This window comes from Modicisalibacter muralis (assembly GCF_900102945.1).
GTDB lineage: Bacteria > Pseudomonadota > Gammaproteobacteria > Pseudomonadales > Halomonadaceae > Modicisalibacter > Modicisalibacter muralis.
The window spans coordinates 748181-804592 of the sequence record NZ_FNGI01000001.1 but is presented as its reverse complement, the minus strand read 5'-3'; the positions used below and the strand labels follow the sequence as shown (position 1 = coordinate 804592).

Annotated in this window: 55 protein-coding genes and 1 tRNA gene (2 of these 56 only partly in view); 41 read left to right on the top strand and 15 right to left on the bottom strand. The window is 60.1% G+C overall.

Annotated elements, in window-relative coordinates:
• A protein-coding gene (gene sohB, locus BLR92_RS03800) for a protease SohB (protein ID WP_089725614.1) crosses the window boundary here: on the top strand, positions 1-626 show its 3' portion. 421 nt of this gene lie to the left of the window's left edge; the window shows 626 of its 1047 coding nt (coding positions 422-1047); its start codon lies beyond the left edge, outside the window; its stop codon occupies positions 624-626.
• A gap of 8 nt (positions 627-634) precedes the next feature.
• Here the strand turns inward: sohB and BLR92_RS03795 are convergent, their stop codons facing one another.
• Entirely contained in the window at positions 635-952 is a 318-nt protein-coding gene (locus BLR92_RS03795) for an ArsR/SmtB family transcription factor (protein WP_089725612.1), read from the bottom strand.
• A gap of 483 nt (positions 953-1435) precedes the next feature.
• Here BLR92_RS03795 and BLR92_RS03790 point away from each other — a divergent pair, with 483 nt between their 5' ends.
• From BLR92_RS03790 to BLR92_RS03780, 3 genes are all read left to right on the top strand, one after another.
• Complete coding sequence (locus tag BLR92_RS03790; RefSeq protein ID WP_089725610.1) at positions 1436-3346, top strand: propionyl-CoA synthetase; 1911 nt, start codon at positions 1436-1438, stop codon at positions 3344-3346.
• A gap of 167 nt (positions 3347-3513) precedes the next feature.
• On the top strand, positions 3514-4179 hold the full coding sequence (locus tag BLR92_RS03785; protein WP_089725608.1) for a 7-cyano-7-deazaguanine/7-aminomethyl-7-deazaguanine transporter: 666 nt from the start codon (positions 3514-3516) through the stop codon (positions 4177-4179).
• Between the two features lie 43 nt (positions 4180-4222).
• On the top strand, positions 4223-5011 hold the full coding sequence (locus BLR92_RS03780; RefSeq protein ID WP_089725606.1) for an alpha/beta fold hydrolase: 789 nt from the start codon (positions 4223-4225) through the stop codon (positions 5009-5011).
• A gap of 4 nt (positions 5012-5015) precedes the next feature.
• On the opposite strand, the gene BLR92_RS03775 is transcribed toward BLR92_RS03780, so the two are convergent.
• The gene (locus BLR92_RS03775; protein WP_089725604.1) at positions 5016-6146 is read right to left on the bottom strand and encodes an ABC transporter substrate-binding protein; all 1131 of its coding nucleotides are present in this window, start codon (positions 6144-6146) and stop codon (positions 5016-5018) included.
• Between the two features lie 209 nt (positions 6147-6355).
• On the opposite strand from BLR92_RS03775, the gene BLR92_RS03770 reads away from it, so the two are divergent.
• Positions 6356-8065, top strand: a complete 1710-nt coding sequence (locus BLR92_RS03770) for a potassium/proton antiporter (RefSeq protein WP_089725603.1) — start codon at positions 6356-6358, stop codon at positions 8063-8065.
• Positions 8066-8117: 52 nt separating this feature from the next.
• On the opposite strand, the gene BLR92_RS03765 is transcribed toward BLR92_RS03770, so the two are convergent.
• Complete coding sequence (locus tag BLR92_RS03765) at positions 8118-8708, bottom strand: hypothetical protein (RefSeq protein ID WP_139171564.1); 591 nt, start codon at positions 8706-8708, stop codon at positions 8118-8120.
• A 571-nt stretch (positions 8709-9279) separates the two neighbouring features.
• Positions 9280-9369: transfer RNA gene (locus tag BLR92_RS03760), tRNA-Ser, on the bottom strand.
• A 129-nt stretch (positions 9370-9498) separates the two neighbouring features.
• Between BLR92_RS03760 and BLR92_RS03755 the strand changes: the two genes are divergently transcribed.
• The 7 genes from BLR92_RS03755 (at position 9499) to BLR92_RS03725 (ending at position 12706) form a co-directional block, all read left to right on the top strand.
• Complete coding sequence (locus BLR92_RS03755; protein ID WP_089725599.1) at positions 9499-9789, top strand: hypothetical protein; 291 nt, start codon at positions 9499-9501, stop codon at positions 9787-9789.
• A gap of 159 nt (positions 9790-9948) precedes the next feature.
• Positions 9949-10620 (top strand): Bax inhibitor-1/YccA family protein, encoded by a 672-nt coding sequence (locus BLR92_RS03750; RefSeq protein ID WP_089725597.1) that lies wholly within the window; start codon positions 9949-9951, stop codon positions 10618-10620.
• Positions 10621-10712: 92 nt separating this feature from the next.
• Positions 10713-11105: a sulfurtransferase complex subunit TusD gene (gene tusD / locus BLR92_RS03745; protein ID WP_089725595.1), complete on the top strand. Its 393-nt coding sequence runs from the start codon at positions 10713-10715 to the stop codon at positions 11103-11105.
• 27 nt (positions 11106-11132) lie between these two features.
• Complete coding sequence (tusC, locus tag BLR92_RS03740; RefSeq protein ID WP_370659217.1) at positions 11133-11480, top strand: sulfurtransferase complex subunit TusC; 348 nt, start codon at positions 11133-11135, stop codon at positions 11478-11480.
• A gap of 31 nt (positions 11481-11511) precedes the next feature.
• Positions 11512-11802: a sulfurtransferase complex subunit TusB gene (gene tusB, locus BLR92_RS03735; protein WP_089725591.1), complete on the top strand. Its 291-nt coding sequence runs from the start codon at positions 11512-11514 to the stop codon at positions 11800-11802.
• A complete protein-coding gene (locus tag BLR92_RS03730; protein ID WP_089725589.1) occupies positions 11802-12155 on the top strand; it encodes a TusE/DsrC/DsvC family sulfur relay protein in 354 nt (117 codons plus the stop codon). The genes tusB and BLR92_RS03730 overlap by 1 nt, the downstream gene beginning before the upstream one ends.
• Before the next feature lie 2 nt (positions 12156-12157).
• On the top strand, positions 12158-12706 hold the full coding sequence (locus BLR92_RS03725) for an acyl carrier protein phosphodiesterase (RefSeq protein ID WP_089725999.1): 549 nt from the start codon (positions 12158-12160) through the stop codon (positions 12704-12706).
• 8 nt (positions 12707-12714) lie between these two features.
• On the opposite strand, the gene BLR92_RS03720 is transcribed toward BLR92_RS03725, so the two are convergent.
• From BLR92_RS03720 to BLR92_RS03710, 3 genes are read right to left on the bottom strand one after another with little or no spacing between them, the layout of a single operon-like run.
• The gene (locus tag BLR92_RS03720) at positions 12715-13923 is read right to left on the bottom strand and encodes a molybdopterin molybdotransferase MoeA (protein WP_089725587.1); all 1209 of its coding nucleotides are present in this window, start codon (positions 13921-13923) and stop codon (positions 12715-12717) included.
• The gene (gene moaB / locus BLR92_RS03715) at positions 13916-14446 is read right to left on the bottom strand and encodes a molybdenum cofactor biosynthesis protein B (RefSeq protein WP_089725585.1); all 531 of its coding nucleotides are present in this window, start codon (positions 14444-14446) and stop codon (positions 13916-13918) included. The genes BLR92_RS03720 and moaB overlap by 8 nt, the downstream gene beginning before the upstream one ends.
• Positions 14443-14757, bottom strand: coding sequence for a DUF1244 domain-containing protein (locus tag BLR92_RS03710; RefSeq protein WP_089725583.1), 315 nt, complete (start codon positions 14755-14757; stop codon positions 14443-14445). Before BLR92_RS03710 ends, moaB begins: the two co-directional genes overlap by 4 nt.
• 148 nt (positions 14758-14905) lie before the next feature.
• Between BLR92_RS03710 and BLR92_RS03705 the strand changes: the two genes are divergently transcribed.
• The 3 genes from BLR92_RS03705 (at position 14906) to BLR92_RS03695 (ending at position 17913) form a co-directional block, all read left to right on the top strand.
• Positions 14906-15787, top strand: coding sequence for a formate dehydrogenase accessory sulfurtransferase FdhD (locus tag BLR92_RS03705; RefSeq protein ID WP_089725581.1), 882 nt, complete (start codon positions 14906-14908; stop codon positions 15785-15787).
• Positions 15784-16227 (top strand): helix-turn-helix domain-containing protein, encoded by a 444-nt coding sequence (locus BLR92_RS03700; protein WP_245703977.1) that lies wholly within the window; start codon positions 15784-15786, stop codon positions 16225-16227. The genes BLR92_RS03705 and BLR92_RS03700 overlap by 4 nt, the downstream gene beginning before the upstream one ends.
• A 249-nt stretch (positions 16228-16476) precedes the next feature.
• A complete protein-coding gene (locus BLR92_RS03695; protein ID WP_089725579.1) occupies positions 16477-17913 on the top strand; it encodes an APC family permease in 1437 nt (478 codons plus the stop codon).
• 80 nt (positions 17914-17993) lie between these two features.
• Here the strand turns inward: BLR92_RS03695 and BLR92_RS03690 are convergent, their stop codons facing one another.
• Together BLR92_RS03690 and BLR92_RS03685 are read right to left on the bottom strand one after the other, a co-directional pair.
• Complete coding sequence (locus BLR92_RS03690) at positions 17994-18626, bottom strand: helix-turn-helix domain-containing protein (RefSeq protein ID WP_089725577.1); 633 nt, start codon at positions 18624-18626, stop codon at positions 17994-17996.
• A gap of 143 nt (positions 18627-18769) precedes the next feature.
• On the bottom strand, positions 18770-19711 hold the full coding sequence (locus tag BLR92_RS03685; RefSeq protein WP_089725575.1) for a histone deacetylase family protein: 942 nt from the start codon (positions 19709-19711) through the stop codon (positions 18770-18772).
• A gap of 109 nt (positions 19712-19820) precedes the next feature.
• On the opposite strand from BLR92_RS03685, the gene BLR92_RS03680 reads away from it, so the two are divergent.
• The 16 genes from BLR92_RS03680 to yidD all read left to right on the top strand — a co-directional run bounded on the left by BLR92_RS03680 (position 19821) and on the right by yidD (position 38374).
• Positions 19821-22580 carry a bifunctional acetate--CoA ligase family protein/GNAT family N-acetyltransferase gene (locus tag BLR92_RS03680; protein ID WP_089725573.1) on the top strand — a complete coding sequence of 920 codons (2760 nt, stop codon included), beginning with the start codon at positions 19821-19823 and terminating at the stop codon, positions 22578-22580.
• A gap of 222 nt (positions 22581-22802) precedes the next feature.
• On the top strand, positions 22803-24005 hold the full coding sequence (locus tag BLR92_RS03675) for a quaternary amine ABC transporter ATP-binding protein (protein ID WP_089725571.1): 1203 nt from the start codon (positions 22803-22805) through the stop codon (positions 24003-24005).
• Between the two features lies 1 nt (position 24006).
• Entirely contained in the window at positions 24007-24849 is an 843-nt protein-coding gene (locus BLR92_RS03670; protein ID WP_089725569.1) for an ABC transporter permease, read from the top strand.
• 109 nt (positions 24850-24958) lie between these two features.
• Complete coding sequence (locus BLR92_RS03665) at positions 24959-25843, top strand: glycine betaine ABC transporter substrate-binding protein (protein WP_089725567.1); 885 nt, start codon at positions 24959-24961, stop codon at positions 25841-25843.
• Between the two features lie 312 nt (positions 25844-26155).
• Positions 26156-26734, top strand: a complete 579-nt coding sequence (gene ectA / locus BLR92_RS03660; RefSeq protein WP_089725565.1) for a diaminobutyrate acetyltransferase — start codon at positions 26156-26158, stop codon at positions 26732-26734.
• Positions 26735-26809: 75 nt separating this feature from the next.
• A complete protein-coding gene (ectB, locus tag BLR92_RS03655; RefSeq protein ID WP_089725563.1) occupies positions 26810-28075 on the top strand; it encodes a diaminobutyrate--2-oxoglutarate transaminase in 1266 nt (421 codons plus the stop codon).
• Between the two features lie 41 nt (positions 28076-28116).
• A complete protein-coding gene (locus BLR92_RS03650) occupies positions 28117-28512 on the top strand; it encodes an ectoine synthase (protein WP_089725561.1) in 396 nt (131 codons plus the stop codon).
• Between the two features lie 235 nt (positions 28513-28747).
• Complete coding sequence (gene pdhA / locus BLR92_RS19805; protein ID WP_217636518.1) at positions 28748-29836, top strand: pyruvate dehydrogenase (acetyl-transferring) E1 component subunit alpha; 1089 nt, start codon at positions 28748-28750, stop codon at positions 29834-29836.
• A gap of 3 nt (positions 29837-29839) precedes the next feature.
• Complete coding sequence (locus BLR92_RS19800; protein WP_217636517.1) at positions 29840-30820, top strand: alpha-ketoacid dehydrogenase subunit beta; 981 nt, start codon at positions 29840-29842, stop codon at positions 30818-30820.
• A gap of 14 nt (positions 30821-30834) precedes the next feature.
• Positions 30835-32289: a dihydrolipoamide acetyltransferase family protein gene (locus BLR92_RS03640; RefSeq protein WP_089725559.1), complete on the top strand. Its 1455-nt coding sequence runs from the start codon at positions 30835-30837 to the stop codon at positions 32287-32289.
• A 36-nt stretch (positions 32290-32325) separates the two neighbouring features.
• Positions 32326-33753 carry a dihydrolipoyl dehydrogenase gene (lpdA, locus tag BLR92_RS03635; RefSeq protein ID WP_089725556.1) on the top strand — a complete coding sequence of 476 codons (1428 nt, stop codon included), beginning with the start codon at positions 32326-32328 and terminating at the stop codon, positions 33751-33753.
• A gap of 275 nt (positions 33754-34028) precedes the next feature.
• Positions 34029-35633, top strand: a complete 1605-nt coding sequence (locus tag BLR92_RS03630) for a glucan biosynthesis protein G (protein WP_245703974.1) — start codon at positions 34029-34031, stop codon at positions 35631-35633.
• A gap of 118 nt (positions 35634-35751) precedes the next feature.
• Positions 35752-37029 (top strand): acyltransferase family protein, encoded by a 1278-nt coding sequence (locus BLR92_RS03625; RefSeq protein ID WP_089725554.1) that lies wholly within the window; start codon positions 35752-35754, stop codon positions 37027-37029.
• A gap of 92 nt (positions 37030-37121) precedes the next feature.
• On the top strand, positions 37122-37610 hold the full coding sequence (locus BLR92_RS03620; protein WP_089725552.1) for a transcriptional repressor: 489 nt from the start codon (positions 37122-37124) through the stop codon (positions 37608-37610).
• Between the two features lie 7 nt (positions 37611-37617).
• Positions 37618-38061: a phosphoribosyl-AMP cyclohydrolase gene (gene hisI / locus BLR92_RS03615; RefSeq protein ID WP_089725550.1), complete on the top strand. Its 444-nt coding sequence runs from the start codon at positions 37618-37620 to the stop codon at positions 38059-38061.
• A gap of 4 nt (positions 38062-38065) precedes the next feature.
• On the top strand, positions 38066-38374 hold the full coding sequence (yidD, locus tag BLR92_RS03610; protein WP_089725548.1) for a membrane protein insertion efficiency factor YidD: 309 nt from the start codon (positions 38066-38068) through the stop codon (positions 38372-38374).
• A gap of 10 nt (positions 38375-38384) precedes the next feature.
• On the opposite strand, the gene BLR92_RS03605 is transcribed toward yidD, so the two are convergent.
• Positions 38385-38804 carry a SufE family protein gene (locus BLR92_RS03605; protein ID WP_089725546.1) on the bottom strand — a complete coding sequence of 140 codons (420 nt, stop codon included), beginning with the start codon at positions 38802-38804 and terminating at the stop codon, positions 38385-38387.
• Positions 38805-39000: 196 nt separating this feature from the next.
• Between BLR92_RS03605 and BLR92_RS03600 the strand changes: the two genes are divergently transcribed.
• Positions 39001-39966: a DNA-binding protein gene (locus tag BLR92_RS03600; protein WP_089725544.1), complete on the top strand. Its 966-nt coding sequence runs from the start codon at positions 39001-39003 to the stop codon at positions 39964-39966.
• A 76-nt stretch (positions 39967-40042) separates the two neighbouring features.
• Here the strand turns inward: BLR92_RS03600 and nfuA are convergent, their stop codons facing one another.
• The gene (nfuA, locus tag BLR92_RS03595; protein ID WP_089725542.1) at positions 40043-40630 is read right to left on the bottom strand and encodes a Fe-S biogenesis protein NfuA; all 588 of its coding nucleotides are present in this window, start codon (positions 40628-40630) and stop codon (positions 40043-40045) included.
• Between the two features lie 229 nt (positions 40631-40859).
• Between nfuA and metH the strand changes: the two genes are divergently transcribed.
• The 4 genes from metH to BLR92_RS03575 all read left to right on the top strand — a co-directional run bounded on the left by metH (position 40860) and on the right by BLR92_RS03575 (position 49283).
• The gene (gene metH / locus BLR92_RS03590; RefSeq protein ID WP_089725539.1) at positions 40860-44591 is read left to right on the top strand and encodes a methionine synthase; all 3732 of its coding nucleotides are present in this window, start codon (positions 40860-40862) and stop codon (positions 44589-44591) included.
• A gap of 385 nt (positions 44592-44976) precedes the next feature.
• A complete protein-coding gene (locus BLR92_RS03585) occupies positions 44977-46965 on the top strand; it encodes a putative bifunctional diguanylate cyclase/phosphodiesterase (protein ID WP_089725536.1) in 1989 nt (662 codons plus the stop codon).
• 112 nt (positions 46966-47077) lie between these two features.
• On the top strand, positions 47078-48730 hold the full coding sequence (locus BLR92_RS03580; protein ID WP_089725534.1) for a nitrite/sulfite reductase: 1653 nt from the start codon (positions 47078-47080) through the stop codon (positions 48728-48730).
• Complete coding sequence (locus tag BLR92_RS03575) at positions 48723-49283, top strand: DUF934 domain-containing protein (RefSeq protein WP_089725532.1); 561 nt, start codon at positions 48723-48725, stop codon at positions 49281-49283. Before BLR92_RS03580 ends, BLR92_RS03575 begins: the two co-directional genes overlap by 8 nt.
• Before the next feature lie 71 nt (positions 49284-49354).
• Here BLR92_RS03575 and smrA read toward each other — a convergent pair whose 3' ends face one another.
• From smrA to ada, 4 genes are all read right to left on the bottom strand, one after another.
• Positions 49355-49951 (bottom strand): DNA endonuclease SmrA, encoded by a 597-nt coding sequence (gene smrA / locus BLR92_RS03570; RefSeq protein WP_089725530.1) that lies wholly within the window; start codon positions 49949-49951, stop codon positions 49355-49357.
• 63 nt (positions 49952-50014) lie between these two features.
• Complete coding sequence (gene alkB, locus BLR92_RS03565; RefSeq protein WP_089725528.1) at positions 50015-50668, bottom strand: DNA oxidative demethylase AlkB; 654 nt, start codon at positions 50666-50668, stop codon at positions 50015-50017.
• A gap of 9 nt (positions 50669-50677) precedes the next feature.
• Positions 50678-51427, bottom strand: a complete 750-nt coding sequence (locus tag BLR92_RS03560) for a 2OG-Fe(II) oxygenase (RefSeq protein ID WP_175488705.1) — start codon at positions 51425-51427, stop codon at positions 50678-50680.
• A complete protein-coding gene (gene ada / locus BLR92_RS03555; RefSeq protein ID WP_089725526.1) occupies positions 51424-52503 on the bottom strand; it encodes a bifunctional DNA-binding transcriptional regulator/O6-methylguanine-DNA methyltransferase Ada in 1080 nt (359 codons plus the stop codon). Before ada ends, BLR92_RS03560 begins: the two co-directional genes overlap by 4 nt.
• Before the next feature lie 242 nt (positions 52504-52745).
• On the opposite strand from ada, the gene BLR92_RS03550 reads away from it, so the two are divergent.
• From BLR92_RS03550 to pdxH, 5 genes are all read left to right on the top strand, one after another.
• Positions 52746-53099: an arsenate reductase family protein gene (locus BLR92_RS03550; RefSeq protein ID WP_089725524.1), complete on the top strand. Its 354-nt coding sequence runs from the start codon at positions 52746-52748 to the stop codon at positions 53097-53099.
• A 35-nt stretch (positions 53100-53134) separates the two neighbouring features.
• Positions 53135-53755: an NAD(P)H:quinone oxidoreductase gene (wrbA, locus tag BLR92_RS03545; protein WP_089725522.1), complete on the top strand. Its 621-nt coding sequence runs from the start codon at positions 53135-53137 to the stop codon at positions 53753-53755.
• Positions 53755-54147, top strand: coding sequence for a DUF2069 domain-containing protein (locus BLR92_RS03540; protein WP_089725520.1), 393 nt, complete (start codon positions 53755-53757; stop codon positions 54145-54147). The genes wrbA and BLR92_RS03540 overlap by 1 nt, the downstream gene beginning before the upstream one ends.
• Positions 54144-55397 carry a hypothetical protein gene (locus BLR92_RS03535; RefSeq protein WP_245703971.1) on the top strand — a complete coding sequence of 418 codons (1254 nt, stop codon included), beginning with the start codon at positions 54144-54146 and terminating at the stop codon, positions 55395-55397. The genes BLR92_RS03540 and BLR92_RS03535 overlap by 4 nt, the downstream gene beginning before the upstream one ends.
• Positions 55398-55886: 489 nt before the next feature.
• A protein-coding gene (gene pdxH / locus BLR92_RS03525; RefSeq protein ID WP_089725517.1) for a pyridoxamine 5'-phosphate oxidase crosses the window boundary here: on the top strand, positions 55887-56412 show its 5' portion. 116 nt of this gene lie beyond the right edge of the window; only the first 526 of its 642 coding nucleotides appear in the window; the start codon lies at positions 55887-55889; its stop codon lies beyond the right edge, outside the window.

The window sequence follows — 56412 nt, the reverse complement described above, 5'->3', positions numbered from 1 at the left end:
GCGGCTTGGTCCACGCCTACGGGCTGGCCGCGGCGCAACTCGATAGGCTGCGTCAGGCGGGGGTCCCGACCACGGTATGCGTCGACAAGGTCGCTGCCAGCGGCGGCTACCTGATGGCTTGTTGTGCCGATCGTTTACGTGTCGCGCCATTCGCGGTGATCGGTTCGATCGGGGTGGTCGCGCAACTGCCCAATATCCACCGCCTGCTCAAGAGGCACGACATCGATGTCGAGCTGCTGACGGCCGGGCGCTACAAGCGCACGCTGACGGTGCTCGGCGAGAATACCGAGGAGGGGCGCGAGAAATTCGCCGAGGATCTGGAAAATGTCCATGACCTGTTCAAGCGCTACGTCGCCGAGCGCCGCCCGGCATTGGATATCGAAGCGGTGTCCACTGGTGAGATATGGTACGGCAGTGAGGCGCTGGGCAAGGGGCTGGCCGATGCCGTGGGTACCAGCGAGGCTTATCTGCTGGATCGCATGAAGGAGGCACGAGTGGTCTCCCTGGCATTGGAAAAGCGCCGTGGACTGACCGAGCGCCTGGGTTTGGCGGTCTCGGCGGGCGTGGAAAGGGGAGTGCAGCGTCTCTATGAAACACTGGAAGCTAGCGGTTGGCAGCGTCGCTGACTGGTCTTTCAGCCGGCGTAGAGTTTGGCCAGGGTATCGACCACGGTGCGTGCCTCGTCACCTTGAAGCGAATAGTAGATAGTCTGCGATGAGCGTCGCGTGGCAACCAGCCCCTCGCGGCGCAGTATCGCCAGATGCTGGGAAAGCGCCGATTGACTGAGCGCGAGCTTGGCATTGAGTTCGGAGACCGATAGTTCGCCCTCGTCGAGCAGACACAGAATACGCAGACGATTCTCGTTGGCCATGGCTTTGAGTAGATTGGTCGCGTTGGCGATGACGTTATCGTCCTTGTCGAGTCGTTGTGCGGCGGTTTGACGAGTGCTCATGGTGCATCTCCTACCGGTGATGGCTCCACGCAGCAGTGGCGGCGTGCAGGCCGCTGCGAGCGGTGTTTGCAATGGCCGTACCAAACGACGGTCGGCCGTTCATTCGCGTCAGGGCTGTTTATTCGGTTCAAGACTGTCCTTTTGGTTCAATTTCGGCCGGCCCAGGCTTGTCGCTAAGGTGTCTATTCAAGGACCTCCTTTCTGATTTAGCGAATCTTCAAGAACTTCGCCAACCTTGTCCAAGCAGCCATTTAACGCTAAATAATCGAAGCAGATACCCTAGGATTAGTGGTTATCAGCGTTATTGTCGACAATTTTCTATGACTAATTGCCGATTAAACGATTAAGGCTACAACTTTTGGCGCTATTTAGCCGATGGTATGAAGGCAATACCGTCATGTTGCTCTAAAGTGTTGTCAACAATCATCTCGACTGTTCCGCCTACGCGGTTCGTTAAAAACCATAATCATAAGTAGGTTTTTCATGCGCACGTACCAGACTGAATACCAGCGTTCGGTTGCCCAACCTGACGTTTTCTGGGCAGAACAAGCCTCACGTATCCCCTGGTTCACGCCGCCTCGAGTCGTGCTGAATCATGACGACCAAGGCCATGCACGCTGGTACGGCGATGGCGAGCTCAACACCTGCTACGTGGCGCTGGATCACCATGTCGAGACGGGGCGCGGCGACCAGCCGGCGATTTTCTGGGATTCACCGGTCACCGATGCCAGGCGCACACTGAGCTATCGTGAGTTGCGCGATCAGGTGGCGGTCTTCGCCGGCGCGCTGGCAGGGCTCGGCGTGGAAAAGGGCGACCGGGTGGTGATCTATATGCCAATGGTGCCCGAGGCGTTGATCGCCATGTATGCCTGCGCGCGCCTGGGCGCGGTCCATTCGGTGGTGTTCGGTGGCTTCGCCGCCCGCGAACTGGCCGTGCGCATCGACGATGCCGAGCCCAAGGTCATCGTTGCCGCTTCCTGTGGCGTCGAGGTCGACAAGGTATTGCCCTACAAGCCGATCATCGATCAGGCACTCGAACTGAGCGCGCACCAGCCGTCGGCTTGCGTGATTCTGCAGCGCGAACAGCTGCGCGCCGAGATGGGCGTGATCGATCATGACTGGCAGGCGCTGATTGAAAGCGCCGCGCCGGTCGATTGCGTGTCGGTCAAGGGCACCGATCCGCTGTACATCCTCTACACCTCCGGCACGACCGGCAAACCCAAGGGCGTGATGCGCGATCATGGCGGCCATGCCGTGGCGTTGCATTATTCCATGGAACATATCTACGGCATGGCACCGGGCGAGGTATTCTTCTCGGCTTCCGATATCGGCTGGGTCGTGGGTCACTCCTACATCGTTTATGCGCCGCTGATACGTGGCTGCACGACTGTGGTCTATGAAGGAAAGCCGGTGCGCACGCCGGACGCCAGTGCCTTCTGGCGCGTGATCGAGGAGTACCAGGTACGGGCGTTCTTCACCGCGCCGACGGCCTTTCGCGCGATCAAGAAGGAGGACCCCGATGGCCAGGGGCTGCAGAAACACGACATTAGCTGCCTGAGAACGCTCTTCCTGGCCGGCGAGCGCCTCGACCCGCCGACCTTTCATTGGCTGGACGACCTGCTCGATGTACCGGTGATCGACCATTGGTGGCAGACCGAAACCGGCTGGCCGATTGCCGCCAATCTTCAGGGGCTCGACCCACAGCCGGTCAAACCCGGCTCGGCGACCTTTCCGGTGCCGGGCTTCGATGTCCAGGTACTCGATACCCAAGGCGAGCCTGCCACGCCCGACGAGCAGGGCAGCGTGGTCATCCGCCAGCCGATGCCGCCGGGTTGCCTGACCGGGATATGGCGAGACCCCCAACGCTTTCATAGCGCCTACATGGCCGCCTACCCGGGTTACTATCTGACCGGCGACGGGGGGTATTTCGATGCCGATGGTTATTTGTTCATCATGGGCCGCACCGATGACGTGATCAACGTGGCCGGCCATCGGCTGTCCACCGGCGAGATGGAAGAAGTCGTCGGTTCGCACGCGGCGGTCGCCGAGTGCGCGGTGGTGGGCATTCAGAACTCGCTCAAGGGCCAGGTTCCCGTTGGATTGGTGATTCCCAAGGACGGTTTCGATGGCGATACGGATGCGCTCGAGCGTGAGCTGATTGCGCTGGTGCGCGAGAAAATCGGCGCCATCGCCAGTCTCAAGCAGGTGCTGGTGGTGTCGCGGCTGCCCAAGACGCGCTCAGGCAAGATTCTGCGCAAGCTGCTGCGAAGCATCGCCGATGGCGAGGAGTTCGGCATCCCGTCGACCATCGACGATCCGAGCAGCCTGCAAGACGTCCAGGAGGCAATGGTCGAGCATCAGGTAGGCGCTGCCGATCGGGCGCGCCAGGTTTAACTCAAATGGCATGATATGCCTGATTGAAAGAATGGCCACCAGCCGACAATCGGGGACGGTTTCTGTATACTATCGCCCGATTCGCACTGCCCTGCTCTTCGCGCATGGCTCATATCCCTGGTGGACGAGGGTTCCCTCACCCCTCGGCTGTACAAAAAGGATGCCCGATGCTCGCACTCACCGATAGCCAATACCGCCGCTGCCTTATCGCGCTGGTTGCCTTCCATATTCTTATTATCGCCGCCAGTAATTATCTGGTGCAGTTGCCTTTCACGGTCTTCGGTTTACATACCACCTGGGGCGCGTTCAGTTTCCCGTTCATCTTCCTCGCCACCGATCTCACCGTGCGGTTATTCGGCAAGGGGCCAGCGCGTAGGATCATCGCCCGGGTCATGCTACCGGCGCTGGTCATTTCCTACGTGCTATCGGTGCTGTTCGAGAAGGGCGATTTCAGGAGCTTCGAGGCGCTGGGTAGCTTCAACCTGTTCGTCGCGCGTATCGCCCTGGCCAGTTTCATGGCTTACGTGATTGGCCAACTGCTGGACATCCAGGTTTTCGACCGGCTGCGACGCAGCGCGCGCTGGTGGGTGGCACCGGCGGTATCGACGGTGTTCGGCAATCTGGCCGATACGTTCGCGTTCTTTGCCATCGCCTTTCACCAGGGACCGGATGCCTTCATGGCCAGCCATTGGGTCGAGATCGCCTGGGTCGACTACGCCGTCAAGCTGACGATTTCCCTGCTACTCTTTTTGCCGTTGTACGGCATCCTGCTGGGCTGGCTATCGCGCCGGTTGTTGATCTGGGGCGCCAGGCCGAGTGAAGAACGCATCTAGATGATCACCTATTGGAAGACGCCACACGAGCAAAGGACGTTGCATGAGCCAAACTGTCGAGTTGCATTTTCAGGATAATGGCCCAGCGGATGGGCATCCGCTGGTGGTACTGCATGGGCTGTTCGGCAGTGCCGACAACTGGCGATCGCATGTCAGGAAATGGCAGGGCCAACACCGGGTGATCACGGTGGATCTGCGCAATCATGGCGAGTCGCCCCACGCACCGAGCATGAATTACGCGGATCTGGCCAACGATGTGGTGACGCTGCTTGACCGGCTGGGTATCGAACGCTGCGATCTATTGGGCCATTCGATGGGTGGCAAGGTCGCTATCAGCCTGGCACGATGTTTTCCCGAGCGACTGACATCGCTGATCGTCGCCGATATTGCCCCGGTGGCCTACGCGCACGACCACGACACGATCATTGCTGCCATGCGCCGCGTCGAGGAAGGCCAACCGACTTCCCGCAAGGCGGCGGATGCGCTGTTGGCAGAGCGGATCGAGACGTTGGCCGTACGGCAATTTCTGGCGACCAACCTGGTGCGTAGCGACACCGATAAGGTGTTGCACTGGCGAGTAGGGCTCGACGAGATCGAGACGGACTATGCGGCGATTGCCGCCGAGCCAGCCGGGGATAGCGCTTATCAGGGGCCGACGCTGGTGCTGCGCGGTGGGCAATCCGATTACGTGTCCGATGCCGTGCTGCCCCGACTCCGCGAGGTGCTACCCAAGGCCGAGATCGTTACTCTGGATGCCGGTCACTGGCTACACGCCGAAGCCCCGGAAGCTTTCCGGCAAGCCGTCAACGAATTTCTCGACCGGCGCTCCTAGATGACTAGGGGGAAGAACCCAACTCGACCGCGAGCCGCTTGACTGGCGTGAGTGCCTCGATCAGGCCGCGCTTTTGCAGATAGGCTTCGAAACGCACGTAGCGCTGTTCTTGCAATACGCCGGGACGCAGCGCGAGGTAGCGCAGCGTTTCCGGCCATGCCCGGGCGTTGATCTCGGTATCCAGTGCCGGCCTGGCGCGGCGCACCAGTTCCCAGGCCTGCTCGGGATGGTTGATCAGCCAGACGGTGGCACTTTGCAGGGCATCGAGAAAATTCGCGATGTCCCGGTGGTGTTGCTTGAGGACATCGCGGTTGGCGATCAGAATCATTTCATCGTAAAGCGGTACGCCATGCTCCTCGACGGCAAATTCAATCGCCGTCACCCCCTCCTGGGCCATCTGGCGTCGTTCCATATGACGCTGCGCGCCAATCACCGCATCGACTTCATTCTGAATCAATGAGCGTGCAAGCGCGAAGTCGACTCGCTTGAGCTTCATGTCTTTCGGCGACACGGACTGGCTGGCCAACATGCCATCGAGCAGCAGCCGAGCCTGGTCTTCGAGAGCGTAGCCGATCGTCTTGCCCTTGAGCTCGGATAATGAACCGATGCCGCTGTCTTCGCGTACCAGCAGGGCATTGAGTGGCAGCGGGACCAGCGTGCCGACACGAATCAACGGCAAGCCCTGTTCGACCAGCAAGTGCAACCGGGGCTGTGACGTTATCGCCAGTTCGGTGCGCCGTGCGGCGACCAGCTTGGGTGGAACGCTGGGGTCGGCTGGCATGGTCAGGGTGACTTCGAGCCCCTCGCGGTCGAACAGCCCACGTTCCTGAGCGACGATCAGCGGCGCATGGTAAAGGTTGAGATACCAGTCGAGCATCACGTTCAGGCGATGCTCGGGCGGCGGAGTGATCGGCTCGGCTTCTCGCACGATGGTCCGGGGTGGGGGAGAGATGATTGGGCCAGCCTTGCCTTTGCCTACGCGATTGAGCGGCCGTTCGCCATTCACGGCGGCTCTGGCTGCGCTGACTGCGGCCTCGCTGACCGTCGGCGTGGTGTCCTGGCCCTGGACCGGCCCACTGATAGCCAGCACCAGCATCAGCGCCATCACCAGAATGTTGCGCGGCAGTATGATCATGGAGTCCTCTTCGGCGGCGAAGGGCCGGTGCTACCAGGGTTGCGGTCGCACAGTCTATCCTCGGCGATGACGTCGTGACCAGCCTGGAAAATCAACGACACGGGCCCGCTACCAACCCGCTCGAAGCGCTTCGCCATGCGGTTATCGCCCATCGCGGCGGTTAGGATGGCATGGCATAATTGGCGCGTCGTTTCTCGAAAGGCCCCGCCATGGATAGCATCAACACCCTGTTTATTTTCAGCGGCTCGCTGATCGCCCTGAGCATTCTCGCCAGCCGCTTGTCATCGCTGTTCGGGCTGCCGCTGCTGGTGATTTTCCTTGGGCTGGGAATGCTCGCTGGCGAAGACGGGTTGCTTGGCATCGAGTTCGACGACTACTCGTTGGCTTTCATTATCGGCCACCTGGCCCTGGCGATGATATTGCTCGACGGTGGCCTGCGAACACGCCTCAAGACCTTTCGCGTGGGTTTCAAGCCGGCCTTGTCGCTGGCCACGCTGGGTGTGTTTGTCACCAGCGGGGTGGTCGGCGTCTTCGCCATGTGGGTTTTCGATCTTAACCTGATCCAGGGATTGCTGGTCGGCGCCATCGTCGGCTCCACCGACGCGGCAGCGGTGTTCTCGATGCTCAGCGGGAGCGGGGTCAACATCAACGAACGCGTCAGCGCCACGCTGGAGATCGAATCGGGCACCAACGACCCGATGGCGATCTTCCTGACCATTACCCTGATAGAAGTGCTAACGGGCGATATTGGTGGGCCACTGGATACGCTGCTGATGTTCATCAAGCAGTTTGGCCTGGGACTGCTGATAGGCCTGGGTTTTGGCTGGCTGAGCGCACGATTGTTGCGCGCGATGGACCTGGCGCCAGGATTGTATTCGCTACTGGCGTTGGCGTTGGGCTTTTGTATTTTCGGCTTGACCAGCGCCTTGGGTGGCAGTGGTTTCCTGGCCATTTATCTGGCGGGGCTGATGATCGGCAATCGGCCGGGACGCCATCTTCAGTTCATTCTACCGGTCCACGATGGACTGGCATGGCTGAGCCAGATCGGCTTGTTCCTGGTGTTGGGCATGCTCGTCTCGCCCAGCGAAATGCTCGAGTACGCCTTGCCCGGCGCGCTGGTGGCGTTGGTACTGATCTTCGTTGCGAGGCCGCTGGCGGTGGTATTGGCGATCAAGCCCTTCTTCAGCTTTCGTTGGCGCGAGATCACCTTCATTTCCTGGGTGGGGTTGCGTGGCGCGGTCCCCATCGTGCTGGCGATCTTTCCGGTGATTGGCGGTGTCGAGAACTCCGCACTGTATTTCAACGTGGCCTTTTTCGTGGTTCTGCTGTCGTTACTGGTGCAGGGGGCTTCGCTGGCTCCGGTGTCCCGCTGGACGCGGGTTGAAGTCCCTATCGGCGTCACGCCGAATCACCGTGGCGTGCTGGGTATCCTGCCTGAAAACGACTATGAAGTATTCGTCTACAAGGTCGAGAACGAAGCCTTGGAAGACGTGCCTATCCGCCTGCTACGCTTCCCCTCCGGGGCATTGATCTCGGCGCTGTTTCGCCAACACGCGATGTTGCATCCCAAGGGCAGCACGCAGTTGCGGCTCGGCGACGAGTTGTGTGTGATCGGCCGCACCGACGACTTACCAGCGCTCAATCGGTTATTCAATGGCAACGCCCGTCTCAAGCGTGAGCGCGCGTTCTTCGGTACGTTCACGCTCGATGGCGATGCGCTGATGAGCGAAGTCGCCAGCGCCTATGGCCTTACGCTCAGCCCCGGCGAACAGGATATGTCGCTGGGTGAGTTCGTATCGCTGCGTGTCGGTGGGCATCCGGTCGTGGGCGACGATGTCGGCTGGCACGGCATTCATTGGGTGGTCAGTGCAATGGATGCCAACCGAGTGACCAAAGTGGGCTTACGGCTCTATCAATAGTCGGTGATTGATACACGCGGCATGGCTATAAGCGTTGCTGTAGGCGGAGTTCTCAAGTTCGGTGCAGTTGTTCGAACTCGGCCTTGAGATCCCGGTCATGCACCACGATCTCCGAGGTCTTGATGGTGCCTCTGGCATCTTTCCACTGCACGGTATTGTTCCCTTCTACGAGTGCGGCATTGGCTTCGGCGGCCGTCGAAACGGGAACGTCGTTGATATGGTAGATAGCGGCTTTCTCGGTAAGCGTGCCCAGGAGTGGGCTGCCACTCGACATGCGCAGTACTTTCAGCGCCTTGCTGTCATCTGCGAATTCGTCACTGGCAAGTTGATGGCGGGAGGCGTCCGGGTAGGGGCCTTGATCGATTTGCATATCTCCTTGGCGATAGAAATCAATCGTGTTCTTCAAGTCATCGTTGAGTATCGAGCAAAACACGGCAAGCAGCAAAAGAACCAGTGTTAAGCCAATCAGACCGAAAATCACCGGATAATCGTAGCTAGTACGGACAATAGAGGCATTATCGGTAACAATTAATTCTTTAATAATGCCGCAACGTATAATCAAGTACGTCGAGCATATTGCCGAACCAGTGGCCAAGGCCCAGGCCACCCATATCCCGACATCCCATTTATTAGGATTTGCCATTATTTTTTCTCTGCGTTCTGAACGTGGTCATTATAGATAGCTTACGCGAAGCAATTCCAGACCTCGTTAGGTAGTTGTTTCAACCCAAGCGAGCTTGCTAATTAAAGTATGTGGTCATTTCCACTGGGTTTTCCTCACTCAAGTGCGACGATCGTGAAGATATCTGTTTTTGAGCGACAAAAGGTGAAGATTGGTATCTTAATGTTATTATTTAATGCAAAAAATACTTCACTGAATGCTAATTAAACTTTTGTTACTTGCGTTTTATAGGATAGCTCGCAAAACCTTCAGCCTAAGTAAGGATGAATGGCGGATGTATGTCCGCCATTCCGTGAATTGGAACATTCGGGGATATTGGCTCGGCAGGTTTCTTTTGCCGGTGTAGCGGGTCACGTCGCGTCAGGGTGGCTGTCTAACTGATGTGGCGGCGCTTGTCGCCTATCTTGGCTCGAAGGATCCACGACCTTGCACTAGCCTTGACTTGCAGGTGGAGGCCAGCGACAGCATGTGAAACCAGGCTAGAAAAGGAAATTCGATGCGGGGCGATGCTTGCGAGGGGAATCGTAGCAAGTGGCGGAGGGACAGGGATTCGAACCCTGGAAGGGCGTTAACCCTTGCCGGTTTTCAAGACCGGTGCATTCAACCGCTCTGCCATCCCTCCGGCTCACGGCGTAGCATACTACCAACTTTTGCCGGATCGTCAAGACCCTTGGCAATCAGCGAGTTAAAGAGCCGTGTACCAATGATTTCAGGGCTGTACCAGTAGCGTATTTTCCATGAGGATCAGCGAATGTCAGAGAATATGACGCGTGTACCGATAGAGCAGGCGGCTAGTGTACAGCTCGCCAACGTGCACATTATCGGCGCGGTCGGCCGGGGAGACGACTCCCACCGCTATGTCGAGTTGATGAGCGACCTTCAACATATCCCCATGGGAAGCTCCGAGGAGGGCGGCGTCGCCAATATCCTATTGGTCGAGGTGGACGACCCCAACGACTCACAATGCCTGCGCGATGCGGTCGAAACTCTCGCCCAGCATGAGCATTTCGAGCAGCGACGCCACTGTTTCAAGCAGTATTGACCCGCCATTGCGCTAGCATGACCCGTGATCGGGCGTGTAATGGTGCCCGTCACGGCAAAAATTTCCGGATCCACTAAAGGATGTTGCTTGCGCGGGGAACGCCAACCCTGCATCCTTGGTCTATTATCGAGATAAATAACTCACAGGGAGCCTCGGTTCATGGCCTATCAATCCTCGCACGTAACCGATCGCCAGCAGACGCAGGTGGTTAGCGCCAATAAGGTGCTACGCAATACCTACATGCTGTTGGCAATGACATTACTGTTCTCGGCAGTGACTGCCGGGGCGGCAATGGCTATGGGCGTCCAGCAGTTGAACATCTTCGTGTTCTTCATCGGCGCCTACGGTCTGATGTTCCTGGTGCACAAGACCGCCAACTCCGCCATGGGCTTGCTGGCGACCTTCGCCTTCACCGGCTTCATGGGCTTCACGCTGGGGCCGATACTCAGCCTCTATCTGACCGTACCTAATGGTGCGCAACTGGTCATGACCGCGCTGGCCATGACCGGGGCGACATTCGTCGGCCTGTCGGCCGTGGCGCTGGTCACCAAGAAGGATTTCAGCTTCCTCGGCAACTTCCTGATCGCCGGTGCCATTGTATTGATCCTGGCGATGGTCGTGGCATTGATCTTCGATATCGCCGCGCTGGCACTGGCGGTATCCGCTGGCTTCGTGCTGTTCTCCTCGGCGGTGATCCTCTATCAGACCAGCGAGATCGTGCACCGGGCAGGAGAGACCAATTACATCCTGGCGGCCATCACGCTCTACGTTTCGATCTATAACCTGTTCGTCAGCCTGCTGATGCTGCTGGGTGTCATGAGCGACGACTGATTCGTCGAATTGATACTGCTATCCGGCCCCGCCTGCCAAGGTGGGGCCGGCTTGTTTTTCGATACCGGATTATCAAAGGGTGAAGTCGTATCATGCGCTATGCACTGCTCGTCCAGGGCGCGCCCTACAGCCACCAAGCCGCGCATTCGGCACTACGCTTCGCCGATGCACTGATTGCCCGCGGGCATCGGTTGGAGACGGTGTTCTTCTACCATGACGGCGTCTACAATGCCTCGCGACTGGCGTCGCCGCCCCAGGACGAACCGCACCTGGTCGATGCCTGGCGGCGCCTGAACGAGCAGCAGGGCACTGCGCTACTGGTGTGTGTCGCGGCTGCACTACGGCGTGGTTTGCTCGATGAGCGCGAAGCCAAGCGCCATGGCAAGCAGGGCTACAGTCTGGAAGCACCTTTCGAGTTGACCGGTGTCGGCCAGTTGGTCGATGCGGGAATCACCCACGATCGTCTGATTACGTTTTCTCCCTAGTCCATGAGCGAAGATAGAGAAGCACCGATGCTAGTCGTGTTGCGCCACGCCCCGCATGGTAGTAGTTGGCTGCGCGAAGGCCTGGATGTCGCGCTGGTCGGCGCGGCCTTCGGCCAGGCGGTGACGCTGTTGTTCCTCGGCGATGGCGTTGAGGCACTGGTGCGCAATCAACAAGCCGGCGCGCTGGGCCAGAAGGGCACGCACCCAACGCTGGACATGCTGGCCATGTACGATATCGAAAAATTGCTTGTGGATAGCGAGTCGCTGGCCGAGCGTGGGCTCACGCTGGAAGACCTGCAACTACCGGTGGCCCCGATAGCCGCCCAGGCACTGCCAGCCTTATTCGCCGAGCACGCCGCGGTATTCAATTTCTGATTCAAGCGCCGCGCAAGGGGGGATATCGCGCATGCTGTTGCACCTGCTCAACCGATCGCCGGCATCCAGTCTCGTCCATCGGGATACGTTACGGGCAATGGGCGAAGAGGATCGACTGCTGCTGATCGAGGATGGCGTATACGGTGCGCTGATGCCGCTGGCGGATCGGTTCGAGGCAATTCACGGGCGTCTCTTTGCGCTGCGCGAGGATCTGGCCTCGCGCGGGCTGGATGGGCGCTGCGATGCGCGTGTGACGGTAGTCGATATGGAGGGCTTCGTGACACTGACCGAAGAGTCCGAGCGCACGGTGAGCTGGTTCTGATGGCGACGACGAGCATTGCCCGCCAAGTGCGGGTTGGCGAGCGCGATATCGCCCTCGATCCCGAGGGATATCTGGTGATTCTCGCTGACTGGACGCCGGCCGTGGCGAAAACACTGGCCGAGGAGGAAGGGCGCGTACTGACCGACGAGCATTGGGAAGTCATCGAGGTGCTGCGCGATTTCTACGCGCGTTACGAGATGGCGCCGGCCATGCGACCCCTGGTAAAGGCGGTGGGTCAGGCGCTCGGCGCCGACAAGGGCAAGTCGCTGCATTTAATGAAACTGTTTCCTGAAAGTCCGGCCAAGGTTGCAGCACGTCTGGCCGGGTTGCCAAAACCCACCAACTGTCTTTGATCGTGAATTTTCTCGCTCATGCCTGGCTGGCGCGCGGCGGCAACGATGCCTTTCTCTACGGCAATCTGATCGCCGATGGCGTGAAAGGACCACACTTGAGCGATTGGCCCGCCGACGTAGCGCGGGGCATTCGCCATCACCGCCTCGTCGATGCAACGATCGACAGCCACCCCGTGCTATTGGCGGCGCGCGCCCGGGCACCGCGCGAAGGCCGGCGTTATGCTGGCATCGCCCTCGATATACTCTGGGATCATTTCATTGCACGGCAGCATGCCGATACGGCCCTGGTACGGCGTTGTTACCGGGTGCTTGAAGCGCAACCGGCACCGCAACGCCTGGTGAGCATGATACCGGCGCTCATCGACGAGGATTGGCTGACGGGTTATGCCGATTTCGGCTTTACCTGCCAAGCAGTGGCGGGCGTGGGTCAGCGGCTTTCCGGCCCCAATCGCCTGGCCGCGCTGGTGCCCTGGCTGGAGGACGATTACGCTGCATTGGAGCGCGATTTTCATCGACTATGGCCCGACCTCTTGGATCAGCTAGGCGTTTAAACGCCCCATTAGCCTTCTACCAACCACAGGCAATCGAGCCAATCGCCTTCGGCGATCTCGCTGTTCTCCGCAATTACCGCCAAGGCGTCGGCATCGACGCATGACGACAGCACCGCCGAGTTCTGATCGTTGAAAGCCTGGGCGACAACACCTTGCGCAGTGAACTCCAGCTTGACCCGCATATAGTGGCGCCGTGCCTGGGTGCGCGTGGCGAAGGCGGCGCGCGCGCTCAGGCGGGGCAGTTCGGCGAGAGCAGGGCAGCCGAGCAGCGCGCCCATCAGTGGGCGCAGGTAGACCCAGGCGCCGACGAAACCCGACACCGGATTGCCAGGCAGGCCGACGAAGCGAGCCTCGCTGCGATCGCAGCGGGCAATGCGCCCCAGCGCCAACGGCTTGCCGGGACGCATCGCCAGGCGCCATAAATCCAGATGGCCAAGCCGTTCCAGCGCGCGCTTGACGTGATCTTCTTCGCCGACGCTGACACCACCGGTGGTGACGACGACATCGGCCTGTTCGGCGATTTGGCGCAGTGTCTGGCAGGTAACATCGAAATCGTCGGGAACCGTCGCGACCATGAAGACATCCGCGCCGAAGCGCTCCAGCAATCGCCTGAGCATTGGCCGGTTGGAGTTGTAGATCTGTCCGGGCGCAAGCGGTTGACCGGGATCGACGATCTCGTCGCCGGTCGAGAGTAGAGCGACGCGTGGGCGGCGGCGCACCATGACCTCGGTAATGCCCTGGCCGGCCAGGTGGCCGAGTGCCGCGGCTTCCAGGCGAACACCGGGGCCCAGTAACACACTGCCAGCACGCACGTCGCGACCGCGCCGACGAATGTTGTCGCCGAGCGGCACGTTGGTCGGGAACACGACGCCTTCATCGCGAACTTCGACGTTCTCCTGCATCACCACGCAATCGGCACCCGGCGGAATTTCGCCGCCGGTGAAGATGCGCGTGCAACTTCCCGGTTCCAGCGGCTGTGGTGGGCTGCCGGCAGCAATACGCTGAGACACGGGCAATGCCCGGCCGGCATCCGCCACGCGTAATGCGTAGCCATCCATCGCGCTGTTATCGGCAGGCGGTACATCGAGTTGCGCCACCACGGCCTCGGCGAGTACGCGACCGGCGGCCTGCGCGGTGCCGACCATTTCGGCATCGAGTGGGCTTACGCCATCGAGCAGGGCGTCGAGCGCCGCCTCAACACTCTGCAAGTCAGCCATGGGTACCTCGCTCGGGAATCACCAGGTTGGCGTAATTGCAGGGCTTGTGACGGCTATCGAGCTGTTCCTGGAGTATTCCATCCCAGGCAGTGCGGCAAGCGCCGGTGGAGCCGGGCAGACAAAACACCACCGTGGCGTTGGCCAGCCCGCCAAGGCAACGACTCTGAATGGTCGAGCTGCCGATTTCCTGCCAGGAAAGGTGCCGGAACAATTCGCCGAAGCCCTCGATGACCTTGTCGAGCAGCACGCCGACCGCCTCCGGCGTGGAGTCTCGCCCGGTGAAACCGGTGCCGCCGGTGGTCAGCACGACCTGAACCCGCGAATCGGCGATCCACTCAGCGACCACCGCGCGAATGCGGTAGACGTCATCGGCGACGATACGCTTCTCGACCAGCCGATGACCCGCCGCGGCGAGGCGTTCGGCCAGCGCCTGGCCCGAACGGTCAGTCTCTTCGGTACGAGTGTCGGAAACCGTGAGTACGGCGATGTTCAGCGCCACGAAGGCGTCACGGTCGTCGCTCATGCGCGTTCCTTGCTCTTGTTGCGTGCTTCGAGTGCAGCCAGTTGCTCCGGCGTGGCCGGGGTCTGGTACTTGTCCTTCCATTCGCCGTAGGGCATGCCGTAGACATACTCGCGCGCGGCGTCGTAGTCGAGTTCGGCGCCGCGTTCGTCGGCGGCGGCGACCAGCCACTTGGAGAGGCAGTTACGGCAGAAGTCGGCGAGAATCATCAAATCGATGTTCTGCACATCCTTGTTGGCGTCGAGATGCTCGAGCAGGCGCCGAAAGGCGGCGGCCTCGAGCTCGGTACGGGTCGTATCGTCAAGGTGTTGCATGGTTTCATGCTCCAGATGGTCATTGCACAATGCTTTTCAGCATAACAAAGACACCGCCGGTGAGCGGTATTGAAAGTGATGATATACGCCCTCGGTTGTCCGTGAAATTCCTTGTTATGCTGCAAGAACCGACAAAGAGAGGGTCAGCATGAGCCAAATTGCCCTGAGCCGAGCGCGACTGCCTACCACGCTGGAAATATCGGTGACCGATGAATTCGGCGAACCGCACCGGCAGGCCATTGCCGCCGAACGCGCATTGACGCTGTATCTCAATCGCCGCGAGATCGTGACCTTGATGACCCTGGGTGCCGAGCCCGAGGCTCTGGTGGTCGGTTATCTGCGCAACCAGGGATTGCTCGAGTGCGTCGAGGACGTCGAAGCGGTGCAGGTCGATTGGGAGGTGGAAGCCGCGGCGGTGGTGACTCGCCATCTACCCGAGGATCTCGAGGCGCGGCTCTCGCAACGCACCGTGACCACTGGCTGCGGACAGGGCACGGTGTTCGGGCGACTGCTGGACGCCACGGCACTGACGCCGCTACCACCGACGCGCCTGGCGCAATCGGTGCTGTACCGTCTGCTCGATAACCTGGGCGCCTACAACGAGACCTATCGCAGCGCCGGTGCCGTGCATGGTTGCGCGCTGTGCCAGCAGGACCGGGTACTCGATTTCGTCGAGGACGTCGGTCGGCACAATGCCGTGGATACCCTGGCCGGACGGCAGTGGCTGGAGGCGACGGGCAGCGAAGGAGAGGCCGATATCTTCTATACCACCGGACGCCTGACCTCCGAGATGGTGCTCAAGGTCGCGCAGATGGGCATCGGCGTGCTGGTGTCGCGTTCCGGGGTGACGCAAAAGGGCGTCGAACTGGCCGAGCGCTTCGGGGTGCTGCTGATCGCTCGCGCCAAGGGGCGCCATTTCCAGGCTATCCATGCCGACCAACGCTTGATACTGGATGCGCCACCGCCCAAACGCCCCGGTGATCGTGATGCGGCGCGGGCGCGCAGGAAGACCTCGGGGGCGCGCGGGTGAACGAGACCGACAATCCTTTCCTCAACGTGCATCAAGTTGCCGAACTGTTGCATCTCAACGAGAAGAAGATCTATCAACTGGCCAGCGAAGGGGCATTGCCGGCGACCAAGATCACCGGCAAATGGCTGTTTCCGCGCGGGCTGGTCGAGCAGTGGATACTCGAATCCTGCCATCACGGCGTGCTGGCCGACCGACTGATGATCACCGGTAGCGACGATCCGTTGCCCTCGGCCTTGATCATGCGCCTCGATCAGCTCAATTGCCGGGCGGTGGCCTATAGTGAACGTGAGGTGGCATCGCTGGTCGCCAGGCATGAGGTGAATATCGGCCCGGGCACGCTATCGGCGGCCAACGAGTTTGGACTGGGGTTCATTCCGATCAGCGAAGAAGCGTTCGATCTGGTGACGCCACGCAATGTCTATTTTCGCTCGCTACTATAACAATTGTTTGATTTTGTGAACAGCGCCATCGGACTGGAGCTTGCCCAGTCGCTGGGCGGTTACTCACTGGAGGAAAGTGGGAAACTGCTTTGGCGTGGGGATGTTGCGCAGTATGACTAAGTAAGGTTGGCAGCGCCGGAACGGAAGAATGCTTGCACCCCAGCGAATTTGTCAATTATATTGGCCGCTGATGCCAAAAATCATCCAGTTTCGACGAATAACAATCACAGCTCGGAGGAACGGAATTTCATGACCCACTCAACGAAGGACGGCAAGTTATCGCGCGTTCTGGCGCGCAAGGATGTGCTGGCATTGGCCTTCGGGGCGATGATCGGCTGGGGCTGGATCGTAATGACCGGGAGTTGGATTCAGTCCGCCGGCAGCCTCGGGGCGATCACCGCCTTCCTGGTTGGCGGCGTCGCCATCGTGCTGGTGGGGCTGACCTACGCCGAGCTGGCCTCGGCCATGCCGCAGGTGGGTGGTGAGCATGTCTACAGCTATCGGGCGCTGGGTCATTTTGCCTCGTTCATTTGTACCTGGACCATCGTGCTGGGCTACGTCAGCGTGGTGGCGTTCGAGGCGGTGGCGCTGCCTACGGTGTTCGATCAGCTGTTTCCCGGTTATTCGGTCGGTTATTTATGGACCATTGCCGGTTGGGAGGTCGAGGCAACCTGGGTCGCCGTCGGACTGATCGGCTCGCTGGTGATGATGTGGATCAACTACATCGGCATTCGTACCGCGGCATTGGTGCAAAAACTGGTGACCCTGCTGATCATGGTGGTTGGCGTCATGTTCATCACCGGTGCGCTATTCACCGGGGAGGCTGCCACCATGCAGCCGTTGTTCAGCGTCGAGAACGGCGTTATCGGCGGGATCATGACGGTGCTGATCATGGTGCCGTTCATGTTCGTCGGTTTCGACGTGATTCCCCAGGCCGCCGAGGAGATCGACCTGCCGTTTCGCGAAATCGGCCGGGTACTGATGATTTCGGTGATCCTCGCGGTGTTCTGGTATGCGCTGATCATTCTCGGTACATCGCTGATGCTCGCACCCAATCAACTGGCCGGCAGCTCATTGGCGGTTCCCGATGCCATGCAGGCGGTATTCGCCGCGCCCTGGGCGGGCAAGTTGATGGTGCTGGCGGGTGTTGCCGGGATCATCACCAGCTGGAACGCCTTCTATATTGGTGGCTCGCGGGCGATTTACGCGCTGGCGCAGGCGGGCATGCTGCCGGCGTTTCTCGGCAAGTTGCACCCGCGTCACAAGACGCCGGTCAATGCGATCATCCTGATCGGCGTGGCCTCCAGCGCGGCGCCATTCTTCGGCCGCCCGGCACTGGTCTGGCTGGTCAATGCCGGCGGCCTGGGCATTGTCATCGCCTATCTGTTCGTGGCCTTGTCGTTTCTGGTGCTGCGCCACCGTGAACCGCAGATGGAGCGTCCGTTCAGGGTGGGCCAAGGAAAACTGGTCGGCGGGCTCGCCGTGGCGACGTCGGCGGCATTGGTTCTGTTGTACCTGCCGGGCAGCCCATCGGCCCTGGCACCGGGCGAGTGGGCGATCTTCGGTGGCTGGATGGCATTGGGCCTGGCGATGTATTTCTGGTCGCGCAATCGCTACGGTGCCGACTATGCCGAAAAGGCCATGCAGCGTGAACTGGAGGGCGACGCTCCGCTTCGGGAGCATTGATCCATTCGACAGCAGAAGGCGTCCGGCGCGATTATTTGTCAGGAGGCGCCGGGCGCCTTTATTCATCAGGTTCGCCTAGGCTAGCCAACTTCGGCGCGCGTACACACCGACAGCACGATGGCATCTTGCTCGCTGACCGATACCAGCGCATGGCCCATGTCGCTGTCGAAGTAGATGCTGTCGCCGTGCTCGAGAAGTAGCGGCTCGTAGAATTCGGTATAGAGCTGGATCGACCCTTCGAGCACGATCAGAAACTCCTCGCCATCATGGCGTACCCACTCGCTGAACTCATCGAAACTGCGTGCCCGCACGATGGTCTTGAATGGAATCATGCGCTTTTGCGCCAACTGACAAGACAGCAATTCGTGTTCGTAGGTCGGCGTTGGATGCAGTTGCCCATCACCGACCCGGGTCAGGTCGCGACGCCCCAGCGTGCGTGATTGCTGCTTGGGTGGGCTGAGCAGTTGTGGCAGGTCGATATCCAGCCCGTTGATCAGTTTTTGTACAGCGGTGAAGGTCGGCGAGATCAGGTCGTTCTCGATCTTGGACAGGGTCGAGCGCGCAAGCCCGGTGCGCTGACTGACATCTTCCAGTGTCCACTGGTTGGCCAGGCGAATCTCCTTGAGCCGGTCGCCCAGGCGCAGCGGCTCGACGAACGGTTTGCGACCCGAGGCGATGCGCAGCGCGGCATCCTGGTCGGTGGTGGCAGACATGGCGGTTCACGATCGGAAATTTATTTCCTCGATACTAACACAACCACCTGGCATAAAGAGGCCGAACGCGCGCTTCAACTAGCTGCGCGCGACAGGAATTGGGCCTTGGCATGAGGAGAATGTGTTTCCTGATACCGGGAAACCTATGCATGACGGTCGTAGGGTAGACCCAGCAGCGCCTTGACGTGCGCCTCGGCGCTACGCCCAAGGGCATTCAGGTCGTAGCCGCCTTCAAGGGCCGAGACCAGGCGATGCCCGGCATAGGTGCGGGCGATATCCATGGCCAACTCGGTGATCCAATGGAAATCCTCGTACTCCAGGCGGATATCGGCCAGGGGATCATCGCGATGGGCATCGAAACCCGCCGAAACCAGCACCAACTCCGGCCGATGGGCCTGTAACGCAGGCAGCCAGTCGTGTTCGACGGCACGCCGAAAGACGCGGCTATCGCTACCTGGGTCGAGCGGCGTGGCAATCACGTTCGGGTAATCGGGATTCAAATAGCGCCAGGGGTAGAAAGGGTACTGAAAGCTGGTGCAGATCAGCACGCCGGGGTCGTCGCGAAAGATATCGATGGTGCCGTTGCACTGATGCACGTCGAAATCGAGTATCGCGATGCGTTCCACGCCGTACTGGGCACGCGCATGGGCGGCACCGACGGCGATATTGTTATAAAAACAGAAACCCATGGCCTCGCTGGCCTCGGCGTGATGCCCGGGTGGACGCATTGCACAGAAGACATTGTCGGCCTGCTGACGAAAGACCTGATCGACACCGCGCACCACGGCGCCAGCCGCCAGGCGCGCAGCGATCAGGCTATCGGGATTCATCAGCGTGTCGGCATCCAGCGTGACGATACCCTGCTCGGGCACGCATTTTTCCAACGCCCTGACATGACGCAGCGGGTGCACGCGCGCGAGTTGCTCGTCGCTGGCCGGCTTGGCATCCGACTGCATGGTCTGTTGCAGCACGCCACTGAGCGCCAGCCGGGCGGTTATCGCTTCCAGTCGCTTGGGGCTTTCCGGATGCCCCGGCCCCATGTGATGGCGATCACAATGCGGGTGGCTGATGAACGACGTGATCATGATGACTCTCCCGGAGCTTGGGAATTGAGACTAATCGCCGGCAATGCTTGCATGACAGTGTCAATAAGTCGTACACAGGGAAATCATCGCGCCGAGGAGACAACCAGCCGTGGGCACGCGCTTTCTGCGTCATTTCTTCGAACCGACCACGCTTGCCGTCATCGGCGCGTCGGAGAAGCCCCATTCGATGGGTGGGCTGGTGATACGCAACTTGCAGGAGGGCGGTTTTCCCGGCGATATCTGGGCGGTCAACCCCAAGGGCTACGCTAGCGTTTTCGAGCAGCGCTGCGTCAAGTCCGTCGCGGAGCTGCCGGGCGTGCCCGACCTGGCGGTGGTCTGCACGCCGGTGGCGACGGCACCGAAGCTGATCGAACAGCTTGGGCGCTTTGGCGTCAAGGCGGTCATGGTGCTGTCGGGCGGCGCCTATCTCGATGATCGTAGCGCCGACGGTGGCTCGATTCGCGAGCGCATGCTCAAGGCGGCGCGACGCTCCGGCATTCGCGTGCTGGGTCCCGAGTGCCTGGGCTTGGTCGTGCCGGGGCGACGCCTCAATGCGACCTACGCTAGTCAACCGGTCAAGCCGGGCAGGGTGGCCTACCTGGGCCAGTCGGGCATGCTCGGCAACGCCATGATCGACTGGGCCGCGGGGCGGGGCATCGGCTTTTCCCACCTGGTAACGTTGGGCGATAGCGTCGACGTGATGCTTCCCGACCTGATCGATTACATCAATCAGTATTCGCCCAGCCAGGCGATTCTGTTGCATCTCGAACGCATCCACGACTCCCAGCATTTCATGACCGCGCTACGCGATGCATCGCGCAATCGCCTGGTGCTGGCGATCAAGAGCGGGCGCACGGCGCAATCCGATCTTTCCAATGTGTCAGCGACCCCGGGCATCGCCAATCGTGACGATATCGTCGACGCGGCGCTGGCGCGGGCCGGGGTGGTGCGTGTCGACAACTCGGATGAGCTGTTCGACGCGCTGGAGACGCTATCGCGCATGAAACCGCTGCGGGGCGATCGGTTGGCGATTGTCGCCAATGGTTTGGGACCGGCCTTGCTGGCCATCGACAAGTTGATCAGCGCGGGTGGCAAACTGGCGCAATTCAGCGATGAGACCCAACAGGCCCTACTTGCCGGCGATTTCGACGTTAGCCTGCCGGGGCGTAACCCGGTGGACCTGGGCGGCAACGCCACGCCGGAGCGATTCGTCGAGGCGCTGGAGGTCGTTGCCGCCGATCCCAATGTCGATGCCGTGCTGGTGGTGCATGCGCCGACCCGGCTGGCGCCATCGAAGCTCACCGCACAGGCGATAGTGGCCAATCGCAAATGTTTCAAACGCAATCTGCTGACCAGTTGGATGGGGCTGGAAGAGGCGCTATTCGCGCGCCATGAATGCAACCTGGCGGGTATCCCCACCTATATATCTCCGGAAAAAGCGGTCAAGGCCTTCATGCACATGGTCGATTACCAGCGTGTGCAGGCATTGCTGCAACAAACGCCGCCGAGCCTTCCTTTCACCACCACGCAAGACATTCGCGCGCGTTGTCACAGTCTGATCGAGCAGGCCAAGACGCGCGGGCGAGATCTCCTGACTCACGAAGAAACCGCCCAGGTGCTGGCGGCTTACGGCATTGCCTCGGCCCCCAGCCGCTATGTGCTCACCCCGGAGCAGGGCGCCGCGGCCGTCGGCGATTTCCAGGAGCACATGGCACTCAAGGTGATTCACGAGCACAACTGCGTGCCGTATCGCTACCGCCAGCATCCCCACAAGCTGTCGGCGGGATTGCTGCAGGACCTGGCAACGCCCGAGCAGGTCGCCGATGGCGTTCGTCGCCTGGGCGACAAGGTGCGCGAGAAGTTTCCCGACAGCCACATTTATAGCTATTGCCTGCAGCCGATGCAGCGCGGCAAGCATTCGCTGCAGTTGTGCGCGGGCATTACCCGCGACCCCATCTTCGGGCCGGTGATCGTATTCGGTATCGGTGGTTATAAAGTCAACGTCATGGCCGACCGGCACGTGGCCTTGCCACCGTTGAACATGACCCTGGCCGCCGACCTGATTTCACGCACGCATGCCGCCAAGCTGGTCGGCGAGCACTCCCGCGATCCCGAGCGCGATATCGACCGGCTGTGCCAACTGTTGGTCAAGCTATCCCAGATGGCCTCGGATCTTCCGGAACTGCGTGGCCTGGAAATCAATCCATTGCTGCTCAACCGTGACGACATGGTGGCGGTGGATTTCGCCATGGATCTCGGCGAGCCGGCTCGCCACGCGATCATGCCGTACCCGGAAGAGCTGCGAGAGTGGGTGACGCTGGAGAACGGCATGCATGCTGAAATTCGACCGATTCGCGGCGAAGATGCGCCGCTGATTAGCGGATTTCACTCGCAACTTTCTGAAGAGAGCATCCGTTTCCGTTATTTCCACCACAAGGCCGATTTGACCAAGCGCGATCTATCGACACTGGCACAGATCAACTACGATCGTCAGATGGCGTTCATCGCCGAGCATCGCGTCGCGGATGGCGCTGTGGATGCCGCTAAAGAGATGCTAGGTGTCGTTCGGGTGTGGAATGATCCTGACAATATCCGTACCGAATTCTCGATCATCATTCGCGACGATATGCATGGGCAGGGGATCGGCAGCCTGCTGATGAACAAGATGATTCGCTACTGCAAGGGGGTGGGCACGCTGGAAATGGTCGGCAAGATCATGGTCGACAATCACCCGATGCGGGCGCTGATGAAGAACCTGGGCTTCACCAGTCGTTACAACATGGAAGAACAGGTAATAGACGCCACGTTGCGCCTCAACGAACCCACCAGCGAGTGGCAACGCCACCGCTTGGAAAACCCCGGTGATTGACCGCCGGACATGCTACGAAAGCGCACCGTTACTAGGCTGGAGGTTATTGAACCGTTGATCAATCATAAGTTGTTCTGATTTGAACACCTATTGATAAAATTGTATGATGCAAAACAACTATAAGCATTCGTTATCATACGTACGCGGGACATCGCGATGGGTTATTTCATCGCTGGCTCCGTGGCGTGTTGACGAAAAAGTCGACGCAAAACAGGCAAGCCTATGAGCGAAACGCAACAGACCAAGATCCAGGTGCGCGGCCTGAGTAAAGTCTTCGGCAACCAACCGAAGAAGGGGCTGGAACTCCGCGACCAGGGCCTGACACGCTCGCAAATTCATGAGAAAACCGGTCAGACCCTAGGCCTATCGAACATCACTTTCGATGTCATGGAAGGCGAACTGCTGGTCATCATGGGACTTTCAGGGTCCGGCAAATCGACCTTGATTCGCTGTCTCAACCGCCTTATCGAACCTACCGAAGGCGACATCGTCATCGACGGTGAAAACATCCCCAAGCTCAGTGATAAAGAATTGCTGGAGTGCCGCCGCCGGCACTTCTCGATGGTCTTTCAACATTTCGCCTTGTTTCCGCATCGCAGCGTACAGCTCAATGCGGAATACGGCCTCGAGATTCGCGGTGTCGACAAGGCGGAGCGCGCCCAGAAGGCTCGTGAGGCCCTCAAGCAGGTGGGCCTGGACGGCTGGGAGGATTCACTGCCCAGTCAGTTGTCCGGCGGCATGCAGCAGCGCGTCGGCCTGGCTCGCGCACTGGCCAACGACTCGACGGTACTGCTGATGGACGAAGCGTTTTCGGCGCTCGATCCACTGATCCGCAAGGACATGCAGCAGGAACTTCTCGAGCTCCAGAGCCGCATGAAGAAGACCACCATCTTCATCACCCACGACCTCGATGAAGCGATCAATATCGCCGACCGTATCATTCTCCTGAAGGATGGCGAGATCGTGCAGAGCGGTACTCCCGAAGAGATTCTCACCCACCCGGCCGACGACTACGTGGCGCGCTTCGTCGAAAGCGTCGACATGTCGCGAATTCTTTCGGCACGACATGCCATGCGCCCGGTGCGTGCCACCGCGCGTGACGACGACGGCCCACGCACGGTATTGCACAAGCTCAGCGAGAACGGCCTGGATTCGATCTACGTCACCGACCGCGAGCGTAGACTGCTAGGGCTGATCGAGGTCGATGCCGCCGATCAGGCTGCCCGCGATGGCAAGCAAAACCTCGACGGCCTGATCCATAACGACTTCCCCAGGGTTGGCCCCGACGAGCCATTACACAATCTGTTTGCCATGTTCTGCGACAAGAGTTATCCGATCGCCGTGGTGGACGACGACCAGCGCCTGCTGGGCGTAGTGGTCAAGGGCGCCGTGTTGGCGGAACTGGCTGAAGCAGGAGCACACTGACATGGCAATCGATATTCCCCGAATTCCGCTCGGTGACTGGATCGAAGGCGGACTGGATTTCCTGACCTCGAATTACTCCATCGTCACGCGTGGCATCTCGGAAGTGACCCAGGCCTGGATCAACGTTCTCAACGACGCCCTGATGTGGCTGCCGGAATGGGGGCTGATGGCGATCATCGCGCTACTGTGTTGGCGCGTCGGCGGCATTCGCCTGGGTATCGGCGCCGTAGTGGGTCTGGCATTGATCTGGAACCTGGGGCTGTGGATACCGATGATCGAGACGCTGACACTGGTGGTGATCGCCACCCTGGTCGCGATAGTGATCGCCTTGCCGGTCGGCATCGCCGCTGCGTTATCCGACAAGCTGTACGGGCTGATCATGCCGGTGCTGGATTTCATGCAAACGATGCCGGCCTTCGTCTATCTGATTCCCGCGATCCCGTTCTTCGGCATCGGCGCGGTATCGGCGATCTTTGCCACGGTGATCTTCTCGATGCCACCGGCGATTCGCTTCACCACGCTGGGCATTCGTCAGGTTCCCAAGGATCTGATCGAGGCCGCCGATGCCTTCGGCTCCACGCGCAGCCAGAAACTCTTCAAGGTGCAGTTGCCACTGTCGCTGCCGACCGTCATGGCCGGCATCAACCAGACCATCATGCTCGCGCTGTCGATGGTGGTCATCGCCGCGATGATCGGCGCCGACGGCCTGGGTAGCGAAGTCTGGAAGGCGATTCAACGGCTGCGCCCCGGCGAAGGTTTCGAAGCCGGTATCGCCGTGGTTATCCTTGCCATGCTGCTCGATCGCTTGACGCAATCGTTTCGCAGGACCAAGAAAGCGCAATAAGACGCTCGCAAGTCCGGCTCGACCCTATCTGGTAGGGCCGGTAGGCGGCATGTCGCGAGAGCGATGAGACATGCCGTCAGTATCACACCACCACAAGAAGGGGAAAGTGATGAAAACGTTCAATGCAATGTCCCGCGCGGTACGCTACGGCTCGCTGATGATGGTCGCCGGCATGGGACTTTCCGGTGTCGCCCAGGCGCAGGAAGACAGCAAGGGAACCGTAACTCTGGCCTATGTCGAATGGGCTTCCGAGGTCGCCTCCACCAACGTGGTGCGTGCGGTACTCGAAGACATGGGTTACGAGGTCGACATGGCCTCGCTATCCGCCGCCGCAATGTGGCAGTCGGTCGCCTCTGGCGATACCGACGGCATGGTCGCCGCCTGGCTGCCGACCACCCACGCCAACTATCTCGAGCGGACCCAGGATCAACTGGTCGACCTGGGGCCGAACCTGGTGGGCACCAAACTGGGCCTGGTCGTGCCGGCTTATACCGAACTCAGCTCGATCGAGCAGCTCGACGACAAGGCCGAGATGATCGATGGCGAGATCATCGGTATCGATCCCGGTGCCGGCCTGATGGGGCTGACTGAGGAAGTGCTCACCGAGTATGAGCTCGAAGACTCGATAGATCTGAAAAGCAGCAGCGGGGCAACCATGACTGCCGCGCTTGAAACGGCGATCGAGAACGAGCAGGACATCGTCGTGACCGGCTGGACACCGCACTGGATGTTCGCACGTTGGGACCTCAAATATCTCGACGATCCCAAGAAGGTCTACGGCGGCGCCGAGGAAATCCATACCGTCGTGCGCGAGGGCCTTGAGGAAGACATGCCGGAAGTCTACGCAGTGCTGGATAACTTCGAGTGGACCCCCGAGCAGATGGGCGAGGTCATGCTGATGAACCAGGAAGAGGGCTCCGACCCTTACGCCAACGCCCAGCAGTGGGTCGAAGAGAACCAGGACGTGGTTGCCGAATGGACCGGCGAATCCTGATTCGACTCGATACACTGCAATCGTAAGACGCGAATCGCCCGGCCTGGACCGGGCGATTTCGTTAGTTGATGACCACCTTCGGGTGGTCTTTTTGTGTCTTGGCCTTACACAATTCGTGCAGGCAATGCCGAAGCTTGGTCTAGACTGACGGTATCGGGCAATCCCCGAACCCCGGAGGTCGCGGTAGCGATCCCTTCGCCGCCATTCATAACCAGTCTTTATGGAGATAACCATCAAGCATAACTGTGCTTTTGATTTATCGCTAAGTGCCTGTTAAAGTTGGACACAAATTCGCAATGGCGAACGGAAAACATGAATGTATCCACTCAAGCCTTTACGACATCGGCCGACCTGGCCAAGCCCAGCGTGGCCGATGCGGTCGTGGGTCACGCCCATACTCCCCTGTTCATTCGCAAGCCCACCACAGACGACGGCTGGGGAATTTACGAACTGGTGAAATCCTGCCCACCTCTCGATGTCAATTCCGCTTACGCGTACTTGCTGCTGGCAACGCAGTTTCGCGATAGCTGCGCGGTAGCCACCAACGAGGAAGGCGAAATCGTCGGCTTCGTCTCCGGCTACCCGAAACGCAACGCACCCGACACGTACTTTCTATGGCAGGTCGCGGTGGGCGAAAAGGCCCGCGGGACCGGCCTGGCAAGACGTCTCGTCGAGGCGGTGATGAGTCGCCCCGAGATGGCCCACATGCGTCATCTGGAAACGACCATCACGCCGGACAACGAAGCGTCGTGGGGGCTGTTCAAGCGTCTCTCCGATCGCTGGCAGGCGCCACTCAACAGTCGCGAGTATTTTTCCACCGACCAGTTGGGCGGCGAGCACGATCCGGAAAACCTGGTGCGTATCGGTCCCTTCGATCCCGAGCGTATCTAGCAAGATTCGCTCAATTTCCTGAACAAGTCCCTCGCAAATTCTCACGTCACTCGTTTTCGACCAGGAGGTCGTTACATGCAGACCCAGATTCTCGAACGCATGGAATCGGAAGTTCGCAGCTATTCACGCTCTTTCCCCGTCGTTTTCACCGAAGCCAAGGGCGCCCGCCTGCACAGTGAAGACGGCAAGCAGTACATCGACTTTCTCGCCGGCGCCGGCACCCTGAATTACGGGCACAATCACCCCAAGATCAAGCAGGCACTGGTCGATTACATCGCCTCGGACGGCATCGTGCATGGCCTGGATATGTGGACCCAGGCCAAGCGCGACTATCTGGAAGCGCTTGAAGAAGTGATTCTCAAGCCACGTGGCCTGGACTACAAGATTTACCTGCCGGGCCCGACCGGCACCAATGCCATCGAGGCCGCCACGCGCCTGGCACGCATTGCCACTGGCCGACGCACCGTGGTTTCGTTCACCAACGGCTTCCACGGCGTGACCATGGGCTCGCTGGCCTTCACCGGCAACAGCAAGTTCCGCGAGGCAACCGGTGGCATCACCCCGCAAGGCGGCTTCTTCATGCCTTTCGACGGCTATTTGGGCGAGGGTGTCGATACGCTCGATTACTTCGAGAAGCTGCTTGGCGACAAGTCCGGCGGGCTCGATTTCCCGGCCGCCGTCCTTCTCGAGACGGTGCAGGGCGAAGGCGGTATCAACCCGGCCGGCATCGAATGGCTCAAGCGCCTGGAAACGATTTGCCGCCGTCATGAAATTCTGCTGATCATCGATGACATTCAAGCCGGCTGCGGCCGCACCGGAAAGTTCTTCAGCTTCGAGCACGCCGGCATCACGCCAGACATGGTCACCAATTCGAAATCGCTGTCCGGTTACGGCCTGCCGTTCTCGCACGTACTGATGCGTCCGGAACTCGACAAGTGGAAGCCCGGCCAATACAACGGTACCTTTCGCGGCTTCAACCTGGCCTTCGCCACGGCCGCCGCGGCGCTGCGCGAGTTCTGGAGCGACGACACCTTCGAGCGCGACGTTCAGCGCAAGGGGCGCGTGGTCGAAGAGGGCTTCCAGAAAATCGCGAGTTGGCTGACCGAGATGGGCTATCCGGCCAGCGAGCGAGGGCGCGGCCTGATGCGTGGCCTGGATGTCGGCACCGGCGAAATTGCCGACAAAATCACCGAACAGGCGTTCAAGAATGGCTTGATCATCGAAACCTGCGGCCACGATGGTCAGGTCATCAAGTGCCTGTGCCCGCTTATCATCAGTGACGAGGATCTTGCCGAAGGGTTGAGCATCCTCGAAACCAGCACCAAGCAAGTCATGGGCTGATAGACCAGCCCTTTACGACTGCCAAGAAAAGGATTCCAGACATGATCGTTCGCAATATCGATGAAGCACGCCAAACCGAACGCCTGGTCACCGCCGCCAATGGCAACTGGGACAGCACGCGCATGCTACTGGCCCAGGATGGTGGCGGCTTTTCGTTTCACATCACGCGTATCTTCGAGGGCACCGAGACGCATATTCACTACAAGCATCACTTCGAGTCGGTGTACTGCATCGAGGGTGAGGGTGAAGTCGAGACGCTGGCCGACGGCAAGATCTGGCCGATCAAGCCGGGCGATATCTATATCCTCGATCAGCATGATGAACACATGTTGCGTGCCTCCAAGACCATGATACTGGCCTGCGTCTTCACGCCGGGCCTGACCGGCAACGAAGATCACCGCGAAGACGGCTCTTACGCACCGACCCAGGAAGACTGAACGTCGACCCGACATCGGCGTGATTTGGAAAGCCCTGTCAGCTTCGGCTGATGGGGCTTTCGTCGTTTCAGGGCGAACGCTCATGGCGTCGCCTTTGTGAACTTGGTATTGGCATTCCCAGGCTACGGTTTCTACAGTCATAAGTGTCTTGCGCCAATAGTGGCCGTGGATACGACATCCATTGTGTCGTCGCGGTTGGCGCGACAAGGAGAACACTTGCCCCTCGGAGGACGTCATGCCGAGAAAGAAGGTCAGGCTGGAGCACAGCGTCGAATACCTGTCGATTCTGGACAAGAACGGCAAGGTGGACGAGAAGCTGATTCCCAAGATCGACAAGGACGTGCTGTTGCAGATACACCGCACGATGTTGTTGAGCCGTCACCTCGATGATCGAATGCTCCTGCTGCAACGCCAGGGGCGTATCGGTACCTTTGCGCCAGCCAAGGGTCAGGAAGCCTCCCAGGTGGGTGCCATGGCCGCGCTTGAGATGGGCGACTGGTTCGTGCCAGCATTTCGCGAGACCGCCGCCATGCTATGGCGGGGTATCGAACCCGCCAACTTGTTGCTCTATAACGCCGGCTACAATGAAGGCGCAGAAATCCCCGAAGACAGCCACGACCTGCCGATCGCCATTCCCGTGGCTTCGCAGATTCCCCATGCGGTGGGCCTGGCTTACGCGGCCGGCTACCGCGAAAGCGACGAGATCGCGATCACCTTCTTTGGCGATGGCGCCACATCCGAAGGCGATTTTCACGAAGCCTTGAACTTTGCCAGCGTGCTGAAAGCCCCGGTCATTTTCCTGTGCCAGAACAACCAATGGGCGATTTCGATGCCGCGGGGGCGCCAGAGCGAATCCAGGACCCTGGCGCAGAAAGGCCTCGGCTATGCGATTCCCTCGCTTCAGGTCGACGGCAACGACGTGTTTGCGGTATATGCCGCCGTCCAGGAGGCCGCCGAGCGCGCGCGTGCCGGTGATGGGCCAACGATGATCGAGTGCATCACCTATCGCATGTCGGTACATACCACGGCCGACGATCCGAGCAAGTATCGCGATGAAGATGAAGTGAAAAAATGGCAGGAGCTCGACCCCATCCTGCGTTTGCAGAAGTATCTGAAAGCCAAAAAGCAGCTTTCGGACAAGAAGATCGAGGCGCTGGAAAAGGAACTGGAGCAGCAGATCGATACCGCCTGGGAAGACACCCACAAGCGCATACAGGAGCTGACTGACCCCTTGGTCATGTTCGATGACGTCTACGCTGAGCCGCCGGCTTCGCTGCAAGCCCAGCGGCAAGCGTATGAACAACATCTCAAGTGTGAGGGCTGACCGATGGCCGAATTGAACATGGCCGACGCCATCAAACTGGCACTGACTCAAGAGATGGAAAACGACGATGGCGTGATCGTTCTCGGCGAAGACGTGGGTGTCGATGGTGGCGTATTTCGCATCACCGAAGGGCTGCTCGATCGCTATGGCGAACGCCGGGTCATCGACTCGCCGGTGGCGGAAACGGCACTGGTCGGCTTTTCCATCGGCCTGGCGTTATACGGGCTGAAACCCGTCTGCGAAATGCAGTTTTCGGGGTTCAGCTACCAGGGCTTTCATCAGATGGAGTCGCATGCCGCTCGGCTACGCTGGCGTTCGCGTGGCCGCTATTCGATACCCATGGTGCTGCGCATGCCCTACGGCGCCGGAGTGCATGCACTCGAGCATCACTCCGAGAGCAAGGAAGTGCTTTATGCGCACATCCCCGGGCTCAAGATGGTGATTCCCTCCACCCCGCGCAACGCCCGCGCGCTGATGGTCAGTGCGATTCGCGACCCCGACCCGGTGGTAGTTTTCGAACCCAAGGCCATCTACCGGGCATTTCGCGAGGAGGTGCCCGATGACGAAGAAACGCTACCGCTGGGGCAGTCGCGCACCGCACGTGAAGGCGGGGACCTGACCATGATCTCCTACGGCGCCATGCTGCAACGCACGCTACAGGCGGCGGACCAGCTCGCCGAGGAGGATGGCGTCGAAACCGAGGTGATCGATCTGCTGAGCCTTTCACCGCTCGATCATGAGCGCTTCGCCGAATCGGCACGCAATACCGGGCGGGTAGTGATCGTTCACGAGGCGCATCGCAGCTATGGCCCGGCGGGCGAGATCATGGCACGGCTGATCGAGGAATCCTTTTACTATCTCGAAGCGCCGATCCGGCGGGTCACCGGGTTCGACACCATCGTCCCGATGTTTGCCCGCGAACAAGCCTATCTGCCTGATGTGGAACGCATACTCGACGCCGCGCGTGGCGTGCTCAACGACTAGAGCGATAAGCAACCATGAGTGAGGAATTCAAGTTCTCCGATCCTGGCGAAGGGCTCCAGGAAGCCGAAGTGCTGGAGATTCACGTCGCCGAAGGCGATCACGTCAATGATGGCGATACCGTGCTCACGGTGGAAACCGACAAGGCGGCGACCGATGTCTCAGCGCCGTTCAGTGGCACGATCGAAAAGGTTCACCTGAAGACCGGCGACGTGGTTCGTGTCGATGACTTGCTGTTTAGCTACGTGCCCGACGATGGTGATGATGAAGAAGATACCGATAGCGGCGAACAGGGCGAGAAAGACGAGGAAGATAAGAAAGACGAAAAGGACCAGGAAGAAGAGACGTCCGAGAGCGACGATGAGAACCAATCGTCCAAGGAATCCACTCGCGAGAGCTCCGAAGAATCCGCGGAAGATGAGAAAGCCGAGGAAAGCGACCAAGAAGCCGCCAGCGACGAGGATGAAGAGCAGGGCGATCGTCAGGAGAAAGATGACGAGGGAGAGAAAAAACGGCAAGAGAAACAACCCGATAAGACTGATAAAAAGACTGCCAGAAAAGCAAAGAGGGATCAGCCTCCCGTGCCAGCGGCACCGAGTACCCGGCGCCTGGCGCGCGAGCGCGGCGTCGACCTGCACGATATCGAGCCCAGCGGCCCGCAGGGGCGGGTCACTACCGAGGATGTCGAGGCGGCCGCGAAAGAGGGTGGCCGTCAGCCACCCGGCTCCGGCAAGGCGTTGCCGGATTTCAGCCAATGGGGCGATACCGAGCGGGTAGCGATACGCTCGGTCCGGCGCGTCACCGCCGAACGCATGACCCAATCCTGGACGCAGATACCCCACGTCTATCACCAGGATGTCGCCGACGTGACCGAACTGGAGCGTTTCCGTCACGATTACGAAGCCAGCGCGCAAGAAAACGGCGGCAAGTTCACGCTGACGATACTGGTGATGAAGGCCATGGTTTTCGCGCTAAAGCAGTTCCCGCATTTCAATGCCAGCCTGGATAACGAGAATCAGGAAATCGTTCTCAAGCGCTATTTTCATGTCGGCCTTGCGGTGGCCACGGAGCGCGGCCTGTTGGTGCCGGTGATTCGTGACGTCGACAAGAAAAACCTCATCGAGCTCACCGAAGCCGTCAGCACCACCGTGGAGCGGGCGCGTAACGGTGAGTTGGGCCGCGAGGACATGGAAGGTGGCTGCATGACGTTGACCAACCCCGGGCCACTAGGCGGCACCGCGCTGACGCCGCTGATCAACCTCCCCGAAGTTGCCATCCTGGGGCTGGGCCAGGCTAGGCTCGAGCCCGTCGTGCACGGTGATCTGGACAACTATGAGGTCAAGCCACGCCTGCTGTTGCCGTTATCACTGGGCTTCGATCATCGCGTCAACGATGGTGCCGATGCGGCGAATTTTGTGACCACGCTGATCGGCGCGCTGGAAGATCCGCAGTCGCTGCTACTCAAGATCTAACGCATACCGGAAGGTAGCAAGCAGGAAAGGACGATCATGGCTCGCAAGGACGAACGCGCTGAAAGCATTCCCGAAAACACCGATGTGGCGATAATCGGCGCCGGTCCAGGCGGTTACGCCGCAGCATTCGAGGCCGCTGGCCTGGGGCTGGATGTCACGCTGATCAATGAAGAAGAAAAGGTTGGTGGTGTCTGTCTGCAACGCGGCTGCATACCCTCGAAAGCACTGCTGCACATTACCGAGCTGATTCATGCCACCGAGCAGGCCAGTACCTCGGGCGTGACATTTTCGCCGGCGAAAATCGATGCCGATGCGCTGCGAAAAAACAAGGATAGGATCATCGATCAACTCACCGGCGGCCTGGGTGATTTATGCAAGCAGCGGGGCGTTCGTCTCATTCGGGCGCGCGCCACGTTCGCCGGTGAGGGGCAGCTCGAACTCGAGGGCGCCGGGCGCGACACCCTAGGCTACAAGCAAGCCATCGTCGCGACGGGCTCGCGCCCGGTTGCCTTGCCGGATGTCGATTTCGCCAACAGCGAGCGCATCATGGACTCGACCGGCGCGCTGGCCTTGAAAGACATCCCCAAGACGTTGCTGATCGTCGGTGGCGGCTATATCGGGCTGGAAATGGGCATGGTCTACCAATCGCTGGGTAGCAAGGTCACCTTGGTCGAAATGGCCGATCGCCTGATGCCAAACACCGACGCCGATCTGCTCAAGCCGCTGGCAGCCAAGGTCGAGGAACGCTTCGAGGCGGTGCATTTGAAGACTCAGGTCGCCGGGCTGCATGAAACGAAAAAGCAGGTAAGGGTCACGCTGGAAAACGACGAAGGCTCTCATGAGAAAACCTTCGAGCGCGTGCTGATCGCCGTGGGCCGTCAGCCGAATACCGAAGAGCTGGGTCTGGACAACACCCAGGTCACACTCGACGACAACGGCTTTATCGAGGTCGACGAGCAACGCCGAACGCGCGATGAATCGATCTTCGCCATTGGCGACATTGCCGGTGGCATGCTGTTGGCTCATGAAGCGATGCACGAGGGCAAAGTGGCCGCACGCGTCATCGCCGGGCAATCGGCGGCGTTCGATGCGCGAGCTGTCCCGGCGGTCGTCTATACGGTGCCGCAATTGGCCTGGTGTGGCCTGACCGAACAACAAGCCGAAGCGGAAAAACGCGATTACAAGGCGCTGCGTTTTCCCTGGCAGGCTTCGGGCCGCGCGCTGACCATGGGTGCCGAAGCGGGAATGACCAAATTACTGGTCGAACCGGACACCGGACGCATTCTCGGCATGGGCATCGTCGGCCCGCACGCCGAATCGCTGATTGCCGAAGGCGTGCTGGCCATCGAGATGGGCGCGGTAGCGGAAGATCTCGCCATGAGCGTGCATCCGCATCCCACCTTGACGGAAACCACCGGTGAGGCTGCCGAGCTTTTCCTGGGTAGCGCGACGCATTACGGCTGAATGCCAGTCGTCATTCGATATTCTTGAGCTTGCCTGGAAACGGCTCAATCCTGCGCCAACCCTTAACTTCGCATAATGTATATTATGTTAAATAGCAAGCCACAAAAACTACAGATCCTTTGATGATTCCTTCACTGCACCCCAATCCCTCCTTTCTTCGAAGCTCCCGGTGACTCTGATCGATCGGCGCTTTAGCTGTGACCCGTTAGAATGTAATCTTCCAGTCGCAACTATATTCGGGAGCGTCCCTCGGGAGCGCAGCAAAGGAGTGACACGTGAATCATTCGACCCTACAAGGCTCTGCCACCACTACCAGTCGACGGTTTGCCTCGCCCTTGGCGGTGGTGGCCGGACTATGGATGGCAATCATGGCACCGAGTTGTCTTGCCTTCGGTTTCGAGGATGTGGCGGCCAAGGCCAAAAAGCTCGTGGAGCAGGAATATCAAGCGCCGGAAACCAATACCACACCAACGCTGCGTGAGCTGGAATATGAACAGTACGCGCAGATCCAGTACAGGATGGATCAGGCGATATGGCGCGAAGAAGGACTGCCCTTCCAATTGAGCTTCTTCCACGAGGGCATGCATTACGTCAGCGCCGTGGAGATGAACATCATCGACGATAATGGCGTCCATGAGATTCCTTTCGATGCCAACGACTTCCATTACGGTGACGTCAAACTGAGCGAGAAAGACCTGGAGGGGCTGGGCTTCGCGGGGTTCAGGATTCACTACCCGATCAACACGCCCAATGTCTTCGATGAAATCATGGTATTCCAGGGCGCGAGCTACTTTCGTGTAGTTGGCAAGAATCAGATCTATGGCCTATCCGGCCGTGGACTAGCCATCGACACGGAAACGCCCTCCAACAAACCGGGCGTCCCTAGCGGCGAGGAATTCCCGGCGTTTCGCGAATTCTGGGTCGTCAAGCCCGAGCCCGACAGCCAGTCACTAACGCTATTCGCCCTGCTCGACTCACCCAGTGCCACGGGAGCCTACCGTTTCGTGCTACGTCCCGGCGATGACAGCGTGCTCGACGTCAAGTCGCGGATCTTTCTGCGCAAGCCGATCAAGAAGCTGGGTATTGCGCCACTGACCAGCATGTTCCTGTTCGGCCCCAGCCAGCCCACCTCAACGCTAAACTATCGCCCGGCGATACATGACTCCAATGGCCTGCTGCTTCACACTGGCAAGGCCGGCTGGATCTGGCGGCCACTGGTCAACCCCACGCAGGTCGAAGTCAGCAATCAGCATGTCGAGGAGCTCAAGGGCTTCGGCTTGCTGCAACGCAGCCATGCCTTCCACGACTATGAGGACCTGGTCGACCGCTATGATCTGCGTCCCAGCGCCTGGATCGAACCGCAGGGAGACTGGGGGCCGGGCTCCGTTGAGCTGGTCGAAATTCCCACGCAGAACGAGACCAACGATAATATCGTCGCCTTCTGGAAGCCTGACGAGATGCCAGCGCTCGGCGAGCCCATCGACTTCAATTATCGTATTTATTGGACGATGAACGAGAGTAAGCACCATGACCCCGCGCTCTCCTGGGCCGATAGCACCATGCGCTCACGAGGCGAGGTTCGCCAGAACGACCTGATTCGCAAGCCGGATGGCTCGTTGGCCTTCGTCATCGACTTCAAGGGACCGGCACTCGAGTCGTTGGCAGCGGATATCCGCCCCACCGCGGTTATCGATGTCGGCGACAACGGCAAGCTGGTCGAGAGCCGCGTTATTCGCAACGTCGCGGAAGGCGGCTGGCGGGTGATCTTGCGAGTCAAGCGGGACGATGAAACCAAGCCACTGGAAATACGCGCTCATTTGGAAGAGAGCACGCGCCACCTATCGGAAACCTGGTTCTACCGAATGCCCGTCGCTGGCTAAGCCATAACACACCAAGATACTATTGCGCACCGGTTGGCCAGGAGCCCGACCGGTGCGTTTTTTGTAAGGCACGGTTCACACATAATGGCTTTCGCCGATTTCGAGGTGCGCTTCACGCATGGAAAACAAGCGAACGACGGTGAAGAAGGAAAGATTCATCGGGTTGGAGTGGTTACGGTTCTTGCTCGGTCTGTACATCGTTATATTTCATACGTTGCATACTTACTCGTCGATAAGTGACTGGTCCGGTTACATCACGGATATCGGTTTCTTCTCGACCAGCGCCTTCTTCGTGCTTTCGGGGTTTCTCCTCGCGCACGTTTACCTCGATGACGACAAGCGGATGCGCGAACCCGCCAAAAGCTTCTGGGTCAAGCGCTTCTCGAACCTCTACCCGATTCACATCGGCGCCATGTTACTGGCCATGGCGGTCTCGACGCTGGTCGGCTACCTGGCGATCACGCCGGGAGACGCCGGGGCATCGATACGTTTCGTGCTCTACGACGTCAACGACGGCTCTACTCTCGAGAGCATAACGCACTACATGAGCGATGCCGAACTGGCATTGAATGTGCTGCTCAACGTGACACTTCTGCACGCCTGGAATCCGCTGTACCTGACCTTCAATCCGGTTACCTGGTCGATTTCGGCACTGTTCTTTTTCTACCTGACCTTTCCGTGGATCGCGCCAAGGCTGTCTCGCGTCACATCCCAGCGGCGCGCACTGGTAGTCACCAACCTGATCTACCTGATTCCTCCGCTGGTGGTCATCGCGATGACCGATTTCGCCATGCCGGAGACCGGTATCCTGCATCGCAATCCACTGGTTCGATTGCCCGAATTCATGGCCGGGATTCTGCTCTGCGCACTTTACACCCAGCGTAGACAAATGGGGTTGCACCTGGGAGTTGGCGTGCGCTGGGCGCTGCTGCTGTTCATCGCCCTATCGGTAATCATCGGTTCATGGCTGTTACGCCATCAGGGCCCTGCCTGGTATTACTTGCTGCACAACGGCTTGTTGCTACCCGCCCAGCTCGCGCTGATTTTCGTGGTCGCCCACTGGTCGCCGCCCTCCAGCTCGCGCATGCGGCGCCTGGCCACTCGTCTGGGCGGTGCGTCACTGCCGATGTTCGCGCTGCACGTGCCCTTGTTCGTGGTTTTTACGCGCGTCGAACGGGTGTTGAAAGGCGAGCCGAGCCTATGCCTGAGTAGCATTCCACGTTGCATGGAGGCCGCCGGGGACGCCTCCATATGGCTGTATCCGGTATTTCTGCTGTTTACCGTGCTGTTCTGCATGATGTTCCAGGAGAACTTCGTGGTGCGCATTCGACAATGGCTGCAAGGCAAATTATTGTCATCCGGGCGACAAGCCGTGCATGCCAATAGTGGAATCTGACCCCATGGCTTTGCCAGGCGATAGGACTCGCCTGGCTGCCATCCGGCCGGGCGCGTAGAATGGAGCGTCCGAACGTCGAACGACAATCTTTCATGCCGAATATCCAAGCTCTAATCCAGCAAGCCGAGCGCCAGTGTCAACAGCGCAACGTACGCTTCACCCCCATACGCCGCCGAGTACTCGAGATGATCTCCTCGTCGCCAGGCGGGCTCAAGGCGTATGACCTGCTCGACGAACTGGCCACCGAGCATGCCTCTGCGCGCCCGCCGACGGTCTATCGCGCGCTGGATTTCTTGATCGAACAGGGCCTGGTTCATCGCATCGAATCGCTCAACGCCTACGTGGCCTGCCCCTGTCCCGAGCATGCCCATGGCTTCCAGCTATTGATCTGCCGCCATTGCGGTCGGGTCGAAGAGTTGCATCTCGATGAGGTCAACGATCAGTTAAAAATTCGCGCGCAAACACTGGGATTCGACGTCGACCGCCAGACCATCGAATTGCTGGGCACCTGCGATGCCTGCCGGGCCGACTCAAAGGGCTCGGCCGGAGGATCTCCTATTACTCATTGCCCGACCAGTTGAGAAACCCATGAGTGAACTCTTCAAATCCCTGGAAACCGCCGAGCGCGGTACTCAGCGTTCGCTGGCAGCGATTCTCGATGCCGCGCGCTGGAACACTGACGGCCTGCTGCCGGCTATCGCCCAGCAGCATGACAGCGGCGAAGTGCTGATGATGGCGTGGATGAATCGTCAGGCGCTGGAAGAAACGCTGACCACCGGGCGTGTCTGCTACTGGTCGCGTTCACGTAACAGGTTATGGCGCAAGGGCGAGTCGTCCGGCCAGGAGCAGCACTTGAAGGCCGCTCACTTCGACTGCGATGGCGACACGCTGCTGCTCAGCGTCGACCAGACCGGCCCGGCCTGCCACACCGGACGGCGAAGCTGCTTCTATGTGGCGATGAATAGCGAGCATGGCGAGATCGATGCCGCGCCGCTGATCGACCCCGTCGAGCTTTACGCCGGCAAGCGTTGAAAGCATGTTCAATCGCTTGCTGGGTGGCGTATTGATTGGGCTGATCCGCGTCTACCAGTACGTAATCAGTCCCCTGCTCGGCCCGCGTTGCCGCTTCTGGCCGAGCTGTTCCAGTTATGCCATCGATGCGGTGCGGCTACACGGACCATTCAGGGGCGGCTGGTTGGCGCTCAAGCGCATCCTCAAGTGCCATCCCTGGCATCCCGGCGGCGTCGATCCAGTACCGCCGCCACGCTGCCATGGTCACGACTCACAGCGTTACGACGGGCACGACCGCCCTGCCGCGAATTCCCATAACGACGAACCCCGCTAGACTCTTATTTCTATCCGGTCACTTTCTCCTGCTCGGCCAGCGTGAAGATGCGCTTGAGCATCGCATGCAAGCCATTGGCACGGGTCGGCGACAAGTGTTTGTCAAGCCCCAGATCCTCGAGAAAGCTCGGCGGCGTGGCGATGATCTCGGCAGGCGCGCGGTCGTTGTAGATGCGCATCAACACTGCGATCAACCCCGAAACGATGGCGGCATCCGAGGTCGCCAGAAAATGTAGGGTCTCGCCTTCGCGCTCATGGTGAATCCAGACATTGGACTGGCAGCCATGAATTTTGGTTTCGGCGCTCTTCAACTCCTCGGGAAACGCCGGCAACTGCTTGCCCATGTCGATGATGTACTGGTAGCGATCCATCCAGTTATCGAAGAGGCTGAATTCCTCGATCAATTCGGCCTGGGCCTGCTGTGCACTCATGGAAACTCCTCATTCAGTTTATATATCCATTATAACGGCTTGAGCACGGTAGCGTCCGCCAGGAAGTATGTGTAATTTTTACGTATTACGTAATATGTAAAACATAAAACATTAATTTTCCGACAACCCTTGCGCTACGCTAAGCTGAAGACGGGCTTCAAGAAAGAAGCCGCGAATCCAATGCAAGGAGAAGCGCATGGCACGCAGTGGCATTCAATACGAAGACGTGCGACGGGCAATCGACCTGCTATTGCAACAGGCTGAGAGCCCCAGCGTGCAAAAAATCCGTGAAGTGCTGGGAACTGGAAGCTTCACGACGATTAGCGATCACCTTCGCGAATGGCGCACCCAGCGTGACGAGAATCGCGACCGCCCCATGTCGCAGGAAATCCCCGCCCCCGTCGAGTCGCTGGTGCAGGCTCTGTGGCAGCAGGCCCAGGAAAGTGCCGCCGACGGCCTGGCGCATTATCGCCAGGAGGCCGATCGCAAGGTCGAAGAAGCCAAGGCATTGGCCGGCACGGCTCGCCGTGAGGCCGAAGACGCCGCGCAGCGCGAAGTCGCGCTCAGCGAGCACCTGCAGCAGGCTCAGGCTCGCATCGAAGAGTATTGCACTCAGATTGCGCGCATAGAGGCCGAACGCGATAGTGCCCGGCAACGCGAAACTCAGCTAGAACGCCAAACGCAAAGCGTCGAGGAGCAGCTTCAGCGTCTGCAGGCCGACAATGAGCGCTTGGGACGCGAGCATCAGGCCTCGCTAACCCGCAAGAGCGATGAGTTCCGCGCCCAACTCGCCCAGGAAGAACAGCGCCACGAAGCGGCGGAAGCCCGCTTGATGAAGCTGCTCGACAATGCTCGGCAGGAGCGCCAAGCCAGCGACAAACAGCAACTGCAGCGTCTCGAAGCACTGGAAAAACGTACCGCCGATCTCGATGCACGATTGCAGCAGGCCCGCCATGAACTCGCCGACGAACAGGCCAAGCACCGCGAAACCGGCTGGACGCTACGCCAGGCGCAGGACGCACTCAAGCAGAACGAGTTGAAGGCTCAGCGTGTGGAGGAAGCGCTCAACGAAAAGCATCAGGCGTTGACGGCGACCGAGGAACGACTGCGCGACGCCGAGGCTCGCCTGGCCCAGGCGCCCCTGCCGCCCTTCGTCTATTGACCGCGTCGCCGCTATCTACCAACGCAATGGGCCGCCCGAGAAGGCGGCCCATTTGACGTCTCGCTAGCGAGACGCATCAGTAGTAGGCATTGGTGGTATCGGTGTGGTCGGTGACGTCGCGAATGCCGGCCAACTCGGGAATGCGCTCGAGCAGGGTTTTCTCGACACCTTCCTTGAGGGTCAGGTCGACTGCGGCACAACCCTGGCAGCCACCGCCGAACTGCAGCACGGCGATGTTTTCCTCGGCCAGTTGAATCAGTTTGACCTCACCACCGTGAGAGGCCAAGCCCGGGTTGATCTCGCTATACAGCACATAATTGATGCGATCTTCCATCGGGCTGTCGGCGTTGACCTTGGGCATCTTGGCGTTGGGCGCCTTGATGGTCAGTTGGCCGCCCATGCGATCGGCATTGAAGTCGACCACGGCTTCTTCCAGAAACGCCAGGCTATGCTTGTCGAGAAAGACATCGATCTTCTCCAAAGCCAGCTTTTCGTCACTGGGCTCTTCCTCGCCGGGACGGCAGTAAGCCAGGCACGTTTCAGCATAAGGCGTGCCGGGCTGGGTAATGAAAATCCGTACCGCGATGCCCTCGACGTTCTGCTTGGCCAGCAGCTCGGCGAGGTAATCCTGGGCGCTATCGGTGATCTCGATACTCTGGCTCATGAAGCTCGACTCATCATGGAAAGTTCTACGTCTAATGGTAAGAAAAAACCGCCACCGACACAATCCCGAGTGAAATACTCGGTTATGACGCCCCTGCCCCGCGCCCTTCGCTTTCTGTTAAGATAGCCAGCCTAAAAACGCGGCCCAAGGCACCTGCCGAGCCGCTCCAAAAGCGCCGCCGTTTTGAGTCGCGGACCGTTATCAGATTTGCTGGAGACCCACGTCGACCATGGCTGCCGTTACGCACCCTTCGCAAACCTCGCCCGCCCACTGGGCCTCGCTACCCAACGCTCTGGCCGACAGCCTGGCGCGGCGTATTCTGATTCTCGATGGCGGCATGGGCACCATGCTGCAAAACGCTAGATTGAGCGAAGACGAGTTTCGTGGCGAGCGCTTCCGCGACTGGCCATCGCAACTGCAGGGCAACAACGATTTGCTGGCGCTGACCCAGCCCGACCTGGTGCGTCGCATTCATCGCGATTATCTCGAAGCCGGCGCCGATATTCTCGAGACCAACACCTTCAACAGCACGCGCCTCTCTCAGGCCGATTACGGCATGCAGGAATACGTGGTCGAGCTCAATCGCGAGGCGGCGCGATTGGCTCGCGAGGTCTGCGATAGCGTCGCCGAGGAAACCGGCGTGCCGCGCTACGTCGCCGGCGTACTCGGCCCGACCAGCCGCACCGCCTCGCTGTCACCGGATGTCAACGACCCGGCCAAGCGCAATGTCACCTTCGATGCCCTGCGCGAGAACTACCACGAGGCCGCCGCGGCACTGATCGAGGGTGGTGCCGATTTCATCCTGATCGAAACCATTTTCGACACCCTGAACGCCAAGGCCGCGATCTACGCGCTCGAAGAGCTGTTCGACGAGCGCGGTCAACGTCTGCCGGTGATGATCTCGGGCACCATTACCGATGCCTCGGGCCGCACGCTGTCGGGACAGACCACCGAGGCGTTCTGGAACTCGATTCGCCATGCCCGGCCACTGTCGGTGGGCCTGAACTGCGCACTCGGCGCTGAAGAGCTGCGCCCCTATCTCGAGGAGCTCTCCAACAAGGCCGATACCTTTGTTTCGGCGCACCCCAACGCCGGCCTGCCCAACGAGTTCGGCGAGTACGAGCAAACGCCAGAAGAGATGGCGGCGATCGTTCGTGAATTCGCCGAGAGCGATCTGGTCAATATCATCGGTGGCTGCTGCGGCACCACGCCGGAGCATATCGCTGCGATTCGCGACGCCGTCGAGGGTGTTGCCCCACGCCAGGTACCCGAGCGCCCGCGCGCGTGTCGTCTGTCCGGCCTGGAGCCGTTCAACATCGACACCGATTCGCTGTTCGTCAATGTCGGCGAGCGTACCAACGTGACCGGCTCGGCACGCTTCAAGCGCCTGATCAAGGAAGAGGACTTCACCACCGCGTTGGAGGTCGCCCTTGAGCAGGTCGAGAACGGCGCTCAGGTGATCGACATCAACATGGACGAGGGCATGCTCGACTCCCAGGAGGCGATGGTGCACTTCCTGCATCTGGTCGCCTCCGAGCCGGATATTTCGCGCGTGCCGATCATGATCGATTCCTCGAAGTGGGAAATCATCGAGGCCGGGCTCAAGTGCGTGCAGGGCAAAGCGGTGGTCAACTCGATCTCGCTCAAGGAGGGCGAAGCCGCCTTTCGAGTACAGGCGCGGGCGTGTCGTCGCTTCGGCGCGGCGATCGTGGTCATGGCCTTCGATGAAACCGGCCAGGCCGATACCCTGGCGCGCAAGACCGAAATCTGCGAACGCGCCTATCGCCTGCTGGTCGACGAGATCGATTTCCCCGCCGAGGACATCATCTTCGACCCCAACATTTTCGCCATTGCCACCGGCATCGAAGAGCACAACAACTACGCCGTCGACTTCATCGATGCCACCCGCTGGATTCGCCAGCATCTGCCACACGCCATGATCTCCGGCGGCGTTTCCAACGTGTCGTTTTCGTTTCGTGGCAACAACACGGTGCGCGAGGCGATTCATTCGGTGTTTCTGTATCACGCGATTCACGCCGGATTGACCATGGGCATCGTCAATGCCGGCCAGCTTGGCGTTTACGACGACCTGCCCGAGGACCTGCGCGAGGCGGTCGAGGACGTCGTCAACAATCGTCGCGACGATGCCACCGAGCGGTTGCTCGACATCGCCGAGAAATACAAGGGCGAAGGCGGCGGCGAAGCCAAAAAAGAAGATCTCGAGTGGCGTAGCTGGGCGGTCGAAAAGCGCATCGAGCACGCGCTGGTCAAGGGCATCACCAGTTACATCATCGAGGACACCGAACTCGCTCGTCAGCGCATCTCGCGGCCCATTGAGGTCATCGAGGGGCCGTTGATGGACGGCATGAACGTGGTCGGCGACCTGTTCGGGGCCGGCAAGATGTTTCTGCCTCAGGTGGTCAAGTCGGCGCGCGTCATGAAACAGGCGGTGGCCTATCTGCTGCCCTACATCGAGGCCGAAAAGAGCGACGACGCCCAGACCAAGGGCAAGATCGTCATGGCTACCGTCAAGGGCGATGTGCATGATATCGGCAAGAACATCGTCGGCGTGGTTCTGCAATGCAACAACTACGAGGTCATCGACCTGGGCGTGATGGTGCCGGCGGAGAAAATCCTGCAAACCGCCAGGGACGAGAATGCCGATATCATTGGCCTGTCGGGGCTGATCACGCCGTCGCTCGACGAGATGGTTCACGTCGCCAAGGAGATGCAGCGTCAGGGCTTCGAACTGCCGCTGTTGATCGGCGGCGCCACGACGTCGAAAGCCCATACGGCGGTCAAGATCGAGCCGCAGTACGAACAGCCGGTCATCTATGTCACCGACGCCTCGCGTGCGGTGGGCGTCGCCAGCCGTCTGCTCTCCCCCGGCCTCAAGCAAGCCTACGTCGACGAGATTCGCGAGGAGTACACCAAGGTTCGCGAGCGCAATGCCAAGCGTCGCCCCAAGGCAGCGGATCTTTCCTATGATGAAGCGCGCGAGCGGCGCTTCCAGCCCGACTGGCAAGGCTATACGCCACCGGAGCCGACCTTCACCGGGCTCAAGGTCTTCGACGACTACGACCTCGACGAGCTGGTCGAGGTGATCGACTGGACGCCGTTCTTCATGAGTTGGCAGTTGGTCGGCAAGTACCCGAAGATTTTCGACGATAAGGTGGTCGGCGAAGCGGCGCGCAACCTGTTCGCCGACGCCAAGGCCATGCTGCGCAAGCTGATCGACGAGAAACACATTACCGCGCGCGGCGTGATCGGCCTATGGCCGGCCAACAGCGTCGATGACGACGTGATCGAAGTGTACGCCGATGAGTCCCGCCAGACGGTCGTCGAGCGGCTGCATCATATTCGTCAGCAGACGACCAAGAATCGCGATGGCATCTGCTATAGCCTGGCCGATTTCGTCGCCCCCAAGGCAAGTGGCAAGCCCGACTGGATCGGCGGTTTCGCGGTGACCACCGGGCATGGCGCCGATGAATTGGCCAAGCAGTATCAAGGGGCTGGCGACGACTACAGTGCGATCATGGTCAAGGCGTTGGCCGACCGCCTTGCCGAGGCCTTCGCCGAGCGCATGCACGAGCGCGTGCGCAAGGAATATTGGGGCTACGACCCCGAAGAAGTTCTCGACAACGAAGCGCTGATCGCCGAGAAATATCAGGGCATCCGCCCGGCACCGGGCTATCCGGCCTGCCCCGATCATACCGAGAAGGCCACGCTGTTCCGCCTGCTCGAGGCCAGCGACAACACCGGCATGATCCTGACTGACAGCTTCGCCATGTGGCCGGCGGCGGCAGTGTCGGGCTGGTATTTCTCGCATCCCGAGTCGAAATACTTCTCCACCGGCAAGATCACTCGCGATCAGGTCGAGGCTCTGGCTACCCGCAAGGACATGACGCTCGACGAGCTGGAACGCTGGCTGTCGCCGGTGCTGTCCTACGATCCGGCTTGAAAGTAACAGCGGCCCGAGCGGGCCGCTGCTTCAATAGCGTATCGATTACCCGAACCCTGACCCTTCAGTGGTTGGCATTCCTGCCGATAGCGTGATGAACAGGCGCAGTATTGGGAATACGCCCTGATCGGTGTTCGGTTGCCCGGCTACCGTCGCCTGAGTTCCCGTGCCGCGCGCTGACCCGACAACGTCGGCGTTGGCAACTGCTCAGTTTATGAATGTATCGGACATCGACCCGGCCAAGCGTCGGTTAGGGAGCCCTAGTGCACGTAGTGTCTTCATCGTCAGGAAACCACTGCACAAATGCCTGCGCGCACGAATTGCCGCGTTTCATTCCGCTTGGCTATTCATTCGTTAGTGCGCCAGTGATGGCCGAGGCGAAAACATGAGACGCTGGCTGTCGCTCGACTGGCTGTTCGTGCTGCGCATTCTTCCGGTGTCGCTGTTGATAGCGGTAGCGCTGAGCGGTTTTCAAGCCTGGCAGTTGCAAGCCAACTTCACCCGCGAACTCGAATACAAGGAATCGGAGCTGTTGCGCATCGGCGCGGCTCTGCTGGCCTCTCCCATGTGGAATATGGACGAGACGAGCATCCAGGCGCTGGTCGACGTTCTGTACGCCGATGACGACGTTACCAGCGTGCAGATCCTCGATAGCAGCGGCAATGTGGTCTACGCGAGCCAAGGCTCGAAATCGTCGCTTCAACCGTTATGGCGAAGCGCACCCATCGTGTTCAACGACGACTACCGCGCGCGCGAAACCGGCGAAATTCGCCTGGCGTTTTCCCGCGAGCAACTCGGCGAAAGCATCAAGGCCGCCGTGCTCAACATCTTCCTGGCTGTCGGGTTGATGGTACTGCTGATCACCTGGCTCTCGCTGCGCTTTCATTACCGCCACGTGATTACCCCGCTCAACGCGATCCTCTCCGCCATGCGCCATTTACGCAGTGGCGAGGGGTTCCGCCCCATTTCGACCCGCGCCGCCGGTGAAGTCGGCGATGCCCTGCGCGCTTTCAATACGCTGGGCGTGCAGCTCGACGAGGCTCAGCGCGAAATCGACTACCAGACACGCCACGACCGCCTGACTCAACTCTATAATCGTACCGGCCTGTCCGAAGCGCTCGATGAATGGATCGCGACACAGCCGCAGCGCGGTCTGGGCCTGCTGCAACTGGATATCAACCATTTCCGCTGGATCAACGAGAGTTATGGTCAGCAGGCCGGCAATGCCCTGCTCGTCGATATTGCCGAACGCCTCAAGCAGTCGGCGCTGCAGTCGAACGCTAGCCTTCTCACTCGCCTGGGTGGCGACGAGTTCGTCATCACCTTTGCCGATGCCGACGCCAGCACGCTGGCGAACCAGGCCGCCCAACTGCGTGAAGCCTTACAGGCGCCTTTCTTTATCGGTCAGGAGGAGCTGTTCGTCTCCTTCACGATGGGTGGTGCGCTTTACCCGCGCCATGCCCATACCACCGAGTCGTTGGTCAAGGCCCTGGTGTTGGCCGTCCAGAACGTCAAATCGATCGGACGCGGTCAGTACCGGCTCTATCAGCACAGCGCATCGCGACTACCGGCCAGCGACATGATCATTCTCGAACGCGATCTGCATCACGCGCTGAGCGAAGGACACCTGCGGTTGGCATTTCAGCCGATATTCGGGGTCGACCTGGGTAAAGTCGTTGGCGCCGAAGCCTTGCTGCGCATGGTGCACCCACAGCGCGGCATGATCTCGCCGGCCACGTTCATCCCGGTCGCCGAGGAATCGGGGCTGATCGTGCCGATCGGCCAATGGGTGGTGGATCAAGGCCTGGCGTGGCTCAAGCGCATGGATGCCCAGGGGCATAATGAATTGACACTATCCTTCAATGTCTCGGCGCGGCAACTGCATGCCGGCGGATTCGTCGAGGCGCTGCGCCGCTCTCTGAAAGTGCACGACGTGCCGGCCGAGCGCATCATTCTCGAGATGACCGAGAACCTGATGCTCAACCCCGAACCAGCAATTCTCGAGCAGTTTGCCGCACTGCGCGCGCTCGGTTGTCGTCTGGCGATCGACGACTTCGGTACCGGCTACTCATCGCTGAGCTATCTTCAGAAATTACCCTTCGATATCATCAAGATCGACCGCAGCTTCGTACAGGGCGGTCCGAAGGATGAACGCCATGCCCTGCTGGCCAGCGCCATCATCGAAATGGGCCATGCGCTGGGCTTGAGCGTGACCGTGGAAGGCATCGAAACATCGGACCAAGCCTCGCGTTTCATTGCCATGTCAGCCGATCACCTGCAGGGCTTTCATTATGCTCGCCCCCAGGACGGCGAAAATTTCGCCCACCTACTGACAGTGCAACCCACCCAGCAGAGTTCGCCCCCGACCTTTTAAGAACTCAAAATTCAAAAAATATACTTATTTATTCTTTCATAGAATAAACGAAACGCGTTAAGGTCGGGCCCAGGCATTGTTACCACTCGCCCGACTAGCAGGACACTCCTGAATGTATCGGTACGACACTTACGACCAGACCCTTGTGAATGAGCGCGTCGCACAATTTCGTGGCCAAATGGAACGTTACCTGGCGGGCCAGATCAGCGATGCCGAGTTTTTGCCGTTGCGCGTTCAGAACGGCTTGTACATTCAGCGTTATGCGCCGATGCTGCGCATTGCGGTGCCCTACGGCATGCTGGGCTCCTACCAACTGCGCAAGCTGGCCGATATCGCCAGCCAATACGATCGCGGTTACGGGCACTTCACGACCCGAACCAACATCCAGCTCAATTGGCCCAAATTAGAAGAAGTGCCGGATATCCTCGCCGAGCTTGCCAGCGTGCAAATGCACTCGATCCAGACCAGCGGCAACGATATTCGCAATACCACCACGGATCAGTTCGCCGGCGTGGCCAAGGATGAAGTCGAAGACCCCCGTCCCTGGTGTGAGCTGATACGCCAGTGGACGACCTTCCATCCGGAATTCGCTTACCTGCCGCGTAAATTCAAGATCGCCATGACCGGTGCCAGCCAAGATCGCGCGGCGATTCAGGTTCACGATATCGGCCTGCGCCTGTGGCACAACGCCGCTGGCGAGTTACGCGTTTGCGTATTGGCGGGCGGCGGCCTGGGACGTACACCGGTAATCGGCGACGTGGTGTGCGAGGACCTGCCCTGGCAGCACCTGTTGACCTATATCGAAGCCATCGTGCGGGTCTATAACCAGTTCGGTCGCCGCGACAACAAGTTCAAGGCGCGTATCAAGATTCTGGTCAAGGCGCTGGGCATCGAAGAATTCCGTCGTCGCGTGGAAGACGAATGGGCACATTTGAAGGATGGCCCACAAACGCTCTCGAGCGAGGTGGTCGATGCCGTGCGTCGGCATTTCGTGGACCCCGAAAGGCGGCCGGTTTCCGATGTGGCCATCGAGCAATTCGAAGCCCTGCGCTTGAGCGATCGAGCCTTCGCCCGTTTCGTGACCAATAATGTCACGGACCACAAGGTTCCCGGCTACAAGGCCATTACCCTGTCATTGAAGCGCCGCGACTACGCACCCGGCGATATTACCGCCGAGCAGATGCACGAGGTTGCCGATCTCGCCGATGAATACAGCTTCGGCAAATTGCGCGTGACCCATGAACAGAATCTGGTGCTCAGCGACGTCCCGGTCGATCGACTCGAGGAACTCTGGCGGCGCCTGGACGAACTCGGCATGGCCAACCCCACGGTCGGCACCCTGGCCGACCTGATCTGCTGCCCGGGCGGCGATTACTGTGCCCTGGCCAATGCCAAATCGATTCCTATCGCCCAGGCGATCCAGGCGCGCTTCGAAGACCTGGACTTTCTCTACGACCTTGGGCCGCTCGACCTGAATATTTCCGGCTGCATGAACGCCTGCGGTCATCATCACGTCGGGCATATCGGCATCCTCGGTGTCGACAAGAAAGGCGAGGAGTATTACCAGGTGTCATTGGGCGGCAGCCAGGGCGACGAAACCTCGCTGGGCAAGATTCTCGGCCCTTCGTTCTACAGCGAGGACGTTCCCGGGGTCATCGACAAGGTGCTCCAAGTCTATGTCGACCAACGCCACGCGGAAGAGCCGTTCATCGACACCTATCGCCGTATCGGCATCAAGCCGTTCAAGGAGCATGTTTATGCATAACGACGTGCCCAATGCCAGCCAGTCAGGCGCGCAGATTCTGAGGAAAAGCGGCCGGGTAGAAGCCAACCCCTGGCATCTTTCCCTGGATGGCGACGCCCTGCCCAATCAACGCCCCGCCATCGTGCCACTGGCGCTCTGGCAAGCGAGCCCGCGCAGCGATCGGTTGGCGCCGCTACTCGACAGCGACGTGGAGTTGAGTCAGGAACTGGCCCGCGAATTACGCGCGGCCCCCCTGGTGGCGATACGCTTCCCGGTATTTACCGACGGGCGTGGCTATACCCTGGCCAGGCTGCTGCGCGAGCGCTATGCGCTGGACGGAGAGATTCGCGCGGTCGGCGACGTGCTGATCGACCAGCTTTTCTATATGGCACGTTGCGGATTCGACGCTTTCGATTTGCGCGACGACCAGCTCATCGAAAACGCCATCAAGGCCCTCGACACCTTCAGCCTCAGCTACCAGTCGGTCGTCGATATTCCCGAGCCGCTGTTCACGCGTCGGCTGCGCGAAAGCGCTGCCAAACGACGTGAAGTCGACAGCGTGCCAAGCTGTTGATTGCCAGGTAACGACCCGCCCAAACCCACTGCGCCGCCTCGATGGCGGCGCTTTTGTGAGCGGGAATTAATCTAACCGCGACGCTTCTGCTGGCGCTCACGATTGCGGGCTCGCGCGCGCTCGCTCTTGCGTAGCATCACATAGGTCGCGCCGATCCCGCCGTGCGCCGGCTGAGCCGATGCATAAGCCTGTACTTCCTCGAACTGCATCAGCCACTTGGCCACGTAAGAGCGCACCACGTTGGCGTGGCTATCCAGCGCCTTGCCGCGCCCGTGTACCACCAGCAGGCAGCGAAGGTCGTGCGACAAGCCATCCTGGATGAAAGTGAACAGTTCGCGACGGCAGGCCCTGACCGGCTGCTTGAGTAGGTGCAGGCGCGCCTCGGGCGCGTAGCCGCCATGCCGCAGCCTTTCCAGCACGCCACTCTGGATACCGTCGCGGCGGTGCTCGAGCGGGTCGAAGGGAGGTAGCAAATCGACGAATTCATCGCTGAGGAAGTTGCTCGCCTCCGGTAGTGCTTCGGCGCTGGCGCGCCTGGCCAGTTGCGCTTCGCTGGGTGGTAGGGGCGTACCGCCAAGCTCGGCCTTGTCACGCCCTTTGGCGAGCGGACGCACCTCGTCGCCCATCAGATTGCGGAAATCGACATCCTGATCCAGGCAGTGGTTCATGGCGTTGCCCTCCCCGACGAATATCTGTCGGTTCATCCTATCAGATGATTTTGACCCGTTGAGCTAGCCAGCCTTGCGAAACGTCAAGTTAATGCGTTGCCCGCCGAGCAGCGGATGCACACCCTCCTTGAGCGGCAGCACGCCATGGTAGCGAAGCCTCGCCGCCCCACCCCAGACCACCACATCGCCATGCGTGAGTGGCACGCGCAAGGGTTTGTCGCGACGCTGTAAACCACCAAACAGAAAGACCGCAGGAATACCCAGCGAAACGGAAACGATAGGCGCGGCGAAATCCCGTTCGTTCTTGTCCTGATGCAGCGACAGCCTGGCGCCGGGCGCGTAGCGGTTGATCAGACAGGCGTCGGGCTCGAAATCCTCGAAACCGGCACTCGCGGCCGCGTCTCGCGCCAAGGCTCGAAATACCGCGGGCATAGGTGGCCAGGGTTTGCCGCTTTGCGGGTCCAGCGTAGCGTAGCGATAGCCCAAGCGATCCGTCACCCAGCCATGGGCGCCACAATTGGTCATCGCCACCGACATGCTATAGCCACCAGGCGTGAGCATGTGGCGAAACGGCGCGGCGTCGCTGATATCGCGAATCGCCGCGAGGATGGCCGTTTGTTCCGCCACCGCGAAGTGACGCAATACCACGGCATCGGGGCATAACTCGTCACGCCAGGTCCGGTTCTGCTCCTCGTCCGCAAACAGGTCCGAAGTCATGTTTCGCGCTCACATTGCATCGTGAAAGATGATACCAAGCGATTGCCGATGGCCCGACCTGAGGCGGCTCACGCCATGGCGAAGATTGACTCGATACGCGCCCCGCTTGCCTTGAACCGGGCGATGGCGAACGGCGAATACCACGGCATCGCCACGCTTTAGTGGCACCACTTCCGGTCGCGATTGCATGCGCGGCCGCTGCTCGGTCAACACGAACTCGCCACCCGTGAAATCCCGCCCCGGTTCGGACAATAGAATAGCGACCTGGAGCGGAAAGACATGCTCGCCATAAAGATCCTGATGCAGACAGTTGTAGTCGCCAGTCGCGTATTGCAGCAACAACGGCGTCGGCCGGCATTGCCCGGCGTCGTGGCAACGCGCGATGAAATCGGCATGCCGGGGCGGATAGCGAACGTCGATGTTCATGGTCTGGTTCCAGCGATTGGCGATCGGCACCAGATACGGATAGAGCGACTGCCTCAGCCCAGCGACGAGTTCGGGCAATGGGTAATCGAAATAGCGATATTCGCCGCGCCCAAAGCCGTGGCGCGCCATCACCACCCGGCTGCGAAACAGCTCTTCTTTCGCATATAGCCCGGCCAGTGCATCGCATTCCTGAGCGGTAAGAAGTTTCTCGATCACCGCGCATCCGTAGTTATCGAGATCATTGGACAGGCGTTGCCAATCGAGCGAGCCCACGCGATCGGCAAGCGCCGCATCCAAGCCGGCCTGTGGCATGTCTTCAAGCGGATATGTCATGCGTGGCGTTCCCGTGTCAGCAATGCATGCTTGCGCTCCACGCCCCAGCGATAGCCAGATACCCCACCATCGCTGCGCACCACGCGATGGCAGGGAATGGCAACCGCCAGCGCGTTCGCCGCGCACGCCTGGGCCACCGCTCGCACGGCACGCGGGGAACCGATACGCTCGGCGATAGCGGCATAACTGGCCGTTTCGCCGACCGGAATCTCGCGCAGCGCTTGCCACACACGCTGCTGAAATGCGGTTCCACGCACATCCAGCGGTAAATCCAGGCCAATGCCGGGTGCCTCGACGAAGCCAACCACCCTGGCGACGAGCCGCTCGAATTCGGCGTCGCCGCCGATCAGCTCGGCGCGGGGGAAACGGTCCTGCAGATCGTGGGTCAGCTCGTCGGGTTCGTCGCCCATGAGAATGGCACAAACGCCACGCTCGCTCTGCGCGACGAGAATGGATCCCAACGCGCATTCACCGACCGCAAAACGTATCTGCGTACTTGCGCCGCCAGCGCGATAGTTACTCGGAGTCATGCCCAGAACCTCGTTCGATTGGGTATAGAAGCGGCCGTTGGAGCCGTATCCGGCATCGAAAATGGCCTCCGTTATCGATGTGCCACGGCCCAGTTCGTCGCGAAAGCGTCGCTCGCGATGCGCCGCCGCGTATTCGCGTGGTGTCAGACCGGTAATCCGCTTGAACACACGATGGAAATGATAGGTACTCATGCCAACGCGCTTGGCCAATTCATCGAGCCTTGGCACGGCCTCGGATTCCTCAATGATGCGACACGCATCGGTGACGTTGGTGGTATAGCGCTGATTGACCGCCGGCCGGTTCGGTTGGCAACGCTTGCAAGGCCGAAAGCCAGCCTGCTCGGCGTCCGCGCAGGTCTTATGAAAGCGAACGTTTTCTGGTCGTGCGCGACGCGCCACACAGGAAGGACGGCAGTACACACCGGTGGTTTTGACCGAGTAGAAAAAGCTACCGTCGGCTTCGGGGTCGCGTGCGACAACGGCTGCCCAGCGTGGGTCGTTCAGCGTCACCTCGGCTAGCTGTGTCCTGGACGTTGATGTGCTCATGGTCGGCTCCTTTCAACGATTCACTTGATACTGAGAAATCTATCAACGGGCACCGTTCGTCGCACTCCGAAGCTTGCTTTTATATTCGACTCTGGTTTGGGCCATATGTGTGGGAGATAGATAACGGTATAACTTCAACTGCTCCATAACCCATCAGCGTCATAGAGTTGTGACCTTCACTCTGCGGGCTCTACAATGGCGGCTAATCGATTGATTTTTCGATACTGTGTAGAGGATTCCCCGTGGCCACCCTGACCTTTTATCACAACCCACGCTGCTCGAAATCCCGAGAGGCTCTGGCGCTGCTCGAAGCGCGTGGCACAGAGTTCACGCTTCGCCGCTACCTTGACGAGCCGCTTTCGCTGATCGAGCTGCAGTCCCTGGCGGCACGCCTGGTGAGGCCGGTCGAGAGCCTCGTGCGCACCAACGAGGACGAATGGAAAGCACTGGCCCTGAGTGCACCTGGCGACGAGCAGCGCTTGCAAGCCATCGCTCAATACCCTCGCTTGCTGCAGCGGCCCCTGCTCGATAATGGCGATCGTGCCATTATCGGCCGCCCACCCGAGGCGATATTGACGCTTCTCGACGAAGCCTGAACTTCCGTTCGCCTCATTTACTCTCAGGAGCCGTCATGAGCGCTTCCCTGCCCTACGTTCTGGTCGTGTACTACTCCCGCTTCGGAGCCACGCGCACGCTGGCCGAGCAAGTCGCTGCCGGCGTCGAGGATATCCCCGGTATCGCCGTGCGCCTGCGCTGCGTGCCGCCTGTTTCGACCACCTGCGAGGCCGTCGAGCCGACGATTCCCGCCGAGGGTGCGGTATACGCAACCGTCGATGAGCTGCGCCACTGTGCCGGCCTGGCGCTGGGCAGCCCCACGCGTTTCGGCAACATGGCGGCGCCGCTCAAATACTTTCTCGACGGCACCAGCGAGCTATGGCTGAACGGCGCGTTGGTCGACAAGCCGGCAACCGCCTTCACCTCCACCGCCAGCCTGCATGGCGGGCAGGAAGCAACGTTGTTGACCATGCTGGTGCCACTACTGCACCAGGGCATGGTTTACGCCGGCGTGCCCTATAGCGAAAGTGGACTGCTTGCCACGACCAGCGGCGGTACGCCCTACGGCACCAGCCATGTGGCAGGCGAACGTAGCGATCGCAGTGTCGACGACACCGAGCGCGAACTGGCGCGGGCACAGGGCAAACGTATCGCCCGGCTCGCATTGGCATTACGCAGCCTGCGCGAGGATAGCTGATGCGAGCAGCCCTGGAAGCCTTCGAACGACGCCACGGCCTGGCACTGCTTACCCAGCGGGCACGGCTAGGCGTGTTGATCGGTTATGTGTCTCTCATCGTACTGCTGACATTCGGCGGCTTGCAGCTACTGTCACGTAACGACGCCGGGGTGTTAGCGATCCTGATCAGGGTATTGCCGCTGATTCTCTTCCTGCCGGCAATCGTGACCCGGCGCCCACGCGGCCATGCCTGGCTGGCGTTCGTCAGCCTGCTCTACTTCATGCAGGGGGTGATGATCGCCACCTTACCGAACATGGCCTGGCTGGGGCTACTGGAAGTGGCATCCGCCTTGTTGCTGTTCACCGCCAGCATGCTCTTCGCGCGCTGGCAAGGCCGCCAGCTCAAACAGTGAGACCCTCCAGCACGCTGATTCTGCTGATGTTCGCGATCAGTATCGCGGGCAGTCTATTCGACCTGCCCTTGTGGCCGGCCGCATTGCTAAGTTGGCTGGCCACTCTCCGCTTGGGAAATCGGCTGCCCAGAGCCTCGAAACAACAGGCTTTGTGCCTGGGTGGCGCCGGCGTGGTGTTCTGGGTTATCGCGCTAGGGCGAGGTACGCCCAATTCACTACTCACAGCGTTGGTTATCAATCAGCCGCTGCTGATGATGTTTGCCGGGGTGAGTTTTCTATCGATGGCCACGCCGATCGAGAACCCCGCAACAGGGCCACGGAAAGGCAGCCTACTGGGCACGATCCTCGGCGTGCATCTGTTCGGCGCCGCGATCAACCTTTCGGTGCTGTTTCTGTTCGGCGATCGCATGCAGCGCGATGGCAAGCTCACGCGCAGGCAGGCCATGGTGCTCGGCCGCGCCTTTCCCGCGGCGGCGGCCTGGTCGCCGTTCTTCGTGGCCATGGGGGTGGCGCTGACCTATGCGCCCGGTCTCGAGTTCATGTCGTTACTGCCGTGGGGGCTGGCCTGCGCCGCGCTCCTGCTGATTCTGGTGACGCTCGACGTGTTGCGTGTCAGCGGCGATTTCAGCGGCTATCCGATCGAAGCGCGGACGTTGGTGCTACCCATCATACTCGCCGTGTCGGTGATCGGACTGCATCAATGGCAGCCCTCGCTCTCCATTCTGCTGATCATCAGCATCGTCTCGCCGTTTTTCGCCCTGCTACTCACGCCAGCCAGCGAGCGGCGTGAACGCCTGGGTCGTCAACTCAACGATGGCCTGCCGCGTCTGGCGCCACAGTTCGCACTGTTCCTCGCCGCGGGCGTGCTCTCCAGTGGCTTGGCCGCGCTGCTGGCTAGCTGGTCACAAAGCCCGGTACTGCCTTTCGAGCATTTCGGTCATGTGCATGCCTGGCTGGCGCTTGGCATCATCGTCGCCTTGGCCTTCGCCGGGGTACATCCCCTGGTGGGCATAACCACGCTGGCGCCGTTGTTAACCTCGCTGTCGCCCGACCCGACGCTGCTGGGCATGGTATTTCTGATGGGCTGGGCGCTCGGTACCGGTAGCAGCCCCTTGTCGGGCAGCAACCTCGCGATATGCGTACGTTATAACGTCAAGGCACGCGACATGCTGCGCTGGAACGTGCCCTACGCCATTCTGGGCTGGCTGGCCTGTGGTCTGGTCTTCGCCGCCCATGCCAGGTGGGGTTAAGCCAATGAACGCCGATGCTGGCTCATTTTCACTTTCTGGCCGCGCATCGAGAGACACCATCGTGAATGAAACTATACTTTTGGTATTCATCGGCGTTGCCGCCCTGGCCACTTTTGCCACGCGAGTGCTGCCGTTCGTCGCTCTTTCAGGCCATGCCAATCATCCGCTGATTCTGCACTTGGGCCGCTACCTGCCCGCCGGCAGTCATGATGACTCCGGTCATTTGCGCACTGCGCGATTTCGGGCTCTTGGCGGGGCGGCCCCAGATCAACATGGCAGGCGACGGCCTGCCGATGCCGCTTGCCTCCAGCTGCGTGGTGGTACTGATCTGTGGCGACGCAACGCCTTAGTATCGATGTCGGAGGAACCGCTTTTTACATGCTTATGGTGCAGTTGGGCTGGCACGTGGCACCATAAACCCATAATGCTGCAGCGCTTGAGCCGAGCGCTGGCAACGGCGAAGATGAGACAAACGTCAGGGAGAACGCCATGAATCATGAAATTGCCGCTATTCGGCGAGACTACGCCGGTGACAGCCTGGATGCGGCCAGTACACCGCAAACACCACTTCCGCTGTTCAATGAATGGCTGACGCTGGCCATCGAGCGCGAAGTCGACGACGCCAATGCCATGACACTGGCCACCGTAGACAGCCTGGGACTTCCCCATGCACGTGTCGTGTTGCTCAAGGGTTTCGATGAGCGCGGCTTTATGTTCTATACCAACTATCAGAGCCACAAGGGCAGCGAACTGGCCAATGTGCCGCATGCCGCCCTGGTGTTCTGGTGGCCGGCATTGCACCGCCAGGTGCGTATCGAGGGCCAGGTCGAGCAAATCGATGCCGAAGAATCCGACCGCTACTTTCATAGCCGGCCCCGTAACAGCCAGTTAAGCGCTTGGGTTGCTCAGCAAAGCGTCGAAATCCCCGATCGCGAATGGCTCGAGGAGCGCAAGCATCGTTTCGAGCAGGTCTACGAAGGCCAGCCGGTCGATCGCCCCCATCACTGGGGCGGCT

Bases quoted from the DNA above. Each gene is read 5' to 3' on its own strand.
- BLR92_RS03710 (WP_089725583.1), bottom strand. From the start codon at position 14,757: ATGCAACACCTTGACGATACGACCCGTACCGAGCTCGAGGCCGCCGCC.
- BLR92_RS03625 (WP_089725554.1), top strand. From the start codon at position 35,752: ATGGAAAACAAGCGAACGACGGTGAAGAAGGAAAGATTCATCGGGTTG.
- BLR92_RS03790 (WP_089725610.1), top strand. From the start codon at position 1,436: ATGCGCACGTACCAGACTGAATACCAGCGTTCGGTTGCCCAACCTGAC.
- BLR92_RS03665 (WP_089725567.1), top strand. From the start codon at position 24,959: ATGAAAACGTTCAATGCAATGTCCCGCGCGGTACGCTACGGCTCGCTG.
- BLR92_RS03765 (WP_139171564.1), bottom strand. From the start codon at position 8,708: ATGGCAAATCCTAATAAATGGGATGTCGGGATATGGGTGGCCTGGGCC.
- ada (WP_089725526.1), bottom strand. From the start codon at position 52,503: ATGAGCACATCAACGTCCAGGACACAGCTAGCCGAGGTGACGCTGAAC.
- BLR92_RS03775 (WP_089725604.1), bottom strand. From the start codon at position 6,146: ATGATCATACTGCCGCGCAACATTCTGGTGATGGCGCTGATGCTGGTG.
- metH (WP_089725539.1), top strand. From the start codon at position 40,860: ATGGCTGCCGTTACGCACCCTTCGCAAACCTCGCCCGCCCACTGGGCC.
- tusC (WP_370659217.1), top strand. From the start codon at position 11,133: ATGCTAGTCGTGTTGCGCCACGCCCCGCATGGTAGTAGTTGGCTGCGC.
- BLR92_RS03675 (WP_089725571.1), top strand. From the start codon at position 22,803: ATGAGCGAAACGCAACAGACCAAGATCCAGGTGCGCGGCCTGAGTAAA.
- BLR92_RS19800 (WP_217636517.1), top strand. From the start codon at position 29,840: ATGGCCGAATTGAACATGGCCGACGCCATCAAACTGGCACTGACTCAA.
- BLR92_RS03785 (WP_089725608.1), top strand. From the start codon at position 3,514: ATGCTCGCACTCACCGATAGCCAATACCGCCGCTGCCTTATCGCGCTG.
- wrbA (WP_089725522.1), top strand. From the start codon at position 53,135: ATGAGCGCTTCCCTGCCCTACGTTCTGGTCGTGTACTACTCCCGCTTC.
- lpdA (WP_089725556.1), top strand. From the start codon at position 32,326: ATGGCTCGCAAGGACGAACGCGCTGAAAGCATTCCCGAAAACACCGAT.
- tusD (WP_089725595.1), top strand. From the start codon at position 10,713: ATGCGCTATGCACTGCTCGTCCAGGGCGCGCCCTACAGCCACCAAGCC.
- ectA (WP_089725565.1), top strand. From the start codon at position 26,156: ATGAATGTATCCACTCAAGCCTTTACGACATCGGCCGACCTGGCCAAG.
- pdhA (WP_217636518.1), top strand. From the start codon at position 28,748: ATGCCGAGAAAGAAGGTCAGGCTGGAGCACAGCGTCGAATACCTGTCG.
- BLR92_RS03795 (WP_089725612.1), bottom strand. From the start codon at position 952: ATGAGCACTCGTCAAACCGCCGCACAACGACTCGACAAGGACGATAAC.
- ectB (WP_089725563.1), top strand. From the start codon at position 26,810: ATGCAGACCCAGATTCTCGAACGCATGGAATCGGAAGTTCGCAGCTAT.
- BLR92_RS03695 (WP_089725579.1), top strand. From the start codon at position 16,477: ATGACCCACTCAACGAAGGACGGCAAGTTATCGCGCGTTCTGGCGCGC.
- nfuA (WP_089725542.1), bottom strand. From the start codon at position 40,630: ATGAGCCAGAGTATCGAGATCACCGATAGCGCCCAGGATTACCTCGCC.
- BLR92_RS03540 (WP_089725520.1), top strand. From the start codon at position 53,755: ATGCGAGCAGCCCTGGAAGCCTTCGAACGACGCCACGGCCTGGCACTG.
- hisI (WP_089725550.1), top strand. From the start codon at position 37,618: ATGAGTGAACTCTTCAAATCCCTGGAAACCGCCGAGCGCGGTACTCAG.
- BLR92_RS03560 (WP_175488705.1), bottom strand. From the start codon at position 51,427: ATGACATATCCGCTTGAAGACATGCCACAGGCCGGCTTGGATGCGGCG.
- BLR92_RS03670 (WP_089725569.1), top strand. From the start codon at position 24,007: ATGGCAATCGATATTCCCCGAATTCCGCTCGGTGACTGGATCGAAGGC.
- smrA (WP_089725530.1), bottom strand. From the start codon at position 49,951: ATGAACCACTGCCTGGATCAGGATGTCGATTTCCGCAATCTGATGGGC.
- BLR92_RS03720 (WP_089725587.1), bottom strand. From the start codon at position 13,923: ATGGCTGACTTGCAGAGTGTTGAGGCGGCGCTCGACGCCCTGCTCGAT.
- yidD (WP_089725548.1), top strand. From the start codon at position 38,066: ATGTTCAATCGCTTGCTGGGTGGCGTATTGATTGGGCTGATCCGCGTC.
- moaB (WP_089725585.1), bottom strand. From the start codon at position 14,446: ATGAGCGACGACCGTGACGCCTTCGTGGCGCTGAACATCGCCGTACTC.
- alkB (WP_089725528.1), bottom strand. From the start codon at position 50,668: ATGACTTCGGACCTGTTTGCGGACGAGGAGCAGAACCGGACCTGGCGT.
- BLR92_RS03770 (WP_089725603.1), top strand. From the start codon at position 6,356: ATGGATAGCATCAACACCCTGTTTATTTTCAGCGGCTCGCTGATCGCC.
- BLR92_RS03650 (WP_089725561.1), top strand. From the start codon at position 28,117: ATGATCGTTCGCAATATCGATGAAGCACGCCAAACCGAACGCCTGGTC.
- BLR92_RS03640 (WP_089725559.1), top strand. From the start codon at position 30,835: ATGAGTGAGGAATTCAAGTTCTCCGATCCTGGCGAAGGGCTCCAGGAA.
- BLR92_RS03690 (WP_089725577.1), bottom strand. From the start codon at position 18,626: ATGTCTGCCACCACCGACCAGGATGCCGCGCTGCGCATCGCCTCGGGT.
- BLR92_RS03750 (WP_089725597.1), top strand. From the start codon at position 9,949: ATGGCCTATCAATCCTCGCACGTAACCGATCGCCAGCAGACGCAGGTG.
- BLR92_RS03580 (WP_089725534.1), top strand. From the start codon at position 47,078: ATGTATCGGTACGACACTTACGACCAGACCCTTGTGAATGAGCGCGTC.
- tusB (WP_089725591.1), top strand. From the start codon at position 11,512: ATGCTGTTGCACCTGCTCAACCGATCGCCGGCATCCAGTCTCGTCCAT.
- BLR92_RS03780 (WP_089725606.1), top strand. From the start codon at position 4,223: ATGAGCCAAACTGTCGAGTTGCATTTTCAGGATAATGGCCCAGCGGAT.
- BLR92_RS03705 (WP_089725581.1), top strand. From the start codon at position 14,906: ATGAGCCAAATTGCCCTGAGCCGAGCGCGACTGCCTACCACGCTGGAA.
- BLR92_RS03585 (WP_089725536.1), top strand. From the start codon at position 44,977: ATGAGACGCTGGCTGTCGCTCGACTGGCTGTTCGTGCTGCGCATTCTT.
- BLR92_RS03620 (WP_089725552.1), top strand. From the start codon at position 37,122: ATGCCGAATATCCAAGCTCTAATCCAGCAAGCCGAGCGCCAGTGTCAA.
- BLR92_RS03685 (WP_089725575.1), bottom strand. From the start codon at position 19,711: ATGATCACGTCGTTCATCAGCCACCCGCATTGTGATCGCCATCACATG.
- BLR92_RS03730 (WP_089725589.1), top strand. From the start codon at position 11,802: ATGGCGACGACGAGCATTGCCCGCCAAGTGCGGGTTGGCGAGCGCGAT.
- BLR92_RS03755 (WP_089725599.1), top strand. From the start codon at position 9,499: ATGTCAGAGAATATGACGCGTGTACCGATAGAGCAGGCGGCTAGTGTA.
- BLR92_RS03600 (WP_089725544.1), top strand. From the start codon at position 39,001: ATGGCACGCAGTGGCATTCAATACGAAGACGTGCGACGGGCAATCGAC.
- BLR92_RS03575 (WP_089725532.1), top strand. From the start codon at position 48,723: ATGCATAACGACGTGCCCAATGCCAGCCAGTCAGGCGCGCAGATTCTG.
- BLR92_RS03605 (WP_089725546.1), bottom strand. From the start codon at position 38,804: ATGAGTGCACAGCAGGCCCAGGCCGAATTGATCGAGGAATTCAGCCTC.